General features: G+C 46.8%; 58 protein-coding genes, 1 tRNA gene and 2 riboswitches (1 of these 61 only partly in view). Of the genes, 17 read left to right on the plus strand and 42 right to left on the minus strand.

The window, feature by feature from the left end; genetic code table 11:
* From ACE3MQ_RS24945 to ACE3MQ_RS25055, 23 genes are all read right to left on the minus strand, one after another.
* A protein-coding gene (locus tag ACE3MQ_RS24945; protein WP_379397878.1) for a hypothetical protein crosses the window boundary here: on the minus strand, positions 1 to 542 show its 5' portion. Its footprint begins 304 nt before the window's first position; 542 of the gene's 846 nt are visible here — the first part of the coding sequence; the start codon lies at positions 540 to 542; the stop codon falls past the left edge of the window.
* Between the two features lie 3 nt (positions 543 to 545).
* A complete protein-coding gene (locus tag ACE3MQ_RS24950; protein ID WP_379397880.1) occupies positions 546 to 734 on the minus strand; it encodes a hypothetical protein in 189 nt (62 codons plus the stop codon).
* A gap of 15 nt (positions 735 to 749) precedes the next feature.
* Complete coding sequence (locus ACE3MQ_RS24955; protein ID WP_379397882.1) at positions 750 to 1,145, minus strand: hypothetical protein; 396 nt, start codon at positions 1,143 to 1,145, stop codon at positions 750 to 752.
* 117 nt (positions 1,146 to 1,262) lie between these two features.
* Positions 1,263 to 1,784, minus strand: coding sequence for a DNA methyltransferase (locus ACE3MQ_RS24960; protein WP_379397884.1), 522 nt, complete (start codon positions 1,782 to 1,784; stop codon positions 1,263 to 1,265).
* Between the two features lie 218 nt (positions 1,785 to 2,002).
* The gene (locus ACE3MQ_RS24965) at positions 2,003 to 3,784 is read right to left on the minus strand and encodes a DNA cytosine methyltransferase (protein ID WP_379397886.1); all 1,782 of its coding nucleotides are present in this window, start codon (positions 3,782 to 3,784) and stop codon (positions 2,003 to 2,005) included.
* A gap of 87 nt (positions 3,785 to 3,871) precedes the next feature.
* On the minus strand, positions 3,872 to 4,036 hold the full coding sequence (locus ACE3MQ_RS24970; protein ID WP_379397888.1) for a hypothetical protein: 165 nt from the start codon (positions 4,034 to 4,036) through the stop codon (positions 3,872 to 3,874).
* Positions 4,033 to 4,635 (minus strand): sigma-70 family RNA polymerase sigma factor, encoded by a 603-nt coding sequence (locus tag ACE3MQ_RS24975; protein WP_379397890.1) that lies wholly within the window; start codon positions 4,633 to 4,635, stop codon positions 4,033 to 4,035. Before ACE3MQ_RS24975 ends, ACE3MQ_RS24970 begins: the two co-directional genes overlap by 4 nt.
* Positions 4,636 to 4,677: 42 nt before the next feature.
* Complete coding sequence (locus ACE3MQ_RS24980; protein WP_379397892.1) at positions 4,678 to 4,914, minus strand: hypothetical protein; 237 nt, start codon at positions 4,912 to 4,914, stop codon at positions 4,678 to 4,680.
* A 3-nt stretch (positions 4,915 to 4,917) separates the two neighbouring features.
* On the minus strand, positions 4,918 to 5,277 hold the full coding sequence (locus ACE3MQ_RS24985) for a hypothetical protein (RefSeq protein ID WP_379397894.1): 360 nt from the start codon (positions 5,275 to 5,277) through the stop codon (positions 4,918 to 4,920).
* 46 nt (positions 5,278 to 5,323) lie between these two features.
* On the minus strand, positions 5,324 to 6,043 hold the full coding sequence (locus ACE3MQ_RS24990) for a hypothetical protein (protein ID WP_379397896.1): 720 nt from the start codon (positions 6,041 to 6,043) through the stop codon (positions 5,324 to 5,326).
* A 99-nt stretch (positions 6,044 to 6,142) separates the two neighbouring features.
* A complete protein-coding gene (locus ACE3MQ_RS24995; protein WP_379397898.1) occupies positions 6,143 to 6,478 on the minus strand; it encodes a replication terminator protein in 336 nt (111 codons plus the stop codon).
* A gap of 78 nt (positions 6,479 to 6,556) precedes the next feature.
* Positions 6,557 to 7,357 (minus strand): DUF4373 domain-containing protein, encoded by an 801-nt coding sequence (locus tag ACE3MQ_RS25000; RefSeq protein WP_379397900.1) that lies wholly within the window; start codon positions 7,355 to 7,357, stop codon positions 6,557 to 6,559.
* Entirely contained in the window at positions 7,354 to 7,755 is a 402-nt protein-coding gene (locus ACE3MQ_RS25005) for a hypothetical protein (RefSeq protein WP_379397902.1), read from the minus strand. The genes ACE3MQ_RS25000 and ACE3MQ_RS25005 overlap by 4 nt, the downstream gene beginning before the upstream one ends.
* Positions 7,752 to 8,432, minus strand: a complete 681-nt coding sequence (locus tag ACE3MQ_RS25010; RefSeq protein WP_379397904.1) for a rolling circle replication-associated protein — start codon at positions 8,430 to 8,432, stop codon at positions 7,752 to 7,754. The genes ACE3MQ_RS25005 and ACE3MQ_RS25010 overlap by 4 nt, the downstream gene beginning before the upstream one ends.
* 433 nt (positions 8,433 to 8,865) lie before the next feature.
* The gene (locus ACE3MQ_RS25015; protein ID WP_379397906.1) at positions 8,866 to 9,276 is read right to left on the minus strand and encodes a hypothetical protein; all 411 of its coding nucleotides are present in this window, start codon (positions 9,274 to 9,276) and stop codon (positions 8,866 to 8,868) included.
* The gene (locus tag ACE3MQ_RS25020; RefSeq protein ID WP_379397908.1) at positions 9,261 to 9,806 is read right to left on the minus strand and encodes a hypothetical protein; all 546 of its coding nucleotides are present in this window, start codon (positions 9,804 to 9,806) and stop codon (positions 9,261 to 9,263) included. Before ACE3MQ_RS25020 ends, ACE3MQ_RS25015 begins: the two co-directional genes overlap by 16 nt.
* The gene (locus ACE3MQ_RS25025) at positions 9,800 to 10,021 is read right to left on the minus strand and encodes a hypothetical protein (RefSeq protein ID WP_379397910.1); all 222 of its coding nucleotides are present in this window, start codon (positions 10,019 to 10,021) and stop codon (positions 9,800 to 9,802) included. The genes ACE3MQ_RS25020 and ACE3MQ_RS25025 overlap by 7 nt, the downstream gene beginning before the upstream one ends.
* Entirely contained in the window at positions 10,018 to 10,167 is a 150-nt protein-coding gene (locus ACE3MQ_RS25030) for a hypothetical protein (RefSeq protein ID WP_379397912.1), read from the minus strand. The genes ACE3MQ_RS25025 and ACE3MQ_RS25030 overlap by 4 nt, the downstream gene beginning before the upstream one ends.
* Positions 10,168 to 10,172: 5 nt before the next feature.
* The gene (locus ACE3MQ_RS25035) at positions 10,173 to 10,400 is read right to left on the minus strand and encodes a hypothetical protein (protein WP_379397914.1); all 228 of its coding nucleotides are present in this window, start codon (positions 10,398 to 10,400) and stop codon (positions 10,173 to 10,175) included.
* Positions 10,400 to 10,729, minus strand: coding sequence for a hypothetical protein (locus tag ACE3MQ_RS25040; RefSeq protein WP_379397916.1), 330 nt, complete (start codon positions 10,727 to 10,729; stop codon positions 10,400 to 10,402). The genes ACE3MQ_RS25035 and ACE3MQ_RS25040 overlap by 1 nt, the downstream gene beginning before the upstream one ends.
* A 4-nt stretch (positions 10,730 to 10,733) precedes the next feature.
* Positions 10,734 to 10,904 (minus strand): hypothetical protein, encoded by a 171-nt coding sequence (locus tag ACE3MQ_RS25045; protein WP_379397918.1) that lies wholly within the window; start codon positions 10,902 to 10,904, stop codon positions 10,734 to 10,736.
* 27 nt (positions 10,905 to 10,931) lie between these two features.
* On the minus strand, positions 10,932 to 11,330 hold the full coding sequence (locus ACE3MQ_RS25050) for a beta-sandwich lipoprotein (RefSeq protein ID WP_379397920.1): 399 nt from the start codon (positions 11,328 to 11,330) through the stop codon (positions 10,932 to 10,934).
* A 14-nt stretch (positions 11,331 to 11,344) separates the two neighbouring features.
* A complete protein-coding gene (locus ACE3MQ_RS25055) occupies positions 11,345 to 11,989 on the minus strand; it encodes a Rha family transcriptional regulator (protein ID WP_379397922.1) in 645 nt (214 codons plus the stop codon).
* 90 nt (positions 11,990 to 12,079) lie between these two features.
* Between ACE3MQ_RS25055 and ACE3MQ_RS25060 the strand changes: the two genes are divergently transcribed.
* Complete coding sequence (locus ACE3MQ_RS25060) at positions 12,080 to 12,364, plus strand: hypothetical protein (RefSeq protein ID WP_379397924.1); 285 nt, start codon at positions 12,080 to 12,082, stop codon at positions 12,362 to 12,364.
* A gap of 158 nt (positions 12,365 to 12,522) precedes the next feature.
* Here ACE3MQ_RS25060 and ACE3MQ_RS25065 read toward each other — a convergent pair whose 3' ends face one another.
* A complete protein-coding gene (locus tag ACE3MQ_RS25065; RefSeq protein ID WP_379397926.1) occupies positions 12,523 to 12,693 on the minus strand; it encodes a hypothetical protein in 171 nt (56 codons plus the stop codon).
* A 72-nt stretch (positions 12,694 to 12,765) separates the two neighbouring features.
* Here ACE3MQ_RS25065 and ACE3MQ_RS25070 point away from each other — a divergent pair, with 72 nt between their 5' ends.
* Positions 12,766 to 13,050: a hypothetical protein gene (locus ACE3MQ_RS25070; protein WP_379397928.1), complete on the plus strand. Its 285-nt coding sequence runs from the start codon at positions 12,766 to 12,768 to the stop codon at positions 13,048 to 13,050.
* Here ACE3MQ_RS25070 and ACE3MQ_RS25075 read toward each other — a convergent pair.
* Together ACE3MQ_RS25075 and ACE3MQ_RS25080 are read right to left on the minus strand one after the other, a co-directional pair.
* The gene (locus tag ACE3MQ_RS25075; protein ID WP_379397930.1) at positions 13,025 to 13,255 is read right to left on the minus strand and encodes a hypothetical protein; all 231 of its coding nucleotides are present in this window, start codon (positions 13,253 to 13,255) and stop codon (positions 13,025 to 13,027) included. The two genes, ACE3MQ_RS25070 and ACE3MQ_RS25075, sit on opposite strands and share 26 nt — an antisense overlap.
* A 270-nt stretch (positions 13,256 to 13,525) precedes the next feature.
* On the minus strand, positions 13,526 to 13,786 hold the full coding sequence (locus tag ACE3MQ_RS25080; protein WP_379397932.1) for a helix-turn-helix domain-containing protein: 261 nt from the start codon (positions 13,784 to 13,786) through the stop codon (positions 13,526 to 13,528).
* 158 nt (positions 13,787 to 13,944) lie between these two features.
* Between ACE3MQ_RS25080 and ACE3MQ_RS25085 the strand changes: the two genes are divergently transcribed.
* From ACE3MQ_RS25085 to ACE3MQ_RS25110, 6 genes are all read left to right on the plus strand, one after another.
* Entirely contained in the window at positions 13,945 to 14,610 is a 666-nt protein-coding gene (locus ACE3MQ_RS25085) for a LexA family protein (protein WP_379397934.1), read from the plus strand.
* A 14-nt stretch (positions 14,611 to 14,624) separates the two neighbouring features.
* Positions 14,625 to 15,872 (plus strand): tyrosine-type recombinase/integrase, encoded by a 1,248-nt coding sequence (locus ACE3MQ_RS25090; RefSeq protein WP_379397936.1) that lies wholly within the window; start codon positions 14,625 to 14,627, stop codon positions 15,870 to 15,872.
* A 303-nt stretch (positions 15,873 to 16,175) separates the two neighbouring features.
* Positions 16,176 to 18,173, plus strand: coding sequence for a transglycosylase domain-containing protein (locus ACE3MQ_RS25095; protein ID WP_379397994.1), 1,998 nt, complete (start codon positions 16,176 to 16,178; stop codon positions 18,171 to 18,173).
* A gap of 85 nt (positions 18,174 to 18,258) precedes the next feature.
* The gene (locus ACE3MQ_RS25100; protein WP_379397938.1) at positions 18,259 to 18,933 is read left to right on the plus strand and encodes a DNA-3-methyladenine glycosylase; all 675 of its coding nucleotides are present in this window, start codon (positions 18,259 to 18,261) and stop codon (positions 18,931 to 18,933) included.
* 240 nt (positions 18,934 to 19,173) lie between these two features.
* Positions 19,174 to 19,497: an ArsR/SmtB family transcription factor gene (locus ACE3MQ_RS25105; protein ID WP_379397996.1), complete on the plus strand. Its 324-nt coding sequence runs from the start codon at positions 19,174 to 19,176 to the stop codon at positions 19,495 to 19,497.
* Positions 19,490 to 21,778, plus strand: coding sequence for a heavy metal translocating P-type ATPase (locus ACE3MQ_RS25110; protein WP_379397940.1), 2,289 nt, complete (start codon positions 19,490 to 19,492; stop codon positions 21,776 to 21,778). Before ACE3MQ_RS25105 ends, ACE3MQ_RS25110 begins: the two co-directional genes overlap by 8 nt.
* Before the next feature lie 126 nt (positions 21,779 to 21,904).
* Here the strand turns inward: ACE3MQ_RS25110 and ACE3MQ_RS25115 are convergent, their stop codons facing one another.
* The gene (locus tag ACE3MQ_RS25115) at positions 21,905 to 22,432 is read right to left on the minus strand and encodes a YwhD family protein (protein WP_379397942.1); all 528 of its coding nucleotides are present in this window, start codon (positions 22,430 to 22,432) and stop codon (positions 21,905 to 21,907) included.
* Positions 22,433 to 22,627: 195 nt separating this feature from the next.
* Between ACE3MQ_RS25115 and ACE3MQ_RS25120 the strand changes: the two genes are divergently transcribed.
* The 6 genes from ACE3MQ_RS25120 to ACE3MQ_RS25145 all read left to right on the plus strand — a co-directional run bounded on the left by ACE3MQ_RS25120 (position 22,628) and on the right by ACE3MQ_RS25145 (position 28,816).
* Positions 22,628 to 24,619 (plus strand): M1 family metallopeptidase, encoded by a 1,992-nt coding sequence (locus ACE3MQ_RS25120; protein WP_379397944.1) that lies wholly within the window; start codon positions 22,628 to 22,630, stop codon positions 24,617 to 24,619.
* Between the two features lie 251 nt (positions 24,620 to 24,870).
* Positions 24,871 to 25,692: a hypothetical protein gene (locus ACE3MQ_RS25125; RefSeq protein WP_379397946.1), complete on the plus strand. Its 822-nt coding sequence runs from the start codon at positions 24,871 to 24,873 to the stop codon at positions 25,690 to 25,692.
* A 222-nt stretch (positions 25,693 to 25,914) separates the two neighbouring features.
* A riboswitch (cyclic di-AMP (ydaO/yuaA leader) is annotated at positions 25,915 to 26,052 on the plus strand.
* A gap of 5 nt (positions 26,053 to 26,057) precedes the next feature.
* Complete coding sequence (locus tag ACE3MQ_RS25130; protein ID WP_379397948.1) at positions 26,058 to 26,549, plus strand: C40 family peptidase; 492 nt, start codon at positions 26,058 to 26,060, stop codon at positions 26,547 to 26,549.
* Positions 26,550 to 26,748: 199 nt separating this feature from the next.
* A riboswitch (cyclic di-AMP (ydaO/yuaA leader) is annotated at positions 26,749 to 26,887 on the plus strand.
* A gap of 4 nt (positions 26,888 to 26,891) precedes the next feature.
* Positions 26,892 to 27,368 (plus strand): C40 family peptidase, encoded by a 477-nt coding sequence (locus tag ACE3MQ_RS25135; protein ID WP_379397950.1) that lies wholly within the window; start codon positions 26,892 to 26,894, stop codon positions 27,366 to 27,368.
* 345 nt (positions 27,369 to 27,713) lie between these two features.
* The gene (locus ACE3MQ_RS25140; protein ID WP_379397952.1) at positions 27,714 to 28,211 is read left to right on the plus strand and encodes a GNAT family N-acetyltransferase; all 498 of its coding nucleotides are present in this window, start codon (positions 27,714 to 27,716) and stop codon (positions 28,209 to 28,211) included.
* 245 nt (positions 28,212 to 28,456) lie between these two features.
* Entirely contained in the window at positions 28,457 to 28,816 is a 360-nt protein-coding gene (locus ACE3MQ_RS25145) for a c-type cytochrome (RefSeq protein WP_379397954.1), read from the plus strand.
* A 192-nt stretch (positions 28,817 to 29,008) separates the two neighbouring features.
* Here the strand turns inward: ACE3MQ_RS25145 and ACE3MQ_RS25150 are convergent, their stop codons facing one another.
* Both ACE3MQ_RS25150 and ACE3MQ_RS25155 read right to left on the minus strand, forming a co-directional pair.
* Positions 29,009 to 29,314 carry a 4a-hydroxytetrahydrobiopterin dehydratase gene (locus tag ACE3MQ_RS25150; RefSeq protein ID WP_379397956.1) on the minus strand — a complete coding sequence of 102 codons (306 nt, stop codon included), beginning with the start codon at positions 29,312 to 29,314 and terminating at the stop codon, positions 29,009 to 29,011.
* A gap of 228 nt (positions 29,315 to 29,542) precedes the next feature.
* Positions 29,543 to 29,836 (minus strand): hypothetical protein, encoded by a 294-nt coding sequence (locus tag ACE3MQ_RS25155; protein WP_379397958.1) that lies wholly within the window; start codon positions 29,834 to 29,836, stop codon positions 29,543 to 29,545.
* A 193-nt stretch (positions 29,837 to 30,029) separates the two neighbouring features.
* On the opposite strand from ACE3MQ_RS25155, the gene motA reads away from it, so the two are divergent.
* Entirely contained in the window at positions 30,030 to 30,833 is an 804-nt protein-coding gene (motA, locus tag ACE3MQ_RS25160; protein WP_379397960.1) for a flagellar motor stator protein MotA, read from the plus strand.
* Positions 30,817 to 31,626: a flagellar motor protein MotB gene (motB, locus tag ACE3MQ_RS25165; protein WP_379397962.1), complete on the plus strand. Its 810-nt coding sequence runs from the start codon at positions 30,817 to 30,819 to the stop codon at positions 31,624 to 31,626. The genes motA and motB overlap by 17 nt, the downstream gene beginning before the upstream one ends.
* A 73-nt stretch (positions 31,627 to 31,699) precedes the next feature.
* On the opposite strand, the gene rluF is transcribed toward motB, so the two are convergent.
* A complete protein-coding gene (gene rluF / locus ACE3MQ_RS25170) occupies positions 31,700 to 32,404 on the minus strand; it encodes a 23S rRNA pseudouridine(2604) synthase RluF (protein ID WP_379397964.1) in 705 nt (234 codons plus the stop codon).
* Between the two features lie 63 nt (positions 32,405 to 32,467).
* Positions 32,468 to 34,351 (minus strand): ATP-binding protein, encoded by a 1,884-nt coding sequence (locus tag ACE3MQ_RS25175; RefSeq protein WP_379397966.1) that lies wholly within the window; start codon positions 34,349 to 34,351, stop codon positions 32,468 to 32,470.
* 340 nt (positions 34,352 to 34,691) lie between these two features.
* On the opposite strand from ACE3MQ_RS25175, the gene tadA reads away from it, so the two are divergent.
* Entirely contained in the window at positions 34,692 to 35,183 is a 492-nt protein-coding gene (tadA, locus tag ACE3MQ_RS25180; RefSeq protein WP_379397968.1) for a tRNA adenosine(34) deaminase TadA, read from the plus strand.
* A gap of 94 nt (positions 35,184 to 35,277) precedes the next feature.
* Here the strand turns inward: tadA and ACE3MQ_RS25185 are convergent, their stop codons facing one another.
* From ACE3MQ_RS25185 to ACE3MQ_RS25235, 11 genes are all read right to left on the minus strand, one after another.
* Positions 35,278 to 36,345 carry a DUF6612 family protein gene (locus tag ACE3MQ_RS25185; protein ID WP_379397970.1) on the minus strand — a complete coding sequence of 356 codons (1,068 nt, stop codon included), beginning with the start codon at positions 36,343 to 36,345 and terminating at the stop codon, positions 35,278 to 35,280.
* A 102-nt stretch (positions 36,346 to 36,447) separates the two neighbouring features.
* Positions 36,448 to 37,275: a YitT family protein gene (locus ACE3MQ_RS25190; RefSeq protein WP_379397998.1), complete on the minus strand. Its 828-nt coding sequence runs from the start codon at positions 37,273 to 37,275 to the stop codon at positions 36,448 to 36,450.
* A gap of 242 nt (positions 37,276 to 37,517) precedes the next feature.
* Positions 37,518 to 37,670, minus strand: a complete 153-nt coding sequence (locus tag ACE3MQ_RS25195; protein ID WP_379397972.1) for a small acid-soluble spore protein P — start codon at positions 37,668 to 37,670, stop codon at positions 37,518 to 37,520.
* A gap of 634 nt (positions 37,671 to 38,304) precedes the next feature.
* Positions 38,305 to 38,393: transfer RNA gene (locus tag ACE3MQ_RS25200), tRNA-Ser, on the minus strand.
* Between the two features lie 62 nt (positions 38,394 to 38,455).
* On the minus strand, positions 38,456 to 39,739 hold the full coding sequence (gene serS, locus ACE3MQ_RS25205) for a serine--tRNA ligase (protein ID WP_379397974.1): 1,284 nt from the start codon (positions 39,737 to 39,739) through the stop codon (positions 38,456 to 38,458).
* A gap of 160 nt (positions 39,740 to 39,899) precedes the next feature.
* Positions 39,900 to 40,484 carry a pyridoxal 5'-phosphate synthase glutaminase subunit PdxT gene (gene pdxT, locus ACE3MQ_RS25210; protein ID WP_379397976.1) on the minus strand — a complete coding sequence of 195 codons (585 nt, stop codon included), beginning with the start codon at positions 40,482 to 40,484 and terminating at the stop codon, positions 39,900 to 39,902.
* 47 nt (positions 40,485 to 40,531) lie between these two features.
* Positions 40,532 to 41,413, minus strand: a complete 882-nt coding sequence (gene pdxS / locus ACE3MQ_RS25215) for a pyridoxal 5'-phosphate synthase lyase subunit PdxS (RefSeq protein WP_379397978.1) — start codon at positions 41,411 to 41,413, stop codon at positions 40,532 to 40,534.
* A gap of 177 nt (positions 41,414 to 41,590) precedes the next feature.
* The gene (locus ACE3MQ_RS25220; RefSeq protein WP_379397980.1) at positions 41,591 to 43,000 is read right to left on the minus strand and encodes a D-alanyl-D-alanine carboxypeptidase family protein; all 1,410 of its coding nucleotides are present in this window, start codon (positions 42,998 to 43,000) and stop codon (positions 41,591 to 41,593) included.
* 130 nt (positions 43,001 to 43,130) lie between these two features.
* On the minus strand, positions 43,131 to 44,588 hold the full coding sequence (gene guaB, locus ACE3MQ_RS25225; protein WP_379397982.1) for an IMP dehydrogenase: 1,458 nt from the start codon (positions 44,586 to 44,588) through the stop codon (positions 43,131 to 43,133).
* A gap of 304 nt (positions 44,589 to 44,892) precedes the next feature.
* A complete protein-coding gene (clpP, locus tag ACE3MQ_RS25230) occupies positions 44,893 to 45,483 on the minus strand; it encodes an ATP-dependent Clp endopeptidase proteolytic subunit ClpP (RefSeq protein WP_379397984.1) in 591 nt (196 codons plus the stop codon).
* A gap of 36 nt (positions 45,484 to 45,519) precedes the next feature.
* Positions 45,520 to 46,458: an RNA polymerase sigma factor gene (locus tag ACE3MQ_RS25235; RefSeq protein WP_379397986.1), complete on the minus strand. Its 939-nt coding sequence runs from the start codon at positions 46,456 to 46,458 to the stop codon at positions 45,520 to 45,522.
* Between the last annotated feature and the right edge of the window lie 211 nt (positions 46,459 to 46,669).

Below are 46,669 nucleotides of genomic sequence, written 5' to 3' on the forward strand. Positions count from 1 at the left end.
AGTGCTTTACGTAGTGCCAAATTATCCTCCTGAAGCTCGTACATTCTTTCGTTGTTTCCATTCGAAACAAACAGAATCTTTGCTTCAGCCTGCGCTCTCCATTCGGTAAGTTGTTGCTCTAGAAAGTTAATGTCTCGTAAATCTTCCGTTGAGCGTAATGCCCAATCCGGATGATCCCCCGATTTAATCAGGTCATATTCAGCAGCTTTTTGATATAGTTCATCAGGGAGCTTTGTGATAGTTTGTTTCAGCAATTCTCGCAGCCCTTGTATAGCCGCTGAATTGGCAGAAAGTTTCTGATTAGCCTGTTCCAGCGTCAGCAGCAGATCGTCTGCAATCGTATCTGCATCCACCGCTAATGGTATCGCCCCGGGCGTTGATGCTTGAAACAGCACCCGATCCCCTGTATTAAATACAACCTCTGATCCGTCATGTAGCGTTACTCTGATTTCACGTTCTTCTTTCATCCCTTTCCCGCCTCCAGCAAACAATTCCCGCAATCCGGGCAGCCCTACATGTGCATAGCTTCCTTTTTCAGACATCTTTTATTCCTCCCCTCTAACCCAGTCATCTGCATTCTCTGTTCTGCAAAACTCTTCCGCTTCTTTTAAACTCGAAAAATCCGCTATAAATGGCTGTTGGTAATCAGAATGAAAAACCCTGTACCCATTACCTCTTTCGCAAATGTCGAATCCATTAATCGTTGAAATAAGTTCAAATTCATTTTTATCCATGCTTACCTCTCCCCTCTAAAGACGTCTTTCCTGTTCAAACACCTTTATGCCATCCTGGTACAATTCCGTCATATGGTATCCGATTAAATCCTTTGGAATTGGTAATTCTCGTTGTTTGCAATTGCTGCAGCATGCGAACTTGATAACGAAATCAGTGCGTTTCCATGCAGGATTAGGTAATTTGGGTCGAGTGAGATACCAGTAAACGCATTTGTAGTTCACCCAGCTAATTTGATCGACGATATTGCCGCAATAATCACATTTGAAAGGTAATGATCCTTCGAATAAATCAATCTGACCATCAACAGGACGATCTTGCCTGTACCAGCGGAACCTTTGGTTATCTATAACTTCATAAACATTCCCATACATACCCCTGATAAATTCCCAGCGCTGCCCTGCTTCTACCATTTCGGCTGATCTCCGCTTTGCTCTTGGATCTGCTCGCATATTGAGCTTTATTCCGACATTCATGCACTCATAGGGCATTATTCATTCATCCTTTCAGGAGGTATTAGCCTCCTTGTGCTATATATTCAAAACCGGCTGAACAACCGCCGTTCTTAGCTCAGCGATTTCTACATACTGTTCTCCTAGTTCAATGATTGTACATTCCCGATTATTTTCGTGGGCAACCTTCAACGTTGTGCCTGATCCGCCGAACGGATCCAGCACCCGCCCCCCCTTCTTCGGGTTGGCTGGATCCGTCCAATTTTCATCTTGTTTATTCGCTGGACTTGATGCGTAGCTATCTCCGAAATTAACCCATAGCGTCCCATCCTTGCGAAGCAGTCTCCACACTTCCCGAAATACCAGCACCATATGAGCGACGAACATTTCCGGCGTAGGTTCCAGTCCTAGGCAGCCTTCCCAGGCTGGAACGGTTATTGGCGGAAGTCCGGCCATGGGCGAATATGTTACCTCCGGCCATTCGCTCGGTGGTATGCCGTAATCCCGTAGCCCCCAATATGGCGGTGATGTAACGCATGTATCAAATGATTCGGCGGCGAGCTCCGGCATGATCTTCATGCAGTCTCCTTTGATGATCAAATCAAATCCCTCCCCTCGGAGTAATTTCAAAACTATCGCAACAAAAGAACTGAATATGGCGATTGTTACGTTGCAGCTGGATAAACAGCTTCTCTCAATACACAATATGGAGGAATGCTATATGAAAAAAACACTGAAAAAATTAAAGGATAATCGCAAAACTATCTTTTCTGTTCTCAAAGATGTCATTTCGATAATCATCCAAATCTGTTATCTTCTTAAAGGCTAAACTCCAATTGCCCCGCTGCTCGTTTGTATCGTTCAAATGTTAGTGATCTGCCGGATCCCACGCACAACTCCGGCAGATTGGCTCGAACCAACGCCTCCGCGAACGGTGGAGGTACAGCATTGCCGCAACGGGCTACCTGGGCGCTCTTAGAATACTTCTTACCATCAGCATCCACGTCTATGATGTAGTTCGACGGAAACCCTTGAGCTGCGAACAATTCATGTGGCTCTAGCATCCGCATACCAATATCGACTATTTGATAATCCACCCCATGGATCGTGACCAAGCCAAATCGGTCTTTTGTGGTGATTGTGTGCAACGGGTCATTGAGCTCCTGGCCGTTGTCGGCGCTGCCGTAATATTTCAGCAGGAAGGCCCTGACCTCTCCGATATGTAGCCCGCCGGCTGTTGTTGTATGGACTGGTTCGGTTGCTGCATGCCCGATATTTGTCCCTCGCATTTTAATTAAATGACTAGTAACAAGAGCTGATTTCCCGCCTCCCCCTGCCGTGACGGTGCCTATAGGATCGTCCAGCGGGCTCCCTACGGACTCCCCGAAATGTCGGGCGATGTGAGCTGTAACCAGTGCATTATGGTCTACTGTCGTGATTGTCGATAACGGATCTTCCAAATCTGTCCCCGGCCCCGTATAGTTCCCGCCGTAATGCTTAGCAAGAAAAGCAGTAGCCAGAGCGAATTTATTGCCTTGAGCCGTGATCGTGCCGAGCGGCTTTTCCAAATCAAGCACCCTCGGTGCCTGGCCTTCCCGCTCTGTGTAACCCATCTGAATCATTGTTGGGCTAACTAGCATATGGTGACCGCCAGTTGTTACCGTTCGTAAAGGTTCTGTAGGAGTACTGCCAGGGTGGCCCGTTGTGTTCACACCAAGGATCGGTGTAACAATTCCCCAACCATTCTTTGCCGTAACCGTTTGAAGCGGCTCATCGATGGGCTGCCCCCGGAATTGTTCCCCATGGTGATTTACCTTGACGACAAATGGGGCAATGAATGGATTCGGGTTATCCAGTATGAAACGCTGTAGCCCCCGGGCAATCCGGCGTTGAGTATTCTCAGCCAACGGTTTCTTTCGTTCGAAAATCGATGGGCATGGAATAGACCAGTCGATGATCTCCGCTGCCGTGCGCCATGGTTTCCGTTTGCCGGAGATTACTTCCGGACTGTCCGGTGCGCCGTGCGTTGGCTCCGGCCAGACAATCGGCCTCCCGTCTCGTCTAAGAATAATAAAAAGCCTTTTACGTATTGTCGGAGCCCCGTAATCGCATGCCCGCAGCTCACGCCACTCCGCCTTATATCCTTGGCGGCGCATCGCGTTTATGAATGTGTTGAAGGTTCTCCCAGCCTGCTCCTTGATCGGATACCCGTCCTTATCCAGCGGCCCCCATGAAACAAACTCCTCAACGTTTTCGATAATTATTACTCTCGGTTGTACCGTTGCTGCCCAGCGAACCGCTACCCACGCCAGTCCCCGAATATTCTTCTCGCGAGGCTTGCCGCCACGTGCTATACTGTGATGCGTACAATCCGGCGAGAACCAAGCGAGCCCTACCGGGCGTCCGCCGGTGACTTCCCGGGGATCGACTCCCCATACATCCTCGCGATAATGTTTGGTCTCCGGATGATTAACGCGGTGCATAGAGATAGCCGCTGGATCATGATTGATTGCAATATCTACGCTCCGGCCAGTTGCGAGTTCAATCCCTGTGCTGGCTCCGCCTCCACCAGCGAAGTTATCAACGATAATTTCTCTCATTTACACTCTCCCCCTAGTTGAATAGGAACACTCGTTCCGTCTCGTGGGTATGACAACCCGCCGCCGCACCCTTTTCCCTCGGCGTGATTACTTCGGATATACCTTCTTAATCTTGTGGTTCGCATTCACGTGCTTCTTCCTTATTCGACGTTGAATCTCTTCTGCTGCAGCTTGCTTATGGACAGCATTAGCTCCTGGATCATTAAAAGCTATCTCGTAAAGCTGAGCGAGGTTAGCAGCGTGCCAATTCATAGCTGCCCCACCTGCTCATATCGCTCTTTGATGACTTGCAAAGATGTCCAAACCCCTTGGCGCTTTACACCAAATCCTCTCGCGATATCGGCCACCGTATGCCCGGCGATTAGGTATTTAACAATATCCTTCTGCCGATCCGTCAGACCGTCAATAAACTCATTGACGAATAACCTTGAATGGTCGTCCTCATCTAGCAGGACATCCTTATAGGATGCTGATTGATGTTCTGTATCTTCTGACCCCATACTCTTGTCCAGTGATAGCACCCTGGGCGGCTCTATCTGCCTAGACAAATGCACCGGAATGCGAATCATGCGATATTTGGTATCAATGTAGCGGAGGATGTATCCCCGAATGCACGTCACCGCATAAGTGGAAAATCTCTTAGCAGCCGTTTTCGTCGGGTCAAACCTGCTGTAAGCATGGAGCAATCCCATCATTCCCTCGCTCACGATATCCTCGTAGTCATGACCCTGAATATTCTTGAATTTAGCTGCTATAGAGTACACAAGCCCGGCGTTCTCGGTAACAAACTGTTCCATATCTCCAAGGTAAGGATTATTTTCGATCCGCTCCGGCTTCTTCGCTGCTCCCATAGTTTTTATCCCTCGCTTTCGTTCTTCGTCCGTTCTGAAAAGCTAATCTTCCTTGGTTATTTCCAACTTGTTAATACTGCCGTAATACACATTCCCCTGAACTACTTGATCATACATATCCCATTCCCAATCAAGGATTTCCAACTGATCGCCGCTGTCTTTCACCTCTATGTTTAGGTCACCAGAAAACAATTTTTCCCTGGCTTCTTCTTCGCTCTCTGCTTCCAAGTTGATCATTAATTTCATTACTACCGGAACTTCGATAAAATATATTCCCATTGCTCATCTTCCCTTCGCTTTACTCATGTCCCGTACTCCATCGCCCCGCCGATAACTCAAAACTTTCTTCTCCAACTCGGTTGCCTTATCTATGTCTATATCTTCGATAAATCTTGTGTAGAGCGGAATATAACGATATGCGCTTGTTTCTGCTGCTTTGTATATATAAGCAGCGGGACTTTCTTTCGGTCGAACCGGGCAGCCTAGTTGCTTACATCGCCCTGGCGGTAAGAGGATATCGGCTATAGGTTCAGCCCCATACCACCGACCGGATGCCACCCATTCACCATTAACTTCAATCTCCTGCGGTATAAAGCATGACTTCCCGGTGTCCATCATTTGATTTTTGGTTAGCCACTGCATACGGTAATCCCCCTTAAGGGAGGGCAGCCGGAGCCGCCCGCCATCATTAGGCAATAATGGTCACAAAGTCGTTATCAATCTCCTCTGATAAGTTTTCCACCAAATATTCCTTAATGCTCGCCATGGCCTGGAGTTTCCATGCCCCGCCGTCTGCTTCAAAGAGTCCCGCCCGTGGGCCTTCCTGCATTCGGAAAACAAACGAACAAGCAGGCTGCGGAATGTCTATAAACGTCCGGAATGGTTTTAGTTCAGCGGGGTTTGGTAGAACCACGTCCGCTACCGTGGTAATGCCCGTTTTAGCCGTAACCGTTTGAGACACGCCGTCATCACCAGTGGTTTTTACGTTATCCTCTTTCAGGTTGCCAACGATTTTGAGAATCGAGTCCCGATCGACCGTCGGAACAAAGCAGGATTGGAGTAGGATATTAAAGTTTTCAACGTCCAGGAAGCGCTCAAACGGTATTGTAGGTAGTAACGCTTCCGCCCTGATTAGGCAATCCCGCCGATAATCTCGATTAAATCCGCTAACGACTTTGACGTCCGTAGGACTTTCAACATGCAGCAGCACTGGGCCCCAATTGTCATAGTTATTTACTAGATAATCCACTAGACCGGAAAGACTCCGTACAGTTAGGGTGGAAGCGGTAGGCTCGGGAATGAGCGCTAACTCTTTTCCGCTAAATATCTGCCCCCCAACTTGTTTCACCTCTGCATTGCCAAGAGCCAATGAGTTAATATATTGCAAAGCTTCCTTGATAATAGACATGTATAATTCCTCCTAAAAGTTTAATTGATAGATTATTTAAAGTTCACAACGTTACCGCCGTCTTTCGGCTTTCCGTCCTCGTCAACCTTCCGGCCATACTCATCGGCCAATTCCCCCATCCTTATCGATCATAAATTGATTCCGCTCACCGGACAGCAGCTCCGCATACTGCGCTTTCCCTTCCCCGTCCACACCGAATGCAATTTGAGTCGATACCCCATTAACCGCAGCGAGCGTTGATTTCACATCAACCTCAACCTCGGATGCTTCCCGGCGTCTATCCGGGCTGATCGTTACAGTAAGTACGATCTTGCGCTTGGCTTTCCACGGTGTATTGGGATCGATGATGTTTTCGGCAACCTTTCGCATTTCTCGCTCAAACAGTTCAAGAGCGGCGCCATTGGCCAATTCATCCAAGCTAATTCCAATTTCCATACTAATCACTCCTAGAAATTCATATTTGTTAGCGAACAACGGGTTATATCATGGGTGGTGCTCTTCTCTGGCTCACGATTATCCACCCTGCTTTCTTGCCTGCATTGCAACAGCAAGCTTCATGTACTCCGACATTTCCTCTTCTGTCGGCAGGTCGCCCCCTGTGACACTCTCGACAATGGGGATTGCTGGTTTTACTACATGCCCGCCGCGATAGCTCTTTTGTTGCACGGGCGGTTTCGAGCGCATTTCCAAAACGAGCTTGGGAAACTTGTCCCGGAACTTCTCAGCACTCAGGACATTCCTTTTCCAGAAATGATGATTAACAGCCCAGTCCATTACGGATTTGATAAGTGCAGTATCTGAATGCTTGTCCAACTCCACCAGCTTTCTAAAATCATCCGCCCACACTTGGAGGTTTGTCCGGTTAGTAAGGTGGGAAAGTCCTTCGGCAGCAGCCATGGCGTCAATTTTCTCCTTGAAGTAAACAGCCATTTTGTAGTAGGTGCTGTCCGGCGGATATTCAGTCCGCTTCTGTTTCCTCTTCCCCTTGCCGGATCCCGATGCCTTTTGCTCATCCATCCGGCGACAAAGCGCCGGACACCAGAAGTATTTTCCATCGGAGAGGAACAGCCCAAACTCGATGCAGGCGGTTATGAAGGTTTCAGCAGTGCTATAGTCGGTGTGCATCTGCGAGGCATATGCATTAACGGCGTATCTCGCTTGCATATCCAGCCGATACCCTTCTGATTCCCGCATCATTTCAATCAAAATCCAATACCACCCATACCCCTCGGCACCGTACACGCCGCGCATTGCTGATATTTTCGGATCGTTACGGGCAGTCGAATCATGAGGAAAATAACAAACCTCTTTCACGTAACCACCCCCGCTTGCTTCCAATACTTCCGACCGGGGCCGGTAGTGTAATAGATGTATAATTCCGCTTGCCTTCGTATTTTCCAATCCCGCCCCTCTTCCGTTTCGTCTACCCACTGGTGACAAGAGCCTGTAAGGTTCTTGGGGCCGCATAAAAGATCAATATTCCAAGGCACCCGCCCGCTGCCATATTGGCTGGCATTGGTTAGGTGAGCATTCTCAAACCATCCTTCGGGCTGGCTGCAGCTGCAACGCCCGCAAACCGGATAACCCGTATGTTCCTCCGCCCGGCGCCGGACTTCCTTACGTACTACTGGCGTGATCTTCGTATGCTGCCCTTGGGTAGGTTTCCCGCGTTTGTGCTTCGGCTTGCTCACTGGATTCCATCCTATATTCATGTTCCCGCCGCCCTTCGTAGTTTCAAATAAACCGACCATCCCGTAATTTCGTTATAGACAGGCTTACACTCGGTCAAATCCCAATCGGGGTATTTCTTTCGCCAAAAATCTTGATTATCGATTTCATTCTTCACGATCCGTTCGACTTGCCTGCGCGAATATTTATGATCGTTTGTTCTGCAGGTTGGCTTTTCGAGATTTTGTGAAGAACTCCACCGCTTCTTACCGTTCGGGTTCTTCATCAGATACCGGGCCAAGGCTTCCAGGCCGTAATCATTCGGCTTCAATCGGTCGGCATTGGCAAACCCGATCCGCTCGCCTTCCTTCTGCCCCTTTCTCCGGGGCCTCCGCCACAAGTCTTCTATGGTGTCGCGATCCAATCCAGCATTCATGACAATATGATGATGGACTCTTGTCGGCTTCTCCCCGCCCTTCCCGCTGCTGAATTCTGTCACAAGTATGTATTTGAGCGGTGGGAGCCCTTCCCGTTTCCTTCGGTGCGATATTCGCCGGATAAAATTGGCAGCTTCCCTTTCTGCTTCCTCGACCGTCTCCGGCACCTTGGCATAGGTCACGGTGACGTGCAGGTCATCTTCTCCGAAATTCGTATTAACCAGCTGAATGAAATACCTCTTGGCATTCTTGTCATTCAGATTCCGCTGCTTCGGAGCGGACATTTTTTCCTTCTTAGCCCTCCCCCTCTTTCTTGGGGATAATTGACTCTGCGGGTATATGTCCACTTCCAAGTACTTCTTCCCGCAATAAATTTTCTTTTCTCGTATGAAACTCCGCACGGCGATTCCCCCAGGTTGCTTAGTGCCGTAAAGAGTATTTCAATCCTGCTGTCTAACCGTGCTGGGACTGCCGTTCCCAACATTCTATTAATCTCAAATATCTTTGCTTCGCAGGAAAGATAATACCCATTACAAGCCCAGAAACGCCCGGCAAAGCGTTGTTTTTTTGCTTGTTCCTCGCCGCGAAATTTGATACAATTGAATTAATTGGAATTGTATTTTTCGCGTCGAGTTCGCCCTGTGGTCGCTTCCCTCAAAGCAACCATCGGGGCGAATTTCTTTTTTTCTGTCGTGTCGTTTTGGCGCTCCAGGCGTTTCATATCCCGCCGCCTCCGGCCGCCAAGATGTTCAATTCCATCCGAATTGCTAGACGGATTTCATATAGATGTTCAGTTAGAGCCTTAAATTCGTTTTTCCATAACCGAGAGCGTTCCAAGGCCGCGGCCTCATCTTCCCGCAACTCCATTACCGCCAATTCCGCAGCATTTACCTTGTCGCCCCGTTCCGCGTCCCGCTTCGCCTCGGCATATGTATTTATCCGCAGAACTTTGGCTCTCTCATATTCCCCATCCATGTGCGCTGATACGCGCCCCATCAGTTCATGACATTGTGTCAGCAGCTTTAGACGCATACGGAGAGAACCAGGGCTATCATCCGTATAATCCTCTACCTGCTTCCGATAGACTTTGATATCTCGGATGTATTGTCCAATCACGCTTGGATCCATGATTCCTCCTTGCTTGCGATTGACTCAGAGAGGCACTTGTAATTGCAGTAAATGTCCTCTCCATACCGCACAACCTTTTGCCCCTTCTCAATGGGCTCATTGCATGTCCAGCATCCACATTTGGCATCGCTTTTAACGATTGCCCGCAGTGGCTCAGAATAGGCTCCTGTATTGCTGATCGGCTGAAAGTCCGGAGTTCGTCGCCCTTGAATCGATTCCAATTCCGCTAAAAGCTCGTAGTATCTCTGTCTTGTCAATTGAACTAAATCTGATCTCGTTCCATATAGAGACACCATTTGTTTAGATAGATTTCGGAGTTCCAAACGTATCTGTTCTATGCGTTTGATCTTCTCTAAGACCAACTTTTCCCCGGCCGTTAGCGGGGGTAGCTTTTCGAAATGTACGGCATAAAGATCGTTCAGATTACAATGAACAATTACGATTGCATCAAACAATGTCGGTTCATCCGGCGCCCAAATCAATTCCGTGTCATCCTCGACAGAAACAAAAGGGACAACAGGATTCACCATTGTTGACGCTCCTGTAAAATGGCTGGCGTTACCGCAGGCGGATAGGCTGCATTGAGTAGGTCGCGAAGTTTAAGTATGTCTGCCTGTCCTTTAATTTTTACTGCGGCTGGCTCCGAATCCATCCGATACATAAGGAATACGTGCTCTTCATTATCCACCCAGCACACATCTTCGGTGCTCAACTCAACTGATTGCGTTGGAACTTCTTCGATCATTCCGCCCCTTCCCTTCTCCTTAATTCCTGGGTAAGTTCTTCAATTGCATCGTCGAATAAATCCGTGTTGTACTTGCTTTGCATGGATAGCAGTAGATTCAAGCGTTGCCTCGCGGCGAGGCGCTGCTCTAAACGCTCCGGGGTCATATTCTTTACCTCCTAATCTCGACAATTGAGTAAATGCCAGCATAGATCGACCAGCCGTACTGTTCGTAATTGTGGGTGATCTGCCTCAATGTGACGCGGACAAATCTATCTGCATTGCGGCATTCGATTTTTATTACATTTTCCTTGGTTAGTTCGGTTATGGATCCATCTTCACTTTGGATAGAGACTTTGCCATCTTCGACGACCAGGTTCCCGGTTATAATGCGGCTCATTAGTTTGTGCCCCCTAAGTGATAGTCCCTTTCTTCGCGGATTGTGTAGTCAAGATCGCTGTAATTCACTTCCTTATCGCGAAGAATCTTTTTTAACCGGAGTTTCAAGGTTTTAAGTTTCTCCAGCGTGGCGGCGCCCTTGTGTAAATAAACCTCATCAGTTGTAATTCTGGTTTTGTAATCCTGTTTACTGGCTCGTATTCTGATTTTAAATAGAGTCACATGCCCAGAAAAATCCGTGAATACCGCGTAATCAGTGTGTAGATTTATCAAAAATGCAAGGGCTTGTACCTCGCCTGTAGCTATTGCAATATCACTATTAATTTTCACGCCATTACCCCCTCGGTATTTGCTGCTGAAGCTCGTCCAACACTGCAAGCAGTTCATCATTCCCGGCGTAGAAACGTTTGGAACGGTCGATAAAGTCTTGAATCAATGCCTCGCTTTCCTTGCGATCAATCAAGCGTTGGAACGCAACTCTTAACACTTCTTCCTCTTGGTTCATTGGCTTGTACCTCCCCTCGATATCTGATCAATCGCCGTTAACTCTTAGGTCAATGTCAGGCATGATGGTTTGTGGCTTAAACGTGACGCGGTAATGATAGGCACTAACACTTACTGGTTCCAGTTGCTCCGCAAAATAAGTAACATTGTCCGACAAGCCTAGGAAATGTTTCTTGAATTCGTCATCCCCCGTCTTGCACGTTACGGTTACCTGTTTAGACCGATCATCCCCATTTCCCAATGAGCAACGCCCCTCGATGGTCAGCAAGTAGGTGTCGGTGATCCCGTTGTAAAACACAATCCGTCTATCGATCTCAAAATTGTCAGCGGCCTTGGATAAGTTGTTCGAGGCGATATCAGCATCTGTACAAGCACTTAGGGTTATTGCCAAACCTATTAAAATTGATAAAAGTGAAATTTTCCTCACGTTATACGCTCCCTCTAACCAGCTCGCCGGATCGGAACCCAAGCAGCAACGTAATTAAGCACTACTTGTAAATCTTGGCGGCGAATATCCTTGTAACTCGGGACTTGCCAGCGGTCTTTAATCTCCCGGTGTAGCTGCCTGAATAGCACGCCGCGTTCCGCTTTGTTTGGTTCGATGCTGCATACCTTTTTAGCGATTGCTTGCTGCAGACGCCGTTGCTGTCCGCTGTCGAGCGTGATTTGGTTCTCTACCTTGTGTTCTAGGTCGTCCACACGCTCAACGATCATTTCTTGACTAGCTAATAAGTTATGTGTCGCTTGCATGAGAGCCTTGACCTGATCGACTGGACGATTGTTCAGTTGCTCCCGCATCTGCCCAAATGCTTTGATGTACATTTCCTTGAAGCGAGCAGCTTCCTTGCCTGTGTAGCCCATTGCCAAAAACGAGAATCCATCCTGAGTAAGGATGTATTTCTGTTGATTCCGATTACGCTTGTCCCTGTATTCAATGAGTCCAAAATTGGACTGATGAAATTCTTGGCTGCAATCCAAGTAGTGTATGTCCCGCATTACATGTTTGTGTTCCTTGCCGAATACTTCTGCCACTGTCAAACTGTCTGTTACCGTCTTTCCGTCTTGGATAAAAACTAATTGATCCACATAATCATTCCTTTCTAATAGGATTTGTGCGCTCCCTGTCGAATAATTGAAGTGTCATGATTACCATTCTTAAAAGAGAGGAGTTCTAAAATGTTTGATGATGTCATGAAAACCAAAAGTGATTTTTATGACAAATGCCCATGTGCAACAAAAATACTTGAGTTTGTTGATAGTATCGATGACAGTGATGTGCGTTGGTTTTTTCATATTGGTTACTGTCATTTTGACGAAAATAGATATGCAATCATTTTCAAGTCATATGACATGCCAGAATATGAAGATTATGTGCTATCGGTTGAAGCTACATATAACGACGATGATTACATTCTCCGAATCGTTAAAAAGGTAGATAATCTTTTAACCAGTAACGAATAGATGTTTTTTTCTCAACCTCACATTTGACTAACAATTTTCGGTTCTTACTGTCTGCTACCTCAATGCGGAAACAGTCTGAACCTTTTTCAGTTACAAATACCGTGACTTCCTTACCGATCATTTTTTTTATTAACCAGACCCTTAATCGGTTCATTTTATTACTCCTTTCCCGTAATAGCTTTTACTGCATCCTCGATCGTAGCGTAAGAATGTCCCTCACCCAGCGGTGGAACGATAATGTAGTCGTGGCAATCGTCTTGCCCGGCACCATCTAACACTTTGATTTCGAAGCCTCTAGTGCGTAGCACGGTTTTCCATTGCTTTGTCATTTCATTACTCCTCCCTAGTAGGACTTGTAGGTTCTCCTGTCGAATATTTTTATATTGAAAGGAGGTGTGAAGATGTTAATAAAAACATCAAACTACCATGATTTTTTAGAACTTGTAGTATCAGTAAAAAATACAACCGACGATCAAGGGATAATTCTTTATTCTAGAAATGAAGTCGATCCGCCAATTTCGTTTTCAAACAACGATACTGGAAAACAATTACTAATAAGTCTCTTGTTTTGCTCCGCAACGATGGATGTTTATTTCGTAAAACGATTCACCATAAAAGAATTCTCAAGTATAAAACTAAACCCCGATACATCAGTTTCTGCTATTGATGTTCATGGTGACATTTAAGAAGTATCTTTAATTCCTGCACTTTGAGTAGTTGATCCGTAATTTCAGCTACTCTATTTGTAGGTATGCTTCCGATGTTTCCTGACTCTATGTTTTTCTTAACTACCTTCTCTAATGCGTCTAAGCATTGATTCAAGATGTTTTCTGCCCGTTGAATGTTAGATTCCACTTCCGTCATTTCATTTTTTTTGAGTGATTTTTTCATTTTCATTACTCCTTTCTATTTAGTGGCAGTTAAGCGGAGTGTATTCTTCCTCGCCTCACCGTCTCATCCCACCACTTTAAGAATTCGTCTCTTTGTGAGTAGAGCGATTTACCGATTTTGAATGATGGAATGCCACCACTTTTCGGATGTTTATTCATTAGGTCGTAGACAGTCCGCAATTTTATGTTTGTAAACTCATGGATGTTATTTGCAGTTAAATTGTTCGGAAGCTCTTCTCTAGAAATCATAGAGTTCATCCCCTTTCTTAAACTAAGATGCAGACATTTTATTTCTAATCCGAAAAAATTCGGATTTCTTACCGAAAAAAATTTGTTCTTTCGGTATTCCATAAACTTCATACACCCTCAGCATGAACGTCCTCGATACTCGTGTTGAATCTTGTTCGTACTTCCACAATGTGTCCCTATGGATATTGAACTTTTTTGCCGCTTCAACCAATGTATACCCACAGTTAATTCTAGCTGCTTCAAGAGTTAACATTAACTCCGTCAACATTGTATCGTCCGACATTTTCTCTCCTCCTTATGTTTGGCTTTTGTTGACAACTTAATGATATCCGATTTTTTTCGGATCGTCAACCGAATTATTTCGGATTTTTTCCTTTATTTTTCGGTTTAAATCGGATATAATGAGCATTAGATGAAATGATAATTTAAGGAGTGGGCGTTTTGGAGCGTGGAAAACATACTGAGTTTGAAATGAAGTTAAGAGAAAGTATTGCCTTAAACTTGAAATCTTTACTCATCGAGAAGAAAATGACTCAAAAAAAGCTAAGTGAAATAACAGGTATACCCACTAGTACAATTTCTGATTATTTAAATAAAAAATCTCTTGCACTTCCCGGAAACGTTCAAAAATTATCTTTGGCATTAGGTGTTCCTAAGAAAAGAATTGACCCAAGCTTTGGAGAAAATATTGAACTGCCAATTCCTTCACCGATCACTAAGGTGCCCTTAGTTGGGATGATATGTGCTGGAAACGGTCTTTTAGCAGATCAAAATATAGAAGAATATGTTTTATATCCCTTCCCGGGAAAAAAGCAACCTGACTTCGCATTGAGAGTCAAAGGTGACAGTATGATAAACGCCGGTATAGAAGATGGCGATGTAGTGTACTTTCGCAAAGCACCTTGGGCGGAAAATAACGGACAAATCGTCGCTGTTATTGTTAACGACCAAGAGGAAGGGATGCTAAAAAGAATTAAATGGACTGAGGGATCGCCAGCAATTAGCCTGGTTCCAGAAAATGATAAATATGAAATCAAGGAAGTATACCCAAATGAAATAACTATATGTGGATTATACATGGGTCACTTTAAAACAATAGATGAGTAAAGAGGTGAAACACAATGCCTTACGTTAGAAAGCGCGGCTGCAAGTGTGAGAATAAGAAAAAATGTAAATGTGGAGCAACTTGGTCGTTCACTGCCAATTGTGGAACCGATCCTGTCACCGGAGAACGAATCCAAATACCGGGTAGTGGATATAAAACTAGACAAGAAGCTTGGGATGCCTGTGTAGAAATTGAATTGCAATATAAAAAAGGTACATATGTCAAAGGGAAGAAAGTTAGTTTTAGAGAATTTTCAGAGGATTGGCTAAAGCATTATCAATCAATCGGAGGAGTATCTGATGGCACTGTCGATATTCGTCGCAACGCAATTAATCGGATGTTAAAGCATTTCGATAAAGTTCAAGTCCATCAAATAACTACTAAAATGTATCAAGACATGTTGATTAAAATGAAAGAGCCTGGAGGAAAAAACGATGAAGAAGGTTATGCACAAGAGACGCTGATAAGCACGCATAATACTGGACAAATGATGTTTGAATGGGGAATTATTCACGGTTACACTAGACATGATCCTACTAAGCAATCAAAATTGCCGCGAGAAGACACTCAATACGAAGTTGGCGAGGAAGAGGAAGAGTTACCGAAGTTCCTTGAAAAAGAGGAACTGGCTAAATTTCTTAAAGTAGTTGAAGAATACGGTACTTTTAAAGACTATGTTGCATTTTACACTTTGGCCTATACTGGAATTAGGATCGGGGAGTTATCGGTGTTATGCGAAGAGGATCTCTTTAAAGATAAATTACAACTGAGAATTAATAAGACGGTCTATAACGGGAAGTGCAATGCCAAGAAGTTTAAACTTAAAAAGCCTAAAACAAAAAAATCTAGACGAATAATTGATATTGATGAAACTGTAGTGATGTTATTGGAAAAGCAAATAGTCAAGCAAAAGGAAATTAAAATGTCTATGCGAAACATTTACTACGATAAACATAATTTCATTTTTGCTAATTCCGAAAGAAATCCAGGATACCCAGAACACAGAAATCGATTTGTAAGGCGAATGAGAAAGTACTTAAGCAAAGCAAAGTTAAGCGAAGAATTAACCCCGCACTCACTCAGACACACACATACCTCCTTGCTGGCCGAAGCTGGTGTAAGCTTAGAGGCGATCATGGATAGACTTGGTCATAAAGACGACAATACCACCAGATTAATATATCTGCACGTTACTAAAAAAGTGCGAAAAGAAGCCTCTCAAAAATTCGCTGAGCTTATGAGGGGCGTTAATTTAAAGTCATGAGTGGGCAAAATGTGGGCAAAGCAATAAATATTCAGTAAAAAACCCTTGTGTATCAAGGGTTTTTGTCCTTTAAACAAAACAAATTTGATTATATTAAAACAAGGTGAAAATGCAACTATTTAGGTAAATCTGCAAAAATGACTTCCCCCCATGCTGTAGGCCATGAATATCTCCTCCAAACTTTCCCATACTTAACAATAGCCGTATCGTTGCGGACAGTAATGAAGATTGGAGGTGATACTTGCTATGCAAAGACTTGTCCGAAGCAGCAGACGGGGGTCACGCCGCGGTAAATTTTTTATAATGAAATGGCTGCTCATCTGCGGATTAACTGGATTGATAGCTATCGGCACACTTCTATTCTACCTATATCAAACTGATCTGCCGCTCGCTTACTCTGACCGAAACTCACAGCTTCTCAGCCGCGAGGGGGAGGCGATTGCCGTCTTCTCCAGCACGGATCGTAGCCGTTCGAATGTAACGCTGAATCATATCTCCCCTTACCTGATCCAGGCGACGCTGGCTGTGGAGGATCGGCAATTCTATGAGCATTTCGGCTTTGATCTGAAAGGAATGGCCCGAGCTGTTCTCGTGAATCTAAAAGAAATGAATAAAGTGCAAGGTGCTAGTACATTAACGCAGCAGCTCGCACGTAACCTATATTTGTCGCATGAACGCACCTGGTCGCGAAAGCTTAAGGAAGCAATGTATACCGCGCAGCTGGAAATGAAGCTCGATAAAGATAATATTTTGAAAATGTATTTGAACGAAATTTACTACGGGCACGGCGCCTACGGAATTGAGGCAGCAGCTCAGATGTATTTCGGCAAAGCCGCTGAGCAGTTAAGCTTGGCCGAAAGCGCCATGTTGGCCGGCGTACCCAAGGGGCCTACTTATTATTCCCCCTTCAATCAAATGAAGAATGCGAAGGATCGTCAACGCCTCGTGCTGAACGCCATGGTGGAAACGGGCAGTATCACTGAGCAGCAGGCGAAAGAAGCCTACGAGGAAATACTCCATTTCAAATCCCAAAAGCTGCGGACGACCGGAGATAAAGCTCCTTACTTTCGCGACTACGTCCGTAATATCGTCATCCGGGAGCTTGGCTTCGATGAAAGCCTGCTTGAGCATGGCGGGCTTAAAATATACACGACCTTGGATCTGGAAGCACAGCAGGCGGCCGAGGCGGCTGTAACCAGCGAGATTAAGAATTCACCGGAGCTGGAAGCCGCTCTGATCTCCATTGACCCGCGAAACGGCCATGTTAAGGCTCTTGTCGGCGGCGTGAATTATGTGCAAAGCCAATATAATCATGTCTTCGCGACTACCCGTCAGCCCGGGTCTACCTTTAAGCCGATTATGTACTTGTCGGCCTTGTCCTCTCGCAAAATGACGAGTGCCAGCAAGTTCTCCAGCCAGCCGACTTTGTTTCACTATGATAATAACCGGAAGACGTACAGTCCCAAAAACTTCGGGGATAAATATTTAGGCGATATCGATATGCGTCAGGCCATTGCCGCCTCGGACAACATCTACGCCGTGAATACGATCCTGACGGTCGGAGCCGATCAGGTGATTGAGCTCGGTCGGCGGATGGGCATCACGAGCCCCATGAATGCGGTACCTTCCTTGGCGCTTGGCACATCACCCGTTAGTCCGTTTGAAATGGCTACCGCGTTCGGGGTGATCAGTAATCAAGGAAAACAGGTTAAGCCCGTTGCCGTCTTAAAAATCACGGATGACGAGGATCGCGTGTTATATGAAGCTCCTTCTCCAGCAGCTGAGCAGATCGTGGAACCCGCCGCAGCCTATGTAATGACCCATTTGCTAGAGAGCGTATTCGAAGCGGGGGGAACAGGAAATCGCGTATCAGCGGAGATCAAGCGTCCGGTCGCAGGCAAGACGGGTACGACAAGCACCGATGCCTGGCTGGTGGGCTTCACCCCCGAGCTGTCCACGGCCGTCTGGATCGGCTATGACAAAGGGAAGACCCTGGGTACAGCTGAATCACGAAAGGCTGCGCCCATCTTCGCCAAATATACGGAGAAGGCGTTGGAAAAGGTACCGCCGAAAATTTTCCCCATTCCCGATGGGGTCGTGAGTGTATATCTCGATCCTGCAACAGGGAAGCTAGCGACCGAGGACTGTCCGGACAAAAAGCTGGAGGTATTTATCGAGGGCACCGAGCCGACAGAAGCGTGTGATGAACACGGGAAAAAGGAGCCTGAGCCGATTCCTGTCGAAGATAAACCAGAAAGCCGTTCCTGGTGGAGTGACCTGAAACGCTGGTGGATGGACTAGGAGTAGGGCATGCTGTAACATGAGAGATATCCTCATTCGACACTCAAAACGTATAAATGACGTATAGATAAGGAGATCTCTAACCATGAGCTTGTCATTTTCTCAATATCAAGAGGGATCGCCGCTTCCCCCTGCATTCTACGAGGTGCCGGCTCTGGAAGCGGCCCCACGATTGCTCGGACATACGCTTGTACGCCGTACCGAAGACGGACATATTCGCTGCCGGATTGTGGAGACCGAGAGCTACGGCGGTATAGAGGACAAAGGAAGCCACGCCTATGGCGGACGAAGAACGGCAAGAACGGAAGTGATGTTCGGTGAAGGAGGCGCAGCCTACATTTATCTCATTTATGGCATGTACCATTGCCTGAATGTCGTCACCGGCGCTATGAATGATCCGCAGGCGGTGCTCATTCGTGCCGTAGAGCCTTTAACCCCGGACGATGAAGCTTTGATGCGTAAATACCGAAATGCTGCAGCAAAGAAGCCCGTCGATTTATCCGGCGGCCCCGGCAAGCTATGCCGCGGGCTCCGCATCGACAAATCGCTGAACGGCCAGTCCCTCATGGAGCTGGATGGTCCGTTATGGATAGAAGCGGGGCGGCCGCTGAAGAATGAGACGATCATGCAGTCGCCACGGATCAATATTGCTTATGCTGAGGAGTATGCTGCAAAGCCTTGGCGATTTTTTCTGCGGAATCACCCGTATGTTCCTCTTCTCGATAAAAATATGACGGTATTTAAAGAATTTGGAGAATAGCTGGCAAATAGCCCCCTTAAAATGCGCCAAATAGGCGCCTTTTTTGCGTTCTGCGGCTAATTGCTATACACATTCAAGCGAACATTTGAATAATATAACCAGCAAGAGTATACTATACTCAAACAATCAAACAAACGATTGAATGTTTTTTCTCAATTTTTAGGAGGTTCTTTACATATGACAAATTCCATACCTGTAGTCCAAGCTGAAGTATGCGGGCATTCCCATGTGCACAGTGATATGGCAGCAGAGCTGCGGAGAAGCCTCATCGAGGAGGACATCGTCGGCATGGCGCAGATGTTCAAAGCACTTTCCGATCCGAATCGTATGAAGATCGCCTACTTATTGCAGCAGAAGGAGGAGCTATGCGTTTGCGATGTCGCCTTGATTCTTGACAGCTCAGTCGCTACAGCATCTCATCATCTACGCTTATTGAAGCAAATGGACATAACCAAGTCGCGTAAGGAAGGTAAGAACGTATTCTACTCACTGAAGGATCACCATATCCACACGTTAATCACAATGACGCTGGAACACCAGAAGGAGAAGAATTGCCATGAGTAAATTCCCTGCTGCTTCAGACAAAGATCAGGCCGTTTCCCAAGTTGAATATCGTATTCAGGGTCTCTCTTGCGCTAACTGCGCCCGAGAAATGCAGGAGGAAATCCAGAAGCTCGAGCACGGTCAAACAGCATCTATTCTATATAATAGCGGCCGGCTCCTCATTTCCCCTAAAGTGGATCTAACCCGGGTCAAGGGAATACTTAAACGCGATGGAGCTACCCTGATTCCACCACAGGGACGGAGAGACGGCCGTATCTCCGGAGGAGATATTCACGGACATCAGCATGAGCAAAGCCATGTACATGGTCATGAGCACGGCGATGGACATAGCCATCTAGACAGCCGCGGTGAGGAACACAGCCACGGCCATGGCCATTCCCATGAGCATGGTGACAATCGCCTAGGGAAATGGCTGCTTGGCATAGCTGCGGCTTTATATATAGCGACTTTCATTTTTGATTCCATCATGCCGGGCAGCGTCCTCATTATCATGTATCTGTCTTCCATTGCTCTCAGCGGTTATTCGACTTTTGTTCGTGGACTCCGTAACCTGACTCGCCTGAAATTCAATATGGACACGCTGATGACAGTAGCCATGGTTGGCGCCGTATTGATCGGTGAATGGAAGGAAGCTACGCTGGTCGCCATTTTATTCGGTTTGAATGAATTGCTTGAGGGGTACGGAATGAACCGGGCCCGCAAATCGATGGAGGCGCTGCTAAGCGCCGCTCCGAAGCAAGCCGTTCTCCTTACAGGAGACGGTGAGTTAACTGTACCGATTGCCAGCCTAAACATCGGCGATATGGTTCTGGTACGCGCAGGTGAGAAAATACCGTCTGACGGAACGATTATCGAAGGGCATAGCGCCGTAAATGAGGCGGCAATCACTGGTGAATCCATCCCGGTGCCGAAAGAGCCGGGACATGGCGTCTTCGGCGGCAGCGTCAATACGGATGGCCTATTAAAAATACGAATCGATAAGGCCTACGAGGACTCTTCCCTCGCCCGAATCATGCATCTTGTGCAGGAGGCCCAGGATACGAAGACGCCAACGGAATTGTTCATCGATAAATTTGCCAAATACTATACACCTGCAATTATGATCATAGCTGCCCTTGTCGTTCTCATTCCCCCTCTACTGCTCGGACAGCCATGGATGAAATGGGTCTACGAAGGACTCGCTATTCTCATCGTCGGGTGCCCGTGCGCTCTCGTGCTCTCCTCGCCTATTGCACTGGTCAGCGGAATGACGAGATGCGCTAGAAACGGAGTGCTTGTTAAAGGCGGAGTACACTTGGAGCAGCTTGGCAAAATCAATGCTGTCGCCTTCGATAAAACGGGAACTCTAACGTTAGGCCAGCCTTCTGTCATGAAGGAATTCGTATACGATGCGGATCGCTTCCATAGCATTTCTGCAGCCATGGAAGCAGGTTCCCTGCATCCGCTCGCCAAAGCCATCGTCCGGCAAGCGGAGGCTCAAGGAATTTCAAGCACAGCTCTGCCTGAGCCTACTGAGCTTGTAACGCTCCCCGGTATCGGCTTGTCAGCGGAGATTGAGGGTGTTCGCTACTGGGCTGGAAGTGAGGAAATATTGGGGAAAATCTCGCTGGAGGAACACTTGCGCCAACAAGTCCTGAATGATCTTCATCATCTCAAAGCAGCGGGATTCACTGTTGTTCTAGTTGCCGATCACAGCAGCGTGCTTGGCTTGTACGGGCTGGCTGACGAGCTCCGACCGGAAAGCCCGGACGTTATTGCCGAGCTGCATCGAAACGGCATAGCCCACACGGTCATGCTCACGGGCGACCACGCCGAATCCGCCAAAGCCATTGCTTCTCAGGTAGGCGTAACCGATTGGGCCGCCGGACTGCTTCCAGAGCAAAAGGTGGAGCGGGTTCGTGAGCTGTCCGGAAGCTGGAATGTGGCCATGGTCGGAGACGGCATTAATGACGCTCCCGCGCTTGCCGCCTCAAGCCTGGGGATCGCCATGGGCAAAGGCACGGATACGGCGGTAGAAACCGCTGATATTGTGCTCATGCAGGATCACCTTGGCAAGCTGCCCGGCGCCATTAAAATCGCTAGACAGGTAAGCCGCGTCATCGTCTGGAATATCGGAATTTCGCTGACCTTGAAGCTGATCGCCCTGCTATTGACGATTCCAGGTTGGCTCACTCTCTGGATCGCCGTCATGTCCGATATGGGGGCTACGATCGTTGTAACGCTGCTGGGGCTTACCGTTCTGCTTGGCAGAGACACGCCGGCCTATCGTTCAACAAGCTGAATGTCAGCAGGGAACCCTTTCTTTTTAAAAGAAAACAAAAGCACACGTCTGGTTGAGGGTATCTCCTTAACCATCGTGTGCTTTTTTTCAGTTGCCATTGTATGGACTAGCTTTTCAATTCCGTTTCTATTCAGAATCCAAGGCCGCCTTCAGCTCATCTGAGGACTTCTCCCACCATTCTTCATTGGTTTCCACCAGGAGCTTTTTAAGAGCCGCCTTCTGTTCTGCACCTAGTCCATCCAAGATGATCTTGCGCTTAAGGGCATAATCCATCTTGTTGACATGGTCGGCAAGGATTTTCCATCCCCGGCGAGCTTCCGTATCAATCCACATTTCGCACGCAGTCATTCCGCCATAGAATTGTCCTGCTTCCGGTGTACGGTCTACGGCTACCCATACGATCCATACCTGACGGCCATTAGGAACATCCTCCCGATTCGTCGAGAACTTGATGCCCTTCTCTACTTTACTCTTAGCATGCATGGCGCCGATATCGATATATGCTTCGCCACCGTCAATGATTACGGGTGACATGCTGTTCAAATCAATGGAGCCCGCGCCGAACCCTTTATGCTTGCTCTTGTCGTCATTACTAATAATATTTAAGGCAAATATCTTCTTCCCTGTCTTTTGCGACGTATCTTTATTATCCATAATTCCCTCCACCTGGCTTGGGGTGATTGCTGTTCATGGCTGAAAGCTGAAGCCCAAGGCAGTTTTTGCGTGATATATTTCCATTAGAGACGGCTTGTTCCTCCGACGTATACATTAATTTTATTTTAGCTAATAATCTCCCAAATGCAAACATATACATGCTGTAGATGCTTGTCAACAGGAGGTATCCATTGAATGACCCGTCGAACTTTTATCGTGAGTATTTCTATTCTTATCATGTGTCTTTTAGGCGGCTCCATAATGTACATGCTTCTTTCAGACCATCCAATCGCTCCCTCACTCGCATCCCATCAGCAGGGCAACCCCGCCGTAATGAAGGCTCCCTCTCCCCAGCAAGCGGAGAGCATACAGCAGCCGACGGCAGAAATACTTAGCAACCGGGTTACAGAATACCATATTGACGTCAAGCTGAATGAGCAAGAGAGAACGCTGACCGGCACCCAAACGCTATCCTGGACCCATCCCGGGAAAAAAACGCTGAATGAGCTGTATTTTCATCTATATCCCAATGCGTTCGCCTCCTCAGAAACCACCTTTATGAAAGAATCCGGCGGACGCTTGCGCAGCGACATTATGCCAAAAGACGGGTGGGGCTCCATGGAATTGACCGATATCCGAACGATGGACGGCATTTCTCTCCTCCACCGCGTTCAATATGTCCAGCCTGATGATGGAAATGCGAATGACAGGACGCTTGCGAAAGTGCGGCTGCCGAGGTCGGTTCAAGGTGGCGAGAGCATTACGCTCAAAATTGATTTCACCGTAAAGCTGCCGAAAATATTCGCCAGAATGGGTACGGCCGGCGACTTTGTAATGGCTGGCCAATGGTTCCCCAAGCTGTGCGTATATGAACCCGTCTTTAGAAGAGGAAGAAGTACAGAGGGATGGAACTTGCACCAGTACCACGGAAACTCGGAATTCTATTCCGACTTCGGCATATACAGCGTAAATATTGATGTTCCCAGTGAATATACCGTAGCGGCTACAGGGTTCCCGACCAAGCCGGCGGTACAACGGGGCGAACGTAAAATCGTTCAATATTACGCTGACGATGTGCATGATTTCGCCTGGGCTGCTTCGCCAAATTTTGTCTACGCGGAAGAGCCCTTTTCATCGGCAGAGGTTCCCGGGGTTCGGATCAAGCTTTATCTAGATCCTGCCCACCAAGATTTGAAGGATCGATATTTCTACGCAGCCAAGGTTGCTTTATCCAACTTCAGCAGGTGGTACGGAAGCTACCCGTACTCCACTTTATCCATCGTCGTGCCTCCGGCCGACGGCAACGGGGCAGGAGGCATGGAGTATCCAACGCTAATTACGGCATTTGGAGCCGCCAGTGAATCCCCTGGCTATGATGAGCTGGAGCGTACCGTGATCCATGAAATCGGGCATCAGTTTTTCTATGGAATGGTAGCCAGCAATGAATTCGAAGAAGCCTGGCTTGACGAAGCCTTTACCTCCTATGCCGAGGATCGTTTAATGGAGCAGGAGTTTGGAATCACGACCAGTCTGCCTATCCAAGCCGCATTAATTCACAATCCCAAGCCACTGACACAGCCCTCTTGGGAATTCGGCTCAGCGGATATTTATGCGAAGAATGTCTATCACCGCGGCAAGCTCGTACTGCTGGATATCGAACGTCAAATCGGCACTAAAACCATGAACCGCACCCTCTCTCTCTATGCTCGCAAGTATCGATTCAAGCATCCTACCACGGCAGACTTTCAACGGGTATTGGAGCAAACGACGGGGCGCACTTGGAAATCGTACTTCGATCAGTATATATACGACGGAAAAATGGCGGACTATGCCATAGAGAACATTACCATCCTCAAAGTTCAGCAGGACAATGAAATGCTCTACGAATCGATGGTAGATATCAAGCGGAAGGGCGGAACTCATCCGAAGGTACCAATTCTCTTCACTTTCCAAGACGGGCACACGGTTCGCAAGGTATGGAACGGGGAAGAGGAGCAGCTGCAGTTAAAGCTTCGCTATAAAGAACCCCTCGCTTGGGCCATGCTCGATCCGGATTACACGTTAGTGCTGGAAAACAAGCATATCAATAATTACTTTAAAGCTAGCATCGATGAAAAGGTCAGCACCCGCTCTAACGTCAGTGTAACGAAGCTACTGGAAATGCTGATCGGTTCGTTCCTGTGGTAAGTTTTGTTCGGAGCTTATTCAGGGCGGTATCGCTCACAAAACCAGGCTTATGCTTTCGGAGTAAGTTTTGTTCGGAGCCTATTCAGAGCGGTGTCGCTCACAAAACCAGGCTTATGCTTTCGGAGTAAGTTTTGTTCGGAGCCTATTCAGGGCGGTGTCGCTCACAAAACCAGGCTTATGCTTTCGGAGTAAGTTTTGTTCGGAGCCTATTCAGGGCGGTGTCGCTCACAAAACTTTTAGGAGGGAATATCATGCCCTATATTCGCAATGGGTGGAGCAGCGTCAAAAGACAGTTCCCCTCCGTCATCATTTTGTTCCTGTATCAATTGCTTTGGGGTGTCTTTCTATATCGACTGGTCAATACGGCTGTAGTTCAAATGCTGCATCGATTTCCAAATCCCCCGCCCCATGATTTAAGCCGGATTCTGTTTATGATCGAAGGACAGACGAGATTCTGGCAAATTCCCGAAGTTCATCTTTACATATGGATCCTGGTCGGGATGATCCTTCTGCGGCTGCTATTAACTCCTCTGATTCATGCCGGCATACTGTACGGACTACTTCCTGCAGAGGAACGTTCAGCCGGCCTCCCGCTGTTCCGAGGCATACAGAAGTTCTGGAAGCCCGTTGCTCTATTCTATTTCCTGGAGCTTATCTTGATTCTTATTCCTACGCTGTGGTTGCTGCCCAAAGCATATGCCTCTTTGTCCCCCCTTCTTCAAGGAGGCAGCTACATTTCAGCTTTCCTGATCGCCATGGGTTATATTGTTGGCTGGCTCGGCTATAGCTGGTTCGTACGCCAAACTGTGCTTTTCGTGCAATTTGGCTACTTATTTAAAAGCAATGCCTGGCCGTCCCTGCTGGTTTGCTGGAAGCATCTCTTACCCGGTCTCGGCATCTCCGTCATTCTCGCCGTCTCTTGTTCTATAATTTTTATTCTATTCGGCACGATATCCTGGATGATGACCGGTCTGCTGGCACTTATTCTACAGCAAGCATATCCATTCTTCCGCAGCGTTTTCAAAATATGGAAAATAAACTCGCAATATTGTCTATGGCAACAAAAAAGTTAAAATTTCTTCATCTTGTCGGCTCCCTAGAGCCACAAGGCCTCCGTGCTTGCACGGGGGCCTTATTCTATAGCTTGCTATATAATTCTCGCAATTTAACCATTGCCAAATGGTGCCTGCCTTGTTACAATAACAACAGTACTTTTAAAGTAACAGATTTGTAATCAATTCTGTCATAATTAACAGCAATGTATAACATAATTGTCGAATATGTCAAACACGGTGTTAAAATTATAGCCGAATTCCCTTCACCGGGGAAACGGGGGAACCACTTTGGGTGAATTGATCTCGCTTCAGAGGGATCATAGGGAACCTTCAAACCGAATCCTTAAGCTAACCTCGTAGGCATTGGAAGGAGCATAACTTCTTTGAAGAAAAAGTTAGCCGTAGCAGCGTTAAGTTTTTCCATTCTATTCTCTCTAGGAGCTGGCAGCGCTTTCGCTGACTCCAAGCTGGAGACGGCCGTTGAATCGGCTCTAGGAACGAAATATGTATCCGGCGGTACAACCACCGATGGATTTGATTGTTCTGGATTTACCAGTTACGTATTCAAGAGTCTCGATATCAAGCTTCCTCGTACATCGGGATCCCAATATAATATGGGTACAGCCGTCGAGAAGGGTGAGTTGAAGGCCGGAGATCTCGTATTCTTCAACACTTCTGGCAAAGGAGTATCCCACGTTGGTGTTATGGTCGACGGTGAGAGCTTTGCTCACGCTTCTACTAAGAAGGGCGTAATCATTAGCAAATTAAGCGAAGATTATTATGTCAAGCGCTATGTCGGTGCCAAACGCGTTATGAGTACTGACAAATATGAAGCTGTTGCAGAAGATAGCCAAGATCATGATGATGTAGAATAATATACGTCCAAAAGACCTGTAGAGATTCCTCCAGAATCCACCTGCAGGTTTTTTTATTTCAAAAGGGATTGGATAGCTTTACCAGCGAATAAGCCGCTGGGCTAAACTTGCAAAAGTTGGCCTCTTTTGTTAGAATAACCAAAGTAATAAGTAACAAAGTTGTCATTATTGATGTAAAGTCGTTTCGTTTCGGGTGCATATCACTAGATCGCCGAATTCCCGGCACCCGGGAGACGGGGGAACCATTTATGGGTGAATTGATCTCGCTTCAGAAGAGATGATAGGGAACCTTCAACCGAATCCTTAAGCTAACCTCGCAGGCATTGGAAGGAGTTATACAACTTGAGAAAGACTTTGACAGCAGCGGCGACGAGCTTGGCTATCCTTTTCACGATGGGAACAGCAAGCGCATACGCGGACTCGGACACTACGTTGAACAAGACCGTTAACGCGGTTTACGGCACACCTTACAAACTCGGCGGAACTACCGCAAGCGGCTTTGATTGCTCGGGATTTACAAGTTACGTCTTTAAGAAAATGGGTGTTAAGCTGGCGCGCGTCTCGTCGGCCCAGTACAAGCAGGGTACGCCTGTTGCGAAAGATCAGTTGCAAGAAGGAGATCTCGTATTTTTTAATACGACCGGTAAAGGAGTATCTCATGTCGGCATTTATATCGGCGATGGAAAATTCGCCCATGCCTCTTCTTCAAAAGGGATTCGCACCGACAAATTAAGTAACAGCTACTACAAGAAACGCTATGTTGGAGCGAAACGGATTTTGAGCAAATACGGCTATTCTACCCATGCTGCACAATCCTAATCATTCTTTCCACTTCATGTCTACTGCTTTTGCTTAAGCTGCCGCGACGATTCCTGCCAGAATTGTGGCGGCTTTTTCTTGCGCTTCGTTCCTTCTACCTTATTAACGAAACAGAAAGGAAAAAGGTTGCATCCCTATATGCCCTTGGCCCTATTTTTTTATCTCCTTGCGATAAACCGTTTTCACCATAAGAGGGATAAACATTTCGCTAAAAACACCTTCCTCCTAAAAACATCACCATTAGAGCCTTTACAATAAAATAAAATCCCGTTACAGTGGTGGTAAAAAGATCGCGCCGGAAAAGTTCCATGGCACGGCATTCCTATTTGTACAAGGAGGCGCAAGATGGATAAACGAGAAATTCAGTTTCAGATCGTTCCTATGGAAGAGCACCATGGGGAAGCAATTAGTACTTGGCGCTATGACTCTCCCTATGATATCTATAGCTGGCTACCTTGGGAACAAATGAAGGCTCTTGATGTTGAATTCGGCAATCCGGCATTGCGGGCCGAGCAATATGTATCCGTTCTGGACGGGGAAGGCAATCTGGCGGGATTCGCCCAGTATTTTCCCATGGAGAATGTGACAAGACTTGGAATCGGCATGAGACCGGATTTATGCGGTCATGGGCTGGGTAAGTCGTTTGTATTGACGATTGTAAAAGAGGGGCAACGACGTGCACCATCCAACGTGATTGATCTTGAAGTGCTTACCTGGAATACGCGAGCTATTCGGGCTTATCAGAAATCAGGCTTCGTCATTACCGACCTGTACGAGAAAATGACCCCCGGTGCTATATCCAAACCGTATTACTGCATGGTATACCGCGGTGAACGATTATAGCTTGGGCTGCAAAGGGTCTGAGAGCGCCTGTGAGGCGATCTCAGACATTTACTTGCCATAGGATTAGACTTTTACTAAGGAACGCTGCACAACCCCATTGCGGCGCGCTGTGACGATGCTCATATATATTGTGCAATTTGAGCATTTATACGCGGAATTCGTTGCTTTTTTTGTCACAAATGCTATGATCAAATAGCATGTTCCGTTATAATAATAAGGTAGCTTACATAGGAGGGACGATTGGAATGCAAAAGTGGGTTATGAGCGGGCTATTCTTTGTCGCGTGTGCATTAGCTCTAGTGCTTATGTTTACTTTACCCGGTAAAGATCAGGTCGCACAGGAAAATAAGACGCAAATGCCTGAAGTCACATTAAACGCAGAGCAAGCCGAAGCCGTCATCAAAGCCAACTGCATTAGCTGTCACGGGGATCAATTGGAAGGCTTGGCTGGGCCTAATCTGCAAAACATCGGCGCCACCATGTCGACTGAACAGCTTTACAAGGTAATCGCGAAGGGTAAGGGCTCCATGATGCCTGGCTTCAAAGATAAGCTCCAGGACGAGGAAATTGCAAACGTCGCACTCTGGCTTGCCGAGAAAAAATAATTAAGCATAAGAAAACGCTTATCGACGTACTTTCTTTAAGAGCCAGACCGCGATCAGCCGTAGTTTTGCGATTATAGAATTGTTCGTATAGCCGAGAACTTATAAATTCTATAATCCTAATAAAGACACGCCCACCAGGAAATTAAAGTTCCTGGTGGGCGTGTCCCGTATTCGGCCAATGTATCCCGGTTCCTAAACCTTTTGGGATGGGCTCATCTTATCGAATGCCTCATTATACTGCTCAGCTTCCTTAATATCTATGGCCGTGATTCCACCTGCTTCCCATGATGTCAACCGAAGCGTAACCGTCTTGTAATCGATCGTAATAAAAGGATGATGGTTAAAAGCCTCCGAGATTGCCGCCACCTCATCTACAAAGGCTATGCCCTTCATAAATTCGGAAAACGTATATTTGCGAACAATCCAACGTCCCTCTTCCAGCTCCCATCCTTCTAATTTTTCTAAATGCGCCTCAACTTCTTGTGGTGTAAACGGCATATTATTTCCTCCCTGTTCTTTTTCAAGAACTCCAAAGACTATGTAGTACGTCCCTTGTACCATTAAATGCACGCAGCTTTATTTGGTAAGTTGTAATTATACTTTTTGATTATTGTTATTCTTCGCGAACCCTATTCATGCATACCGCCAAGAGATATTATTAGATATATCTAATCTCATATTTTACCACGCCCAAAGGCACATGCAAAATCTTTTGAATTAATTCTCTTATATCAGCTTTACCGAGGTCAGTTCCTCTTCCCCAATTAACACATTGATCCGATGCGCTTCCGAATCATATATCACCACCGCGCTTCCCACAGTGATCACCGGCTCAGAACCGAGTCCAAAAAATAAATCCTCGGCTAAAGCCTCAAGGACTTCATGCCGTTCTTCACCTGACAGTCCCTCCCATTCGGCAGGCTCCATCTCAAAGAAAACATAACAATCCGGTATACGGCCAACAGCCTCCGTAAAATCCGCCAAAATAAATTCATATTCCCTTCCGTGCTTTACTCCCACGGGCGATTCGCTCCCTTCACGATCTCCTAAAATAGGCCATTGTCTTATTATAAACGAAAATACCACTTAAAAAAAAAAGGATTTCTGTCGATAAAAAATATAACCGTTTATTTATTGAATGGTTCCGGTCTTTTCGCAAGGATGCTTAAGGACAAAAGCATGGTTTCAATTTATCTCAAGGACGAGGTGTATAATGGAAATTTCATCACTCATCGGTATTATTCTCGGTTTAGTCGCCGTTGTTCTGGGGATGTTCCTTAAAGGAGCTCCGATCGTCAACTTGGTTAACAACCCGGCGGCGTACGTCATTATTTTGGTGGGAACCGCAGCGAGCCTCTTTATAGGCTTCCCTTCTTCCGAATTAAAGAAGATTCCAAAGCTATTCAAGAAATTGTTCGTTAAGCAAAAAATGATTAGCAAGGCAGAGCTCATCTCGCTCTTTATGGAATGGGCTACGGTCACCCGACGTGAGGGGCTTCTGGCGCTCGAATCCAAGGTCGAGGAGATTAATGACGATTTTCTGCGCAACGGTATGCGCATGATCATTGATGGCAATGACCAGGAGTTTGTCAGCGATGTCCTTGCTGAAGATATTGCGGCTACCGAAGAACGGCATCGGGCAGGTGCGCTCATTTTCTCTCAAGCCGGGATGTATGCTCCGACCCTCGGGGTACTTGGAGCCGTTATCGGGCTGATCGCTGCCCTCGCAGATATGTCCGATATGGATTCATTAGCTCATGCTATTGCAGCCGCCTTCGTCGCGACTCTACTCGGTATATTCACGGGTTATGTTCTATGGCATCCTATTGCTAATAAGCTGAAACGACTTTCCAAACAGGAAATTGAAATCCGCCTTATGATGGTGGAAGGGCTATTGTCCATCCAGTCTGGTGTCTCAACGATTGCCATCCAACAAAAGCTGGCTGTATTTCTGACTCCATCGGAGCGCGCCGGTCTATTAGACAAGGTAGGTGAATCCGGTGAGCAAAAAGACTAGGCATGAGCCCCACGAGGAGCATGCTGACGAATCCTGGCTGATTCCCTATGCGGATCTTATGACGCTTCTGCTAGCTCTATTTATCGTTCTGTATGGCATGAGCGCTACCGATGCCAAGAAATTCGAAGAAATGAGCGAAGCCTTCAGCAGCGTCCTTACCGGCGGCATTGGCGTGCTCGATCAGAACGCCTTCAACAGCAATAGCAAGAACTTCAATAGCGATAACCTGATACCTAAAGATTCATCAGAAGGCTTAATGAGAAAAAACGAGCTTATGCGCAAAGAGCAGGAAAATCTTGAAGGCCTCAAGAAACGTCTGGACAATTACATCAAAGATAATGGATTGACGACGCAGCTCGACACGCAGCTTAATCATTCTCGCCTTATGATTACGATTAGCGATAACGCCTTATTCGCCTCAGGCGACGCGGAAGTGAAGCCGGAGGCACGCAAGCTCGCTAAGGCCATTTCTACGATGCTGGAGCAATTTCCGGACTATGAGGTCGTCGTCTCTGGACATACGGATAATATCCCGATCTCTACCAGCCAGTTCCCTTCGAACTGGGATTTAAGCTCCGGACGCGCTTTGAATTTCATGAAAATCCTGCTGCTTAACGATACGCTGGATCCGAAGAAGTTCAGCTCGACCGGTCAGGGCGAGTATCACCCCGTTGCTTCCAACAAGACTAGCGAAGGGCGTGCCAAGAACCGCCGCGTTGAAGTATCAATTATCCGTAAATACCAAGAAGAATCGAAAACCGGCATTCCGGCGATTAACAATACTTCACCATAATTACTTGCGCTTTATGAAACAATCAGGCCCGCTTAGAGGCCTGATTGTTTTTTTATTAAGCTGGCGCTTATTCTTATTGGAGATCATAGTTCAATGCTGCTCCGAGCTCCTGCTTCTCCTGTGGCGTCAAATCCCGCCAATCCCCCGTCGGTTGGTTGCCTAAATGAATATTCATAATTCGAATACGCTGCAGCTTTCGTACCTCGTAACCAAGTGCGCTGCACATCCGGCGGATTTGGCGATTCTTTCCTTCGGTCAGTATGATCCGGAACACCCGATCCGTCATTCGTGTCACCTGGCAAGGCCTGGTCATCGTGCCTAGAATTCGTACTCCTTCACTCATAGCTTTAAGAAAAGAGGGCGTAATGACCTTGTCCACCGTAACGATGTATTCCTTCTCATGCCGTCCCTCGGATCGCAAGATTTTATTGACGATATCCCCATCGCTAGTAAGCAGTATTAAGCCTTCCGAATCTTTATCGAGACGGCCGATAGGAAAGATGCGTTCCTCATGCCCGACGAAATCGACGATATTGCCCCGGATATGCTGCTCCGTTGTGCTCGTGATCCCCACCGGTTTGTTGAGGGCAATATATACGTGCTTGGATGTCTTCAAGGTAAGCGGCTTCCCGTTAATCCGCACGTCGTCCCCCTTCTCGGCTTGACTGCCGAGGACGGCTGGTTCCCCGTTAATCGTAACTTGACCGGACTCCACTAGCTTGTCCGCCTCTCGCCTAGAGCAATACCCTGTTTCACTAATAAATTTGTTGATTCTCACCTTTGATGTCACCCCGTCTATGCTATCTCTTTGCTTGTATTTCACACCATTCACCCTGAAAAATTATACATCATCCGGCTGCGAAGCTTCCTCCTCCAGCAATCGCGGGAGGGTAATCGTGACAGCCGTCCCCTTGCCGACCTCGCTCTCGATTTGGAGGCAGCCCTTATGGGCCTCAATGATCCTCTGGCTGATCATTAGGCCAAGGCCCGTCCCTTTCTCCTTATTCGTATAGAAGGGCTCTCCGAGCTTCTGCATCCGTTCCTTGGAGATGCCCTCGCCCTCATCTATGACGCGAATGACGGCATGATGCGGCTCATCCGAGTACAGCATGAGCTTAATCTGTCCTCCGGAGGGCATGGCTTCCATGGCATTTTTCAGGATATTAATAAACACCTGCTTTAATTGGTTCTCTTCACAGTGTACCAGAATAGTCTCCGGTGAGAAATGAACACTAAATTCGATGTTATGTAAGTGAGCCTCACTGTCCAATAAGGAGACAACATCTCCTAGGGTGAAGCGAACGTCCTTGGTTTGAAAATTCACAGCCTGCGGCTTCGCTAAGATTAAAAACTCACTCACAATCAGATTAATTCGATCCAGCTCGGAGAGCATGATATCCGTATGGAGCGGGTTAACGGTTTTAGAGTGCTGCTGCATTTGCAGGAAGCCACGCAGTGTTGTAAGCGGGTTGCGGATTTCATGGGCGACCCCAGCGGCCAATTGGCCAACCGTGGTCAGCTTCTCCGACCTACGCAGCAATTCTTCCATCCGGTTATGCTCCGTCATATCTCTAGAGATGCAAATATAAGCCGATATTCTTCCGAACTTGTCAAAGATCGGCGATTCACTAATGCTTACCTCGACCAAGCTTCCATCCTTGCGCTTGCGGACGGTTTCGGACAAAACAATGGATCTGCCCTGCTCCAGCTCTTGCATCCACTCTTTCCTATCCTGCTCTAAAAACGGCGGAATATAATCTAATTGCTGACCTACAATCTCCTCGCCCTTCCAACCATATAAGCATTCAAAAGCAGGATTCACCCGCAAAATTCTTCCTTCAAGGTCAATCAAATGAATAGCGTCCGCCGTCTGACAAATAATAGAATCCAAATATTCGTTCATTGAACGATTCTCTTCATTCTTCTGTTCCAGCTCGGCGGTGTAATGACCAAGGCTGTCAGCCATCTTATTAATTTGCTGGCCCAATACTCCAAGCTCGTCTCGGCGATTCACTCGCATTCTGGCCTCGAATTTACCTGAAGAAAGCTGGTTAACCTTGATTAGAATGTCCTGGATAGGCCGAATAATTTCGCCGGCAATAATATAACTTGCAAATATGACGATTTGAAGCAGAACCAAGGAAATGGTCACCTGGCTGAACATCTGCTTGGAAATGACCGAGGAGATAGGCTCATAGCTGGAAACGATCCGGATGACGTAGGGGCCTTTATTCACAGGCGATATAGGAATAAAGCTTTCCAGCACTCTTTTCCCGTTTATCGTCGTGTCATGTAGGACACTCTCCCCTTTCTGGACAACCTCTATGACTGCTGCTTTATCCGTAGTATCGTTTACATAGTTATAAGTACCGAATAAGAGACTGCTGCTTCCCTGGAAGGTCTCAGGATCTATGCCCGTAATCTCAAGCAGCTGTGGATTTGAGCGTAAAGTCTCCTGGGTAATCCGTTCGGGACTGGTCATCTTGAGCATTCCTTCCGCCATCACTCGACTGATATGCCCATGATTCTGCCTCTTGATGTACTCATTAACAGAGCGACTCTGTTCGACAGCCAGAGCGATCTGCCGAGCTGTAACCATCATATTGGACTCGCTTAGATTCCTTAAGTTATCCCGGGTTGAAAAGTAACTTAAGGCAATATTCAACGAAAGAAGAATCAATGCGAAAAACGACATAATTAGAGATAACTTTGTTTTAATAGACAAGCTTCCCCCCACCCTTTTGAAAACACTTCTTGGTGATTTTTGGAATTAATCTGTTTCTATCATCATAACTGTAACGACATGTTTTGCAAAGACGTTGATATTCCCACTCTCTTTTCCTACAATAAGTAAAAATACCTATAAGCCTGTTTAAAAATAGCCGCACTCAAAAAGTTATGCACAAGTTATGAACATATCAACAGATGCAAAGTCCTTGCTGTGTATAATACTGGGGATAAAACAACGGTTATGCACAGACTTACCCACAACATGTTAACAACGAATATTTGTTCGTTGGACAGAGTTCTTTTTCTCATCATTTTGAAGGAGTTGACTGTATTTCATGGACGCATCTTATCCCGCCATCCCTCCCACTTCTACTCATTCCGATGAATACTGGATGCAAGAGGCGATCAAAGAGGCCCGCGAAGCCGAAGCGATCGGCGAGGTACCAATTGGCGCTATTATTGTGCTTGGCGACGAAATTGTGGGGAGAGGCCATAATCTTCGCGAAAGTATCCGGGATGGTACGGCACACGCCGAAATGATCGCTATTCGGGAAGCAAGCCAAACTTTAGACGCTTGGCGTCTGCTGCATTGCCGGCTTTATGTAACGCTGGAGCCCTGCCCTATGTGTTCGGGTGCTATCGTCCAATGCCGAATTCCTCACGTCATATACGGGGCGGCCGATCCTAAGGCAGGATGCGCAGGAACGCTTATGAACTTGCTCCAGGAGCCCCGCTTTAACCATCGTACAGAGGTGACTGCCGGTGTATTGCGTGAGGAGTGCGCTTCCCTGCTGACAGAATTTTTTCGGCGCCTGCGTAAAAAATAACATCTTCAAGCTCCCAAATGAAAGAGGCGTTCCAAGGTTTATATGAACCTTTGGAGACGCCCCTTTGCTTTGCCTGAACCAATTGTATTATTTCTTAATAACCAAACGAATTCATTTCTTGTTCAAATTCCTCTATGGTGATTGTATCCTGCGGAATGCCGATCTTGAACTTCGGCGCTTGGTTTATGCTCGTATATTTACTCTTCAATTGCATTGCCAGTTTGATCTTTTCTTCCGTATCTGGATCACTGAATTCCATATCCATGTTCATCTCTTGATAAGAAGGATAATTGTCCTGATCAATGGCCGTATTCACAGTAAACTCATTGATCTTCAAATACTTCTGCATGTCATCCAGATCCTTTTGGAACTCCTCTTGATTGATTTCTGCGAGCTCCTTCTTCGCATCCTCAATATCCTCAGGCGTTAATTGCAGCATTTGGCGGTATTCATCTTTCGCTACAATATCAAGCGCCTTCGGCAGAGCCTCCTTCATCAAAATGCTGATGGCTTCCTTAGCCGTATCATTCGTGATATAGAACTGAACAACTTGCTTGGCCTTAAAGCCTTCCGGCAATTCGATTTCTTTTGGCTCAAGATCCTTGATGAATTTCTCCGAGTCATACTCCGAGAGAACGACATTAGCAATTTCAGCTACCAACTTTTGTGTTTTATCGGTATCCAGCATATCCGGATTAAAATCTTCACCGCTGCTTTCCGCCAATTCCTTCAAATCAAAAACGAGGAATTTTCCGATTGCTTTCTCCGGCAGAGGCAGGAACGGAATGCTAGGAATTTTAATGTATACCTTATCCTTCGTCATAACGAACTGCAGCGTGATCGTCGTTGAAAAATCACCTGTCAGCTTCACTTCGAGTGAAGCTTCCGTCTGCATAGGATCTTTCTGATACACTTGAGTTAATGTCAACTCAGCGTCCTTCAGCATTGAATAGACTGCCCCCATTTCAGGAGACGATGACGAATCAAACGTGAGATCCGTTAGTTTAATCTGACTCTCTGATACATATGAATCCATTTTCAGTGCAGTCACCGCTGCACTTTTCAGCGCTTCCTTCGGCTCCTTTTTGGCGCCGCAGCCGGATAGAATTAAAGTTACCGACATAAGTAAAATAAGTGCTGACATAAAAAACTTTCTTGACATACTAGCTCCTCTCCATCTCCATAGATGAACATACGTAATATTTATGAACCACTTAATATATTAAACATAATGTGAAAAAATGAAACACTTTTTATTAAAAAGTTAATGAATCGCTTTTTTCTTAAAGCGTCCACCCTTCACATCATGGATATTTCCGACTGCCAAAAAAGCATTTTCATCAAAATGGTTTACGATATCTTTGAGCTTGGCTTCCTCCAATCGAGTAATTACGCAGAATATCACCTTTTTCGGGTCGCCTGAAAAGCCGCCTTCCCCGGATAAATACGTGACCCCGCGCCCTAAACGATTCAAAATCGCTTCGCCGATCTCATCAATCTGATCGCTGATGATCCATACCGATTTCGATTCATTTAATCCATCGACCACGATATCTATGGTCTTAAAAGCAATATAATACGCCAAGAGCGAGAATAATGCCCTCTCCCAGGTGAATACAAAGCCTGCGCTAAGGAGAATGAAGAAGTTCATGAACATGATAACCTCTCCAACCGAAAACGGCGTCTTGCGCGAAACCAAGATCGCTACGATCTCCGTTCCGTCGAGAGATCCCCCGAATCGAATAACCAGGCCAGTGCCTAGTCCTAACAAAATGCCCCCAAAAACAAATGCCAGCAAGGTATCCTTCACGAAGGGGTCTACCGGATGCAATATCGCTGTGCCGATCGACATGACGGCGATACCTAACAAAGTAGAGATAGCGAATGTCTTGCCGATTTGCTTATATCCTACAATCAGAAAAGGAAGATTAAGTACAAACAAGAATACCCCTAGCGGCCATCCCGACAAATAAAAAGACATGATGGAAATACCCGTAATTCCGCCATCCGTAATTTTATTGGGTACTAGAAACAATTCCAAGGCTACCGATACAATTAAAGCACCTATTACAATAAAAAAGGCTCTGAACAAAATGCTGCCTATTGAACGCTGCTTATGTTTACGAATAGACTGAGGTGTAATCGATACCGGAGGAATAGAGTTCACATGGTCAAAGTCCAATACGCATCACTATCCTTTCGTATTAAAGTTAGAGGCAAGGCACTCTCTTATTATGACATTTTTTGAACTTCATGTCCTGTATAATTGCAAATTATAAATAAAAACCTCAGCCAACGGCTGAGGACTAGAAGTAAAATTATTCAGGATATAGCTTAACTGCCTTGTGGATTATTATGACTTACATGATTCTGGTTTTTAACTTTCTTGGAACCGGATAGCGGCTCCGGCCCGCCGCCTCGATGCTCTCTGCGCTGATTGGAATCGGGCTGGGTTCCCGGCGTCGTATAGGACTTTGGTTTGCTCATGTGGTGCATCCCCCTTTACTCGTCGAGCTTATTTTAATTGACTTCCTATAAGTTGTGAATAATCCGCTTCATTTATACCTGGTTAACCTTGGCTAGAGCCGCTATTCTCGCGTAGTAAAGCGCCTGATGGCCTCTGTGGTCGACCGACCGCTGTCATGCAGCGAAACACCGCGCGCTGGGAGCTGCACGCGGTGCGAAAACTTTATCGTGCTAAACTCTTTGAGCCATGGAATTGTAGGGATAACCGATTTAGTTGGATTTTGCATATTATTTTAGTGCCTTTGGATCAATTGGGGGCAACAAATGGATTTTATGTATTTATAAACACTTGATTAATAATATCCGGCTTTAGACCTCGTTTTAAGGACACGAAATCCAGTTAATTGTACACTTTGTGCCAGATTGAATATTTTAAATACCAAAAGTCCATTTATCTCTTCTGGGTCGGAGGGTGGGATTCATCGAAAGTTTATACATTTTGGTATACTAAAAAACCGCTCCCCGTCTGGAAAGCGGCTTGATTTATATGTTGTTTGTTGGCGGAGGGTGGGATACTCTCCCTTCGGTCGAGACTGCGATGTAACGCTAACGAAGCCTATGCTCCGACGAACCGTTGTGGGTTCTCTTATATGTATGGCGGAGAGGGTGGGATTCGAACCCACGTGGGCTTGCACCCTAACGGTTTTCAAGACCGCCCCGTTATGACCGCTTCGGTACCTCTCCAAAAGGTGAACCTGATTAGCGTAACAAATCAGATTCTACCATAGAGTTTATTCGTGCGCAAGTTATTTTTTGCTGGAAATATAATCAATATTGCCCATGTACGGACGAAGAACTTCCGGTACTTCTACACGGCCGTCTTCTAACTGGTAATTTTCAAGAATAGCGGCAACCGTTCGGCCTACAGCAAGTCCGGAGCCATTCAATGTATGCACAAATTCCGGTTTGGCTTTAGCCTCTGGACGGAAGCGAATATTCGCCCGTCGAGCCTGAAAATCCTCTACATTAGAGCAGGATGAAATCTCACGATAAGCACCTGTTTCAGGCAGCCACACTTCGAGATCATATGTCTTGGCAGCCGTGAAGCCAAGGTCTCCCGTACACAGAGCCAATACGCGATAAGGAAGCTTGAGCAGCTGCAGTACACGTTCTGCATTCGCTGTCATTTTCTCCAGCTCATCATAGGATTGATCCGGATGAACAATTTTAATCATTTCCACCTTGTTGAATTGGTGCTGGCGAATCAATCCGCGTGTATCGCGGCCTGCCGCTCCTGCCTCGGAACGGAAGCAAGAACTGTAGGCAACATAGTTGCGCGGCAGATCCTCTGCACTCAGAATTTCGTCCCGATGAAAGTTCGTTACAGGTACTTCTGCCGTTGGAATTAAGTAGTAACCATCCTCCGTCAGCTTAAATAGATCCTCTTCGAACTTCGGCAGCTGGCCGGTTCCATACAAGCTGTCCTGATTTACGATGTATGGCGGCAGCATTTCTTCATAGCCATGTTCATCGCTGTGCAAATCCATCATAAAGTTGATTAACGCACGCTCAAGACGCGCCCCCAACCCTTTGTAAAAGGTAAATCTCGAGCCTGTCACCTTGGCCGCTGCCTCAAAGTCCAAAATTCCGAGATCCGTGGCGATATCCCAATGAGCTTTTGGCGTAAAATCGAACTGACGAGGCTCACTCCAGCGACGAACCTCCACATTCTCCTCCTCCGAAGCACCCACCGGTACATCTTGATGAGGAATGTTAGGAATTGCGAGCATCAGCTCGTCGATCTGTGCCTCCAAAGCCCGGACTTCGTCGTCCAGTTCCTTAATACGGTCACCGACCTCGCGCATTTCGATGATCAGCTCGTCTGCATCTTCCTTATTCTTCTTGCGTTTGGCGACCTCGGCCGATACCATGTTACGACGGTTCTTCAGCGACTCGCTCTCTTGAAGCAATTCGCGGCGCTTACCGTCCAGCGGGGCGAAGCCCGATATAAGCTCCAACGACTTTCCTCTGTCTTGGAGCGCTTTCTCAACACGCTCGAAATCATTACGCATTATTTTAACATCTAACATGGGTTGTCCCTCCTAGAATCATCCCTCGGCCTCTTGCTCCACAGATCTGCTCGGCAAAGCAAGACAGGCCGCCATGGGATCACCAGAGAACTCGGGCGTCCTCCGTTTAAAACAAACAAACCTTAACCCTTGGGAAAGAGTCAAGGTGTCTGGTCGGCCCTTACTTTGCAGCCGCTTTGTTTGCCTGAATCATTTCTGTAAAATATTTATGCAGCGAGACATCGTCCGTCAACTCAGGATGGAATGACGACACGAGCAAATGCCCTTGGCGTGCTGTCACGATCTCATCGTTATATGTGGACAATACCTCTACACCTTCGCCGACCTCCGTGATGAGAGGCGCACGAATGAATACCGCGCGGAGCGGCTCCTGAAGGCCCTTCACATCCAAATCGGTCTCAAAGCTCTCCCGCTGGCGTCCAAACGCGTTACGCGACACGCTGATGTCCATAACGCCCAAGTGGGGCTCTTCACCGCCATCAATCTTCTGCGCCATGACAATCAAACCAGCGCAAGTACCAAAAAGAGGCTTGCCCTCGCCGGAGAATTGCTGAATTGCTTCAATAAAGCCATATTTTCTCATGAGCTTGCCAATGGTTGTGCTCTCCCCGCCGGGAATGATCAATCCATCGATATCCAGAAGCTGTTCGGGCTGCTTTACCGCAACGCCCTCAGCCCCTGTGCTCTCAATGCTTCTTATATGCTCCGAAACAGCGCCTTGCAGCGCCAGTACTCCCACCTTCATGGAGAAACCTTCTTTCTATCTGACTCAAAAAGAACTCCGGCTGCCAATTACCAGCCGCGATCCGACATGCGTTCAGCCGGAGACAATTTGGAAATTTCGATGCCTTTCATCGGTGTTCCCAAGTTCTTGGACACTTCGGCAATCAGCTTGTAGTCGGTGTAGTGCGTTGTAGCTTCAACGATCGCACGAGCAAATTTCTCAGGGTTATCCGATTTGAAAATACCCGAGCCTACGAATACTCCATCAGAGCCAAGGTGCATCATTAGCGCCGCATCAGCCGGAGTAGCTACGCCACCCGCTGCAAAGTTCACTACAGGCAGCTTGCCGTTCTCATGGACTTCAAGGAGCAGATCATAGGCTACGCCCAGGTTCTTGGCCTCCGCATACAGCTCATCCTTGGACATGCTTTGTACAGAACGGATTTGACTGTTGATCAGACGCATATGCCGTACAGCTTCAACAATGTTGCCTGTTCCCGGCTCTCCCTTTGTACGAATCATCGATGCGCCTTCACTGATACGACGAAGCGCCTCGCCAAGATCCTTCGCTCCGCAGACAAATGGAACGGTGAAATCACGTTTATCAATGTGGAACACCTCATCTGCAGGCGTCAAAACTTCACTCTCATCCAAATAGTCTACCCCGAGAGATTCCAAAACTTTCGCTTCCACATAATGTCCGATACGCGCTTTGGCCATAACCGGAATAGATACTACCTTCATAACCTCTTCAACGATCGTAGGATCAGCCATGCGAGCTACGCCGCCAGCCGCACGAATATCAGAAGGGACACGCTCCAAAGCCATAACAGCCGTGGCTCCAGCCGCTTCGGCAATCTTCGCTTGCTCCGCATTCATGACGTCCATAATGACGCCGCCTTTTTGCATTTCGGCCATACCTCTTTTTACACGTGATGTTCCTGTTTCCATGTCCACGCCTCCCGAATTAATCTAAATATATCCCCATGTTATGAGGCCTTGGCACATGACCTTATCCCCATAAACATTACTTCTGTTCTCGAATCTACATGCGATAATCTAACTTGATATTTTACAATATTTACGCTAAATATACAACCCATTTACTCGGGATTTATACGTAGTGAATTAGAAAAGATTTTTGATGCCGTTAAACAGATCCTTGAAAAAGTCCCCAATTGCACGCAGGAAGAGCTTAAACCAATTCGCCTTCTCCGCGTCTTGGGCTGTAATCAGCTTCACGGTCTTCTCTACGGGCTCGTCTGAGCCGGGAGCCTTGTAGGAGTAAGTAACTGTACCAACCTCTGTTCCCTGCTTCAGAGGCGCCACCAGAGCGGTCTCCCCGTTCAGCGCAACTGTTGCTTTCAGGCTGCTCATATCTGCACCTTTAGGTACAACGAAGCTGACTCCTTGCTCCGTAACGACAGGCACATCTACATTCTTTGCCTTCTTGACGGTGACCGTCTCTGTACCTTCTACCGTTGTCTTAGGTGCAACGACCTGCTTGGTCTCGAAGTTATTAAACCCGTAGTCCAGCACTTTCCGCGTCTCAACAAACCGAACGTCCTCGGCTTTCATGGTCTTGGTCGCTTCTGTTCCCATCACGACACTGATCAGCCGCATTCCATTACGTTCTGCCGTACCGGTGAAGCAGCTGCCCGCTCTAGATGTATGTCCGGTCTTCAAGCCGTCCAAGCCTTCATAGGCAAATTGCTTGAAGTTGGTGACATTTTTATTTGCTTCGAGCATATAGTTCCAGTTCACCATCGGCTTCTTGTCGCGAGGTCGGAATTTATATTCCTGAATCGTCGTAAACTCAGTAAAGTCAGGATGATCCGTCACGATATATTTGGCGAGAATCGCCGCATCCATCGCGGACATCACGGTTTCCTTATCATTTTCCGGCTGGAATTCCTTCGGCATATCTTTAATATCCAGACCCGTAGAATTCGCAAAATAAGTGTTCGTCATCCCCATGCGCTGAGCCTCATCGTTCATCATCTTGACGAAGGCCAGTTCAGAACCGGCGACATGCTCCGCCAGCGCTACAGTTGCATCGTTCGCCGATCCAACCGCCATGGCAATGTACAATTCCCGGATCGTGTGCTGATCGCCTTGGGCCAGGAAGATTCTTGAACCAATCGTCTTGGAGGCATTCTCGCGAACGGTCACCACATCATCCCAGCTGAACTTTCCTTGCTTCACTAAGTCCGCAACAATGTATTCCGTCATCATCTTGGTCATACTTGCGGGAGGAAGCGGGGTGTCCCCATTCACATTTAAAAGTACTTGGCCGGATACCGGCTCCAATAATATAGCGGATTTCACCTTAAGCTCGAGAGATTCCACGGATGGAATACTAGAATTGCTTTGCTCAGATGCAGGCTTGGTAGACGTAACCTCGGTTTGCTGTCCTTCAGCAAGCGCGGCCGCAGGTACCATAGACAGACATAGCATATTCAGTAATAGAACAGAGGCGACGCTTTTACGAAGGATTTGCCGTTTCGATGTTCTAGGTTTCTTTTCTTTCGTTTTCAATGATCTAAAGCTCCCCTCATATACTCGTTCGATTGCTTAATCTATTCTATCACAGCGGAATACGCAAAAAAAGACAGACTGGGCAGAAATCGCCCAGCCTGTTATGGAAATTAGTGGTGTGGTCCATTTATTAGAAAGAATAGTTCGGTGCTTCCTTCGTAATTTGCACATCATGCGGATGGCTCTCACGAAGTCCTGCTCCCGTAATACGAACGAATTGTGTATCGTTGCGAAGCTCGTCCAACGAACCCGTCCCGCAGTAGCCCATACCTGAACGCAAGCCGCCCAGCAGCTGGTGGATCGTATCGGACAACGGCCCTTTGTAGGCAACACGTCCTTCGATTCCTTCCGGTACCAGCTTCTTATCGTCGTCCTGGAAGTAGCGATCCTTACTGCCTTGCTTCATTGCGCCCAGAGAGCCCATCCCTCTGTACACTTTAAAACGACGCCCTTGATAGATCTCCGACTCGCCAGGGCTTTCTTCGGTACCTGCAAGAAGGCTTCCCAGCATAACCGCATGCGCACCGGCTGCAATAGCTTTTGTAATTTCTCCGGAGTACTTGATGCCTCCGTCAGCAATAATCGGAATGCCATATTCCCTAGCAACGGATGCGCAATCGTATACCGCCGTAATTTGCGGAACACCGATACCGGCGATAACCCGGGTAGTGCAGATGGAGCCAGGTCCGATACCCACTTTGACCACGGATGCGCCTGCCTTGATTAAATCACGAGTCGCCTCACCTGTCGCTACGTTACCAGCGATGATCGTCAAATCAGGATATCTCTTACGGAGCTCAGCGACGGTATCAAGAATGTTAATGTGGTGTCCGTGAGCAGAGTCTACCGTAATCACGTCAACGCCTGCCTTAACTAAAGCTTCCGCCCGTTCAAATGAGTCCGAGGAAACACCAATTGCTGCTCCGACAAGCAGTCTGCCCTGCTCATCTTTTGCTGCGTTCGGGAATTGGATCGCCTTCTCGATATCTTTAATCGTAATAAGACCTTTGAGCGTATTCGAATCATCGACCAATGGCAGCTTCTCAATTTTATGCTGCTGCAAAATGCCTTCCGCTTCTTGAAGCGTCGTTCCCACAGGAGCCGTTACCAGGTTCTCGTGCGTCATGACATCACTGATCTTAATGCTGTAATCATGAACAAAACGAAGATCACGGTTCGTTAAAATACCGACCAATTTCTGCTCGGAATTTACAATAGGAACACCAGAAATTCGATACTTGCCCATCAATTCCTCCGCGTCCGAAACCAAATGTTCCGGCGTAAGGGAGAATGGATTCGTGATAACTCCGCTTTCTGAGCGTTTAACCCGATCCACTTCCTCGGCTTGCTGCTCAACAGGCATATTCTTATGGATAATGCCAATGCCGCCTTCCCGGGCAATTGCGATCGCCATAGCCGCTTCTGTTACCGTGTCCATCCCGGCACTGATCAAGGGCATATTCAGCTTAACCTTATCGCTTAATCTCGTAGACAAATTAACCTCTTTCGGGAGCACCTCCGATTTACGAGGGACGAGCAGAACGTCATCAAATGTTAGGCCTTCCTTATTAAATTTACTTTCCCACACCTTAGTTTTTCCTCCTTATAGTCTATTCCACGTCGACCGACTTCCCTTATATATCAAGGCCGGAAAGTCACTTACGAAAATATATTATTGCCATCTTAGCAAAGGCCATATAGCCTGTCAAGAATAAGCTCTAGGAAATACCGCCAGACTTTCACAGGCATACGAGTGTCTACAACAGGAGTACAAAATGCTCAGCTCTCCGCTTGCCGCTGGTCTATTGTTGCCCTTTTTCCGTAAAAATCATTCCAGTCTCACATAATAAAGAAAAAGCATTGTCTATAGACAATGCTTTGACCTTAATTTTTTAGGAATTTACTTTGAAAATCACCTGGTCAATAACGCCGTATTCGACCGCCTCCTCAGCAGACATAAAGTAATCACGATCCATATCCTTAGCTATACGATCTAACGGCTGACCGGTATGCTCGGCTGCAATGGCATTCAATCTTTCCCGGGTACGGAGAATGTGCCTTGCACTGATCTCAATATCACTGGCCTGCCCCTGGACGCCGCCATGCGGCTGATGAATCATAACCTCGCTATTAGGTAATGCAAATCGTTTGCCCTTGGTTCCCGCTAACAGCAAAATAGCTGCAAAGGAGGCGGCCATCCCGGAACAAATCGTTTGAATATCAGGTTTGACGTACTGCATCGTATCATATATAGCGAATCCTGCTGAAGTGGATCCGCCGGGGCTATTAATGTAGAAGTGAATATCCTTCTCGGGATCTTCTGCAGCAAGCAAAAGCATTTGTGCACTTATACTGTTAGCCACCTGGTCATCGATCGCTGAACCTAAAAATACAATTCGATCCTTAAGCAGCCTGGAATAAATATCATAGGAACGCTCCCCGCGACTTGTCTGTTCAATAACGTATGGAATAACTGTGCTCATGTCGATACCTCCTAGAAATTGATTTTTATTTGAACCTTAAGCCGCCATTGCCAGCGATTGAATATCGTTCTTAGCTTTGGAGCCGTGATGAGATTGGATGTTAGGCTGCCTCTTTTGCAATACAGGGGGCTGTGTCTGATCCAATGCACTCGATTCATTCATAAGCATCAGCAGCGCGCCCGTATCATGCTCACGAAATGCTTTTAGGTAGGCATACACGGTTTGTTCATTAATAGGAGAAGCATTTTGTAGGTCGTCTTCACTTCCAGCCTTTGTCCTACTGTCTAATCCATATCGTTCCGATCGAAGCTTCATGCGAGCTCGATGAAGCAATGCTTTAACGGCTCCTTCTGTCGTATGAAGCAATTCCGCCGTCTCTGCTGCCGTATATCGAAATACATCTATAAGCAGCAGTGTGATCCGCTGATTGACGGGGAGACGGTTCACCACGATCTCCATAGCCATCCAAAGGGAGGCCGTGTCTGTTTGCTCTTCACTGGGAACTGCATGATCCAACGGATAGGATTCAGTTGTGACTCTTTTTTTGCGATGTCGGTCAATGCATATATGATTAGCTACCCTGAATAGATAAGACTTGTTGATTCCAAAATGCCTGCCCTTATCAATGGAGGTTCTCCATACCTTCAGCCACGTTTCTTGAGCAAGATCATCCGCTTCCCAAGAAGAACCAACCAAGGATCGGCAATATTGCCTCAATGCCGTCTGATGAGTACGAACCCATTCAGGAAATTGATTATGCCCTTCTTCAAATTGAAGCTCTATGTCAGACTCAGGCTCCGCCTCTTGCGAAGAATTCGTTGGTTGAAGTGGCTTTGATTGATGTAAATGCATTGTTCTTTGAAAAGACGTTCTTTCCTTTACTCGCCTTGTCTCTTGTACAAATTTTGCCTCTGGTTTTGACTTCATCTCCTGCGTAGCCCCGTCAGAAAAGATTCTTGCCAACTTACTGTGCATTAAGCGTTGCACCTCCTTGTGCCATACGCAATTTCTTATTTACATATATAAACGACAAAAAGGGCAGAAACGATACGGTCGTTTCTAAAAAATTTAGAAATAACATAATAATAATTCCTCGCAAATGAAAAACATGCTTACATCGCCGATTAAAATAGGAAATGCAAAAAAGCACTACCGATATGCTAAATATCAGTAGCGCTTCTTTAAT

It is taken from the genome of Paenibacillus lentus, from assembly GCF_042714055.1.
GTDB lineage: Bacteria > Bacillota > Bacilli > Paenibacillales > Paenibacillaceae > Fontibacillus > Fontibacillus lentus_A.

Excerpts from the sequence above, each read along its gene's own strand:
- ACE3MQ_RS24950 (WP_379397880.1), bottom strand. The coding sequence starts at position 734 with ATGGATAAAAATGAATTTGAACTTATTTCAACGATTAATGGATTCGAC.
- ACE3MQ_RS24955 (WP_379397882.1), bottom strand. The coding sequence starts at position 1,145 with ATGGTAGAAGCAGGGCAGCGCTGGGAATTTATCAGGGGTATGTATGGG.
- ACE3MQ_RS24965 (WP_379397886.1), bottom strand. The coding sequence starts at position 3,784 with ATGAGAGAAATTATCGTTGATAACTTCGCTGGTGGAGGCGGAGCCAGC.
- ACE3MQ_RS24970 (WP_379397888.1), bottom strand. The coding sequence starts at position 4,036 with ATGAATTGGCACGCTGCTAACCTCGCTCAGCTTTACGAGATAGCTTTT.
- ACE3MQ_RS24975 (WP_379397890.1), bottom strand. The coding sequence starts at position 4,635 with ATGGGAGCAGCGAAGAAGCCGGAGCGGATCGAAAATAATCCTTACCTT.
- ACE3MQ_RS24980 (WP_379397892.1), bottom strand. The coding sequence starts at position 4,914 with ATGGGAATATATTTTATCGAAGTTCCGGTAGTAATGAAATTAATGATC.
- ACE3MQ_RS24985 (WP_379397894.1), bottom strand. The coding sequence starts at position 5,277 with ATGCAGTGGCTAACCAAAAATCAAATGATGGACACCGGGAAGTCATGC.
- ACE3MQ_RS24990 (WP_379397896.1), bottom strand. The coding sequence starts at position 6,043 with ATGTCTATTATCAAGGAAGCTTTGCAATATATTAACTCATTGGCTCTT.
- ACE3MQ_RS24995 (WP_379397898.1), bottom strand. The coding sequence starts at position 6,478 with ATGGAAATTGGAATTAGCTTGGATGAATTGGCCAATGGCGCCGCTCTT.
- ACE3MQ_RS25005 (WP_379397902.1), bottom strand. The coding sequence starts at position 7,755 with ATGAATATAGGATGGAATCCAGTGAGCAAGCCGAAGCACAAACGCGGG.
- ACE3MQ_RS25010 (WP_379397904.1), bottom strand. The coding sequence starts at position 8,432 with ATGTCCGCTCCGAAGCAGCGGAATCTGAATGACAAGAATGCCAAGAGG.
- ACE3MQ_RS25015 (WP_379397906.1), bottom strand. The coding sequence starts at position 9,276 with ATGGATCCAAGCGTGATTGGACAATACATCCGAGATATCAAAGTCTAT.
- ACE3MQ_RS25020 (WP_379397908.1), bottom strand. The coding sequence starts at position 9,806 with ATGGTGAATCCTGTTGTCCCTTTTGTTTCTGTCGAGGATGACACGGAA.
- ACE3MQ_RS25025 (WP_379397910.1), bottom strand. The coding sequence starts at position 10,021 with ATGATCGAAGAAGTTCCAACGCAATCAGTTGAGTTGAGCACCGAAGAT.
- ACE3MQ_RS25030 (WP_379397912.1), bottom strand. The coding sequence starts at position 10,167 with ATGACCCCGGAGCGTTTAGAGCAGCGCCTCGCCGCGAGGCAACGCTTG.
- ACE3MQ_RS25035 (WP_379397914.1), bottom strand. The coding sequence starts at position 10,400 with ATGAGCCGCATTATAACCGGGAACCTGGTCGTCGAAGATGGCAAAGTC.
- ACE3MQ_RS25045 (WP_379397918.1), bottom strand. The coding sequence starts at position 10,904 with ATGAACCAAGAGGAAGAAGTGTTAAGAGTTGCGTTCCAACGCTTGATT.
- ACE3MQ_RS25060 (WP_379397924.1), top strand. The coding sequence starts at position 12,080 with ATGTTTGATGATGTCATGAAAACCAAAAGTGATTTTTATGACAAATGC.
- ACE3MQ_RS25065 (WP_379397926.1), bottom strand. The coding sequence starts at position 12,693 with ATGACAAAGCAATGGAAAACCGTGCTACGCACTAGAGGCTTCGAAATC.
- ACE3MQ_RS25070 (WP_379397928.1), top strand. The coding sequence starts at position 12,766 with ATGTTAATAAAAACATCAAACTACCATGATTTTTTAGAACTTGTAGTA.
- ACE3MQ_RS25075 (WP_379397930.1), bottom strand. The coding sequence starts at position 13,255 with ATGAAAAAATCACTCAAAAAAAATGAAATGACGGAAGTGGAATCTAAC.
- ACE3MQ_RS25080 (WP_379397932.1), bottom strand. The coding sequence starts at position 13,786 with ATGTCGGACGATACAATGTTGACGGAGTTAATGTTAACTCTTGAAGCA.
- ACE3MQ_RS25090 (WP_379397936.1), top strand. The coding sequence starts at position 14,625 with ATGCCTTACGTTAGAAAGCGCGGCTGCAAGTGTGAGAATAAGAAAAAA.
- ACE3MQ_RS25095 (WP_379397994.1), top strand. The coding sequence starts at position 16,176 with ATGAAATGGCTGCTCATCTGCGGATTAACTGGATTGATAGCTATCGGC.
- ACE3MQ_RS25100 (WP_379397938.1), top strand. The coding sequence starts at position 18,259 with ATGAGCTTGTCATTTTCTCAATATCAAGAGGGATCGCCGCTTCCCCCT.
- ACE3MQ_RS25105 (WP_379397996.1), top strand. The coding sequence starts at position 19,174 with ATGGCAGCAGAGCTGCGGAGAAGCCTCATCGAGGAGGACATCGTCGGC.
- ACE3MQ_RS25110 (WP_379397940.1), top strand. The coding sequence starts at position 19,490 with ATGAGTAAATTCCCTGCTGCTTCAGACAAAGATCAGGCCGTTTCCCAA.
- ACE3MQ_RS25115 (WP_379397942.1), bottom strand. The coding sequence starts at position 22,432 with ATGGATAATAAAGATACGTCGCAAAAGACAGGGAAGAAGATATTTGCC.
- ACE3MQ_RS25120 (WP_379397944.1), top strand. The coding sequence starts at position 22,628 with ATGACCCGTCGAACTTTTATCGTGAGTATTTCTATTCTTATCATGTGT.
- ACE3MQ_RS25125 (WP_379397946.1), top strand. The coding sequence starts at position 24,871 with ATGCCCTATATTCGCAATGGGTGGAGCAGCGTCAAAAGACAGTTCCCC.
- ACE3MQ_RS25140 (WP_379397952.1), top strand. The coding sequence starts at position 27,714 with ATGGATAAACGAGAAATTCAGTTTCAGATCGTTCCTATGGAAGAGCAC.
- ACE3MQ_RS25145 (WP_379397954.1), top strand. The coding sequence starts at position 28,457 with ATGCAAAAGTGGGTTATGAGCGGGCTATTCTTTGTCGCGTGTGCATTA.
- ACE3MQ_RS25150 (WP_379397956.1), bottom strand. The coding sequence starts at position 29,314 with ATGCCGTTTACACCACAAGAAGTTGAGGCGCATTTAGAAAAATTAGAA.
- motA (WP_379397960.1), top strand. The coding sequence starts at position 30,030 with ATGGAAATTTCATCACTCATCGGTATTATTCTCGGTTTAGTCGCCGTT.
- tadA (WP_379397968.1), top strand. The coding sequence starts at position 34,692 with ATGGACGCATCTTATCCCGCCATCCCTCCCACTTCTACTCATTCCGAT.
- ACE3MQ_RS25185 (WP_379397970.1), bottom strand. The coding sequence starts at position 36,345 with ATGTCAAGAAAGTTTTTTATGTCAGCACTTATTTTACTTATGTCGGTA.
- ACE3MQ_RS25195 (WP_379397972.1), bottom strand. The coding sequence starts at position 37,670 with ATGAGCAAACCAAAGTCCTATACGACGCCGGGAACCCAGCCCGATTCC.
- serS (WP_379397974.1), bottom strand. The coding sequence starts at position 39,739 with ATGTTAGATGTTAAAATAATGCGTAATGATTTCGAGCGTGTTGAGAAA.
- pdxT (WP_379397976.1), bottom strand. The coding sequence starts at position 40,484 with ATGAAGGTGGGAGTACTGGCGCTGCAAGGCGCTGTTTCGGAGCATATA.
- pdxS (WP_379397978.1), bottom strand. The coding sequence starts at position 41,413 with ATGGAAACAGGAACATCACGTGTAAAAAGAGGTATGGCCGAAATGCAA.
- clpP (WP_379397984.1), bottom strand. The coding sequence starts at position 45,483 with ATGAGCACAGTTATTCCATACGTTATTGAACAGACAAGTCGCGGGGAG.
- ACE3MQ_RS25235 (WP_379397986.1), bottom strand. The coding sequence starts at position 46,458 with ATGCACAGTAAGTTGGCAAGAATCTTTTCTGACGGGGCTACGCAGGAG.